This is a genomic window from Lentzea alba (assembly GCF_011067745.1).
GTDB lineage: Bacteria > Actinomycetota > Actinomycetes > Mycobacteriales > Pseudonocardiaceae > Lentzea > Lentzea alba.
In genome coordinates, this window is sequence record NZ_JAAMPJ010000009.1 from 57,672 (window position 1) to 115,342 (window position 57,671).

The 57,671-nt window shown below is 67.5% G+C and carries 49 protein-coding genes and 3 pseudogenes (2 of these 52 cut by a window edge); 17 read left to right on the forward strand and 35 right to left on the reverse strand.

Features of this window, described 5'->3' with window-relative positions; genetic code table 11:
• The 6 genes from G7043_RS29755 to G7043_RS29780 form a co-directional block, all read right to left on the reverse strand.
• Window positions 1-507 carry the 5' portion of a GAF and ANTAR domain-containing protein gene (locus G7043_RS29755; protein ID WP_166051210.1) on the reverse strand. Its footprint begins 222 nt before the window's first position, so only the first 507 of its 729 coding nucleotides appear in the window; it begins with the start codon at window positions 505-507; its stop codon lies off the left edge, out of view.
• Between the two features lie 5 nt (window positions 508-512).
• Window positions 513-1,241, reverse strand: coding sequence for a GAF and ANTAR domain-containing protein (locus G7043_RS29760; RefSeq protein WP_166051212.1), 729 nt, complete (start codon window positions 1,239-1,241; stop codon window positions 513-515).
• 140 nt (window positions 1,242-1,381) lie between these two features.
• Window positions 1,382-1,759 carry an HPF/RaiA family ribosome-associated protein gene (locus G7043_RS29765; RefSeq protein ID WP_166051215.1) on the reverse strand — a complete coding sequence of 126 codons (378 nt, stop codon included), beginning with the start codon at window positions 1,757-1,759 and terminating at the stop codon, window positions 1,382-1,384.
• A 523-nt stretch (window positions 1,760-2,282) separates the two neighbouring features.
• On the reverse strand, window positions 2,283-3,251 hold the full coding sequence (locus G7043_RS29770) for a transcriptional regulator (RefSeq protein WP_166051217.1): 969 nt from the start codon (window positions 3,249-3,251) through the stop codon (window positions 2,283-2,285).
• A 215-nt stretch (window positions 3,252-3,466) separates the two neighbouring features.
• Window positions 3,467-4,369, reverse strand: a complete 903-nt coding sequence (locus G7043_RS29775; RefSeq protein WP_166051799.1) for an acyl-CoA desaturase — start codon at window positions 4,367-4,369, stop codon at window positions 3,467-3,469.
• A gap of 272 nt (window positions 4,370-4,641) precedes the next feature.
• Window positions 4,642-4,812 (reverse strand): hypothetical protein, encoded by a 171-nt coding sequence (locus G7043_RS29780; RefSeq protein WP_166051219.1) that lies wholly within the window; start codon window positions 4,810-4,812, stop codon window positions 4,642-4,644.
• A gap of 427 nt (window positions 4,813-5,239) precedes the next feature.
• Here G7043_RS29780 and G7043_RS29785 point away from each other — a divergent pair, with 427 nt between their 5' ends.
• The 4 genes from G7043_RS29785 to G7043_RS29800 all read left to right on the forward strand — a co-directional run bounded on the left by G7043_RS29785 (window position 5,240) and on the right by G7043_RS29800 (window position 9,537).
• Window positions 5,240-5,794: a DUF5994 family protein gene (locus G7043_RS29785; RefSeq protein ID WP_166051221.1), complete on the forward strand. Its 555-nt coding sequence runs from the start codon at window positions 5,240-5,242 to the stop codon at window positions 5,792-5,794.
• 97 nt (window positions 5,795-5,891) lie between these two features.
• Window positions 5,892-7,025, forward strand: a complete 1,134-nt coding sequence (locus G7043_RS29790; RefSeq protein ID WP_166051223.1) for a glycosyltransferase — start codon at window positions 5,892-5,894, stop codon at window positions 7,023-7,025.
• A complete protein-coding gene (locus G7043_RS29795; protein ID WP_166051225.1) occupies window positions 7,022-8,032 on the forward strand; it encodes a glycosyltransferase in 1,011 nt (336 codons plus the stop codon). Before G7043_RS29790 ends, G7043_RS29795 begins: the two co-directional genes overlap by 4 nt.
• Window positions 8,029-9,537, forward strand: coding sequence for a glycoside hydrolase family 130 protein (locus tag G7043_RS29800; RefSeq protein WP_166051227.1), 1,509 nt, complete (start codon window positions 8,029-8,031; stop codon window positions 9,535-9,537). The genes G7043_RS29795 and G7043_RS29800 overlap by 4 nt, the downstream gene beginning before the upstream one ends.
• A gap of 357 nt (window positions 9,538-9,894) precedes the next feature.
• On the opposite strand, the gene G7043_RS29805 is transcribed toward G7043_RS29800, so the two are convergent.
• Both G7043_RS29805 and G7043_RS29810 read right to left on the reverse strand, forming a co-directional pair.
• Window positions 9,895-10,563 (reverse strand): hypothetical protein, encoded by a 669-nt coding sequence (locus G7043_RS29805; RefSeq protein ID WP_166051229.1) that lies wholly within the window; start codon window positions 10,561-10,563, stop codon window positions 9,895-9,897.
• Window positions 10,560-10,841 (reverse strand): hypothetical protein, encoded by a 282-nt coding sequence (locus G7043_RS29810; RefSeq protein WP_166051231.1) that lies wholly within the window; start codon window positions 10,839-10,841, stop codon window positions 10,560-10,562. The genes G7043_RS29805 and G7043_RS29810 overlap by 4 nt, the downstream gene beginning before the upstream one ends.
• Window positions 10,842-11,415: 574 nt before the next feature.
• Between G7043_RS29810 and G7043_RS29815 the strand changes: the two genes are divergently transcribed.
• Window positions 11,416-12,690 carry a PP2C family protein-serine/threonine phosphatase gene (locus G7043_RS29815; RefSeq protein ID WP_313888148.1) on the forward strand — a complete coding sequence of 425 codons (1,275 nt, stop codon included), beginning with the start codon at window positions 11,416-11,418 and terminating at the stop codon, window positions 12,688-12,690.
• Window positions 12,691-12,833: 143 nt separating this feature from the next.
• Window positions 12,834-13,065, forward strand: a pseudogene (locus G7043_RS29820) (IS3 family transposase); the annotation flags it as partial.
• 46 nt (window positions 13,066-13,111) lie between these two features.
• On the opposite strand, the gene G7043_RS29825 reads toward G7043_RS29820, so the two are convergent.
• The 10 genes and pseudogenes from G7043_RS29825 to G7043_RS29865 all read right to left on the reverse strand — a co-directional run bounded on the left by G7043_RS29825 (window position 13,112) and on the right by G7043_RS29865 (window position 29,884).
• Entirely contained in the window at window positions 13,112-14,359 is a 1,248-nt protein-coding gene (locus tag G7043_RS29825) for an MFS transporter (RefSeq protein WP_166051233.1), read from the reverse strand.
• A gap of 12 nt (window positions 14,360-14,371) precedes the next feature.
• On the reverse strand, window positions 14,372-15,337 hold the full coding sequence (locus G7043_RS50025) for an ATP-grasp domain-containing protein (RefSeq protein WP_166051236.1): 966 nt from the start codon (window positions 15,335-15,337) through the stop codon (window positions 14,372-14,374).
• On the reverse strand, window positions 15,327-16,346 hold the full coding sequence (locus G7043_RS29835) for an ATP-grasp domain-containing protein (protein WP_166051238.1): 1,020 nt from the start codon (window positions 16,344-16,346) through the stop codon (window positions 15,327-15,329). The genes G7043_RS50025 and G7043_RS29835 overlap by 11 nt, the downstream gene beginning before the upstream one ends.
• Window positions 16,343-17,344: an ATP-grasp domain-containing protein gene (locus G7043_RS29840; protein ID WP_166051240.1), complete on the reverse strand. Its 1,002-nt coding sequence runs from the start codon at window positions 17,342-17,344 to the stop codon at window positions 16,343-16,345. The genes G7043_RS29835 and G7043_RS29840 overlap by 4 nt, the downstream gene beginning before the upstream one ends.
• 32 nt (window positions 17,345-17,376) lie before the next feature.
• Complete coding sequence (locus G7043_RS29845; RefSeq protein ID WP_166051242.1) at window positions 17,377-18,165, reverse strand: hypothetical protein; 789 nt, start codon at window positions 18,163-18,165, stop codon at window positions 17,377-17,379.
• Window positions 18,166-18,682: 517 nt separating this feature from the next.
• Complete coding sequence (locus G7043_RS29850) at window positions 18,683-20,176, reverse strand: IMP dehydrogenase (RefSeq protein ID WP_166051244.1); 1,494 nt, start codon at window positions 20,174-20,176, stop codon at window positions 18,683-18,685.
• 173 nt (window positions 20,177-20,349) lie between these two features.
• Complete coding sequence (asnB, locus tag G7043_RS29855; protein WP_166051246.1) at window positions 20,350-22,170, reverse strand: asparagine synthase (glutamine-hydrolyzing); 1,821 nt, start codon at window positions 22,168-22,170, stop codon at window positions 20,350-20,352.
• A gap of 2 nt (window positions 22,171-22,172) precedes the next feature.
• Window positions 22,173-28,064, reverse strand: a complete 5,892-nt coding sequence (locus tag G7043_RS29860; RefSeq protein ID WP_449279975.1) for an amino acid adenylation domain-containing protein — start codon at window positions 28,062-28,064, stop codon at window positions 22,173-22,175.
• Window positions 28,065-28,154: 90 nt separating this feature from the next.
• A pseudogene (locus tag G7043_RS50505) lies at window positions 28,155-29,213 on the reverse strand (AMP-binding protein); the annotation flags it as partial.
• The gene (locus G7043_RS29865; protein WP_166051250.1) at window positions 29,192-29,884 is read right to left on the reverse strand and encodes a DUF6875 domain-containing protein; all 693 of its coding nucleotides are present in this window, start codon (window positions 29,882-29,884) and stop codon (window positions 29,192-29,194) included. The gene G7043_RS29865 and the pseudogene G7043_RS50505, both read right to left, overlap by 22 nt.
• Before the next feature lie 558 nt (window positions 29,885-30,442).
• Between G7043_RS29865 and G7043_RS29870 the strand changes: the two genes are divergently transcribed.
• From G7043_RS29870 to guaB, 6 genes are all read left to right on the forward strand, one after another.
• Window positions 30,443-30,892, forward strand: coding sequence for a nitroreductase family deazaflavin-dependent oxidoreductase (locus tag G7043_RS29870; protein WP_166051803.1), 450 nt, complete (start codon window positions 30,443-30,445; stop codon window positions 30,890-30,892).
• Between the two features lie 4 nt (window positions 30,893-30,896).
• Window positions 30,897-31,985: a hypothetical protein gene (locus tag G7043_RS29875; protein WP_166051252.1), complete on the forward strand. Its 1,089-nt coding sequence runs from the start codon at window positions 30,897-30,899 to the stop codon at window positions 31,983-31,985.
• A gap of 111 nt (window positions 31,986-32,096) precedes the next feature.
• The gene (locus tag G7043_RS29880) at window positions 32,097-33,086 is read left to right on the forward strand and encodes a TauD/TfdA dioxygenase family protein (RefSeq protein ID WP_166051254.1); all 990 of its coding nucleotides are present in this window, start codon (window positions 32,097-32,099) and stop codon (window positions 33,084-33,086) included.
• Window positions 33,086-34,060, forward strand: coding sequence for a TauD/TfdA dioxygenase family protein (locus tag G7043_RS29885; protein WP_166051256.1), 975 nt, complete (start codon window positions 33,086-33,088; stop codon window positions 34,058-34,060). The genes G7043_RS29880 and G7043_RS29885 overlap by 1 nt, the downstream gene beginning before the upstream one ends.
• Window positions 34,061-34,184: 124 nt before the next feature.
• Complete coding sequence (locus G7043_RS29890) at window positions 34,185-35,564, forward strand: LLM class flavin-dependent oxidoreductase (protein WP_313888149.1); 1,380 nt, start codon at window positions 34,185-34,187, stop codon at window positions 35,562-35,564.
• A gap of 100 nt (window positions 35,565-35,664) precedes the next feature.
• Window positions 35,665-37,113, forward strand: a complete 1,449-nt coding sequence (gene guaB / locus G7043_RS29895; RefSeq protein ID WP_166051258.1) for an IMP dehydrogenase — start codon at window positions 35,665-35,667, stop codon at window positions 37,111-37,113.
• A 66-nt stretch (window positions 37,114-37,179) separates the two neighbouring features.
• On the opposite strand, the gene G7043_RS29900 is transcribed toward guaB, so the two are convergent.
• The 16 genes and pseudogenes from G7043_RS29900 to G7043_RS29970 all read right to left on the reverse strand — a co-directional run bounded on the left by G7043_RS29900 (window position 37,180) and on the right by G7043_RS29970 (window position 51,147).
• Window positions 37,180-38,589: an MFS transporter gene (locus tag G7043_RS29900; protein WP_166051260.1), complete on the reverse strand. Its 1,410-nt coding sequence runs from the start codon at window positions 38,587-38,589 to the stop codon at window positions 37,180-37,182.
• A 57-nt stretch (window positions 38,590-38,646) separates the two neighbouring features.
• Window positions 38,647-39,867, reverse strand: coding sequence for an acyltransferase family protein (locus G7043_RS29905; protein WP_166051263.1), 1,221 nt, complete (start codon window positions 39,865-39,867; stop codon window positions 38,647-38,649).
• Window positions 39,868-39,880: 13 nt separating this feature from the next.
• Complete coding sequence (locus G7043_RS29910; RefSeq protein WP_166051265.1) at window positions 39,881-41,329, reverse strand: FAD-dependent monooxygenase; 1,449 nt, start codon at window positions 41,327-41,329, stop codon at window positions 39,881-39,883.
• A complete protein-coding gene (locus G7043_RS29915; RefSeq protein WP_166051267.1) occupies window positions 41,326-41,805 on the reverse strand; it encodes a hypothetical protein in 480 nt (159 codons plus the stop codon). The genes G7043_RS29910 and G7043_RS29915 overlap by 4 nt, the downstream gene beginning before the upstream one ends.
• Window positions 41,802-42,287, reverse strand: a complete 486-nt coding sequence (locus tag G7043_RS29920) for a pyridoxamine 5'-phosphate oxidase family protein (protein WP_166051269.1) — start codon at window positions 42,285-42,287, stop codon at window positions 41,802-41,804. Before G7043_RS29920 ends, G7043_RS29915 begins: the two co-directional genes overlap by 4 nt.
• 68 nt (window positions 42,288-42,355) lie before the next feature.
• Window positions 42,356-43,090: an SDR family NAD(P)-dependent oxidoreductase gene (locus G7043_RS29925; protein ID WP_166051271.1), complete on the reverse strand. Its 735-nt coding sequence runs from the start codon at window positions 43,088-43,090 to the stop codon at window positions 42,356-42,358.
• A 4-nt stretch (window positions 43,091-43,094) separates the two neighbouring features.
• Window positions 43,095-44,327 (reverse strand): glycosyltransferase, encoded by a 1,233-nt coding sequence (locus G7043_RS29930; RefSeq protein WP_166051273.1) that lies wholly within the window; start codon window positions 44,325-44,327, stop codon window positions 43,095-43,097.
• Window positions 44,324-45,259, reverse strand: coding sequence for a sugar phosphate isomerase/epimerase family protein (locus G7043_RS29935; RefSeq protein ID WP_166051275.1), 936 nt, complete (start codon window positions 45,257-45,259; stop codon window positions 44,324-44,326). Before G7043_RS29935 ends, G7043_RS29930 begins: the two co-directional genes overlap by 4 nt.
• Window positions 45,260-45,277: 18 nt before the next feature.
• Entirely contained in the window at window positions 45,278-46,207 is a 930-nt protein-coding gene (locus tag G7043_RS29940; protein ID WP_166051277.1) for a BadF/BadG/BcrA/BcrD ATPase family protein, read from the reverse strand.
• Window positions 46,204-47,049 (reverse strand): SDR family oxidoreductase, encoded by an 846-nt coding sequence (locus tag G7043_RS29945; RefSeq protein ID WP_166051279.1) that lies wholly within the window; start codon window positions 47,047-47,049, stop codon window positions 46,204-46,206. Before G7043_RS29945 ends, G7043_RS29940 begins: the two co-directional genes overlap by 4 nt.
• Before the next feature lie 101 nt (window positions 47,050-47,150).
• Window positions 47,151-47,813, reverse strand: coding sequence for an HAD-IA family hydrolase (locus G7043_RS29950; protein ID WP_313888150.1), 663 nt, complete (start codon window positions 47,811-47,813; stop codon window positions 47,151-47,153).
• Window positions 47,810-48,973: a 3-dehydroquinate synthase gene (gene aroB, locus G7043_RS29955; RefSeq protein ID WP_166051280.1), complete on the reverse strand. Its 1,164-nt coding sequence runs from the start codon at window positions 48,971-48,973 to the stop codon at window positions 47,810-47,812. The genes G7043_RS29950 and aroB overlap by 4 nt, the downstream gene beginning before the upstream one ends.
• A 155-nt stretch (window positions 48,974-49,128) precedes the next feature.
• Window positions 49,129-49,425: an Lrp/AsnC ligand binding domain-containing protein gene (locus G7043_RS50030; protein WP_313888169.1), complete on the reverse strand. Its 297-nt coding sequence runs from the start codon at window positions 49,423-49,425 to the stop codon at window positions 49,129-49,131.
• Between the two features lie 54 nt (window positions 49,426-49,479).
• Window positions 49,480-49,635, reverse strand: a pseudogene (locus G7043_RS50035) (Lrp/AsnC family transcriptional regulator); the annotation flags it as partial.
• Window positions 49,636-49,727: 92 nt separating this feature from the next.
• The gene (locus tag G7043_RS29965; RefSeq protein WP_166051285.1) at window positions 49,728-50,159 is read right to left on the reverse strand and encodes a pyridoxamine 5'-phosphate oxidase family protein; all 432 of its coding nucleotides are present in this window, start codon (window positions 50,157-50,159) and stop codon (window positions 49,728-49,730) included.
• A 43-nt stretch (window positions 50,160-50,202) separates the two neighbouring features.
• Window positions 50,203-51,147: an LLM class F420-dependent oxidoreductase gene (locus tag G7043_RS29970; protein ID WP_313888151.1), complete on the reverse strand. Its 945-nt coding sequence runs from the start codon at window positions 51,145-51,147 to the stop codon at window positions 50,203-50,205.
• A 169-nt stretch (window positions 51,148-51,316) separates the two neighbouring features.
• On the opposite strand from G7043_RS29970, the gene G7043_RS29975 reads away from it, so the two are divergent.
• Together G7043_RS29975 and G7043_RS29980 are read left to right on the forward strand one after the other, a co-directional pair.
• Window positions 51,317-52,519: a MalY/PatB family protein gene (locus G7043_RS29975; RefSeq protein WP_166051289.1), complete on the forward strand. Its 1,203-nt coding sequence runs from the start codon at window positions 51,317-51,319 to the stop codon at window positions 52,517-52,519.
• Window positions 52,513-53,697 carry an amidohydrolase family protein gene (locus tag G7043_RS29980; protein ID WP_166051291.1) on the forward strand — a complete coding sequence of 395 codons (1,185 nt, stop codon included), beginning with the start codon at window positions 52,513-52,515 and terminating at the stop codon, window positions 53,695-53,697. Before G7043_RS29975 ends, G7043_RS29980 begins: the two co-directional genes overlap by 7 nt.
• Here the strand turns inward: G7043_RS29980 and G7043_RS29985 are convergent.
• Window positions 53,687-54,325 (reverse strand): mycothiol-dependent nitroreductase Rv2466c family protein, encoded by a 639-nt coding sequence (locus G7043_RS29985; protein WP_166051293.1) that lies wholly within the window; start codon window positions 54,323-54,325, stop codon window positions 53,687-53,689. The genes G7043_RS29980 and G7043_RS29985 overlap by 11 nt on opposite strands.
• A gap of 199 nt (window positions 54,326-54,524) precedes the next feature.
• Here G7043_RS29985 and G7043_RS29990 point away from each other — a divergent pair, with 199 nt between their 5' ends.
• The 3 genes from G7043_RS29990 to G7043_RS30000 all read left to right on the forward strand — a co-directional run.
• Window positions 54,525-55,736, forward strand: a complete 1,212-nt coding sequence (locus G7043_RS29990) for an MFS transporter (protein ID WP_166051294.1) — start codon at window positions 54,525-54,527, stop codon at window positions 55,734-55,736.
• Window positions 55,737-55,875: 139 nt separating this feature from the next.
• A complete protein-coding gene (locus G7043_RS29995) occupies window positions 55,876-56,940 on the forward strand; it encodes a multicopper oxidase domain-containing protein (protein WP_166051295.1) in 1,065 nt (354 codons plus the stop codon).
• A gap of 97 nt (window positions 56,941-57,037) precedes the next feature.
• Window positions 57,038-57,671, forward strand: the start of a protein-coding gene (locus tag G7043_RS30000) for a non-ribosomal peptide synthetase (RefSeq protein WP_166051296.1). Its footprint extends 2,441 nt past the window's final position; the window shows 634 of its 3,075 coding nt (coding positions 1-634); the start codon lies at window positions 57,038-57,040; its stop codon lies off the right edge, out of view.

Consider the following 57,671-nt stretch of genomic DNA (forward strand, 5'->3'; position numbering starts at 1 on the left):
GCTGTGCCGCAGCGCCCGGACCTGCAAGATGCTGATCGTCGCGACGTTGGCGAAGGACTGGGCCAGCTCGACCGCGTCCTCCGGAATGGCGCCGGGCGCGGTTCGGAACAGGTTCAGCGCGCCGACGATCTGCTCGCGCAGTCGCATCGGCACCGCGTGGACGGCGGAGAATCCCTGTTCGCGTGCCGCGACGGTGAACCGGGGCCAGCGCTGCGGCTCCTGGTTCAGGTCGGCGCACGCCACGGGCTGCCCGGTGTGGAAGCAGTCCAGGCAGGGGCCCTCCTCGTCCTGCAGCTGGAACAGCTCCAGCATCCGGGCCTGTTCGGTGGACGCGGCCACCAGGTTCAGCGCACCTCGCTGATCAGCCAGCAGGATTCCGACCGCGTCCACCTCGAGCAGTTCGACGCAGCGTTCGGTCAGGGTGTGCAAGAAGTCGATGGCGTCGAACTGCAGCACCAGCGTGTCCGCCAGCTCGACGAAGGTCTGAGTGATCCGCCGGTCCAACACGTGACTCACCTCTGTTTCTCATGGTTGGTATCCGGGGTGAATCTCAGTCTGCGCGCGACCACGTCGGCTGCCACCTCCGACAGACGCAGGCCGCTGAGGTACGCATGCGCACGCAACCGGAGGAACGCCTCACCGAGATCGGTGTCCAGCTGCACCGACACCATGCCGGTGGCCTGGTGCACCACCGCCCAGCGCCGCTCCGGCTCAGCACCCCACAGATCAGCGCCGTCCGGCGCAGCCGGCGCCGCGGACCGGCCGAGCAACAGCGCTGTCGCCGTGTCCGCGAACAGCAGCGCATCCGCGAGCTCATCCGGCGACAACGGGCCGTCGACGTCCCGGCAGATCTCCAAGGCGCCCAGCGCGATCGCGCCCAGCGTCAAGGGAATCACGAACACCGCCGCCACCCCCGCCGCGACGGCGGCCGGGGCGAACACGGGCCAGCGCTGCGCACTCCACCCGTTCGTCAGGTCGGGCACCAACACCGGCTGGTTCTGCCGCAAAGCCTCCGATGCGGGCCCCTCCCCCATCGTCACCTGCAGCTCGGCCATCTCCTCGCCCGCCGTCCCGACGACCTCGAGCGGTTGCGCGGTACCGGCCAGGTAGACCCCGACGCCGGCCGCGTTCAGGCCGGCCCGGCAGGCAAGACACACATGACGGACACCCATGGGCTCCTGGTTCGCTCTGGCCATCTCATTGATCACCACGAGCAAGTCGAGATGCCGATTCGTGCCCACGCTGGTCACTCCTCGCCATTGTGATCTCGTGCGAACGAAAGCCTAGCCCTAAGTGACCTGCCAAGCGGGCGGACGCGCGAGATCAGGTGGTTCGACGGATGTCGGCGCCCAGAAGGAGGAACGCGTCCTGACCTCGGGTGCTACTCCTGCGCGGGCAGCCGGGGCACAGACCTCAGCGCGCGGTTGCCGCGTGGTCCAGTCCGGGTCTTGGCCTCGTCGACCTGACGGACGAGTTCGTCGCGTACCTCGTTGAGCGCCTCTGACAGGTCGCGCTCCGACGACGTGACGACCAGATGCACGCGGGGAGTGCGGTTGATCCAGCATTCGAGGGTGACTTGCTGCTCGACGCCGTGGCGGTCCGTCACGCTGACTTCCAGTTCGATCTGGTCGTCGCGGAACGACCGCAGCCGCGAACCGAGTGCGACGAGGCGTTCCAAGACCCATCCGCGTTCTGACGCGAGGAAGCCGGTGGCGAGGTGCAGGGCGACAACAGCGGTGTCGTCCCGGGTTTCCTTCATGCGATTACCAGTCCTTTGTAGATGGTTGTGCTCGGCGGACACGGCGGCGCGTGCAAGGTTCGCGCTGGCCGGGCCTGGGCTGCGCCCGGCGCCATCGTCCGATGAAGGACATCACTCCGGCTCAGGGCACGCCATGAGCTGGGAACGGGCGCGACCGTTGGAGGAATGGGCTGGGCAGTGGCCGACGGGGCCGTGTCGGAGGATTGCGACTGCAATGGTGGTCGCGGTGGAGCTTTCGCATGACTACTTCTGCTCCTGGAGCAGATTGTTGTACGAAAAAACCTCGGCTCGCGTCCAACGCGTTACCGAGGTCTTGAGCAACAACCCATGACCTACTCCTCCGAGATGTTCCTGTACACCTCGGTGACTCGCACGGCTCTGTCGTGAACTGCGGTCTCTTGAGAATCTTCTGCCGATTCCCGATGGCGTAAAACAGGTGGACGGGCCGCATCGATCAGTACCTGTCGTTGTCGTACGGGGCTCGTGGCTGGACGGTCGGCGTCGGCGCGGACCGCAACGGTGTTCACGGACCGGTGGTGGCGTAAGTGGCAATGCGCGTGGCGAGTTCCTGCGCGCCGGCGTGGGTGACGTGCCGTTCCGCTTGCAGGCCGAGCGGACGGATGCGATCGCGGACTCGTGTCGAGGCCAGGGTCTCGGCGGATGCCAGCGCGCGGAATCCGATTTCGACGCCGATGTCTAGGTCTCGGTCGAGCAGGTGGTTGATCGACAGCAGGACGAGGCTGAACACACGGCTGCGGGCCATGCCGTCGTCGTAGTCGTCGATCGCTTCGATGAGCAACGGAATCGCGATTCGGGTGTGGCGCGGGCTCACTGTTCGCGCGAGATCCGTGTGCACGGCACCGGCCACGGCTGACAGATCGGTCGTGGTGAAGAACCGGGCCCAGTCGGGCACCTGGGTGTGGTCGGCGGTCGCGAACTGGTCCCGGCCACGGTCGAGCTCGGCGAGTGCCTGGTCGCCGGCCCCGTGCTTGGCATGGGTCCACGCCGAGTTCACCGACAGGATGCTGGCCGCGATCTCGTTGCCAGGCCGGGTCGCCGCGAGCTGGCCGAGCCGGAAGTAGTCCAACGCCTCGTCAAGGCTCTCGTGGTGCAGGCATACGCGGCCGAGCCGATAGCAGATGTTGGCGACCAGCCCGTCGTGCCGGCCCCACCCGGCGAACACAAGTGCTTGGGTGAACTGCACGCGGGCATTGCTGACCAGACCGGCGTCGAAGCACACCCAGCCGGCGAGGTTGTGCAGGTCGGCCAGCGCGACGTGCAGCCGCCGCCGCACTTTCTCGGTGGCTGACGCGTCGAGCATCGGCAGCGCCTCCCGCATCCGGGCGCGGACCGCGTCGAGACAGGAGTCACCGCCTTGCCGGTAGTCCAGCGCGCGCAGAGCGTGCGTGTCCGCCTCGAGCCGAACGACGTCGGAGACGTCAATCGATCGCGGTGAACGTTCGTCAGCAGGAGAGAAATCCGGGATGGCCATGGCGGCACTCCTGACAGCGGGACTGAGAAGTGGGCGCCGCCGGGGGCCAGAGCGGGTAACGCAGCCATCTCGCCGATGACCGGGTCGTCACCGGGCCTGGAGCTTGACCTGTGCCTTCGCCGAAGGGACTCGGCTGCTTTCGAAAATAACCGAGCTGCGCCGTGAATGCTGCCACCGAATGGTGTGGCTGCGGATGACGCCAAACGGGTGTGGGGTCAGGAAGTGGTGGTCTTGAGGTTGCGGGCGAGTCGTTCCGGCCTCGGCCAGCGGACTTTGGTGGCCCATCCGAGCTTCTCGAAGACCCAGATCAGTCGCGCGGAGATGTCGATCTGGCCCCGGCGAACACCGTGGCGGGCGCAGGTGGGGTCGGCGTGGTGGGAGTTGTGCCAGGACTCGCCCATGGACAGGATCGCCAGGGGCCAGAAGTTCGCGGATTTGTCGCGCGCCTCGAACGGCCGGTCGCCGATCATGTGGCAGATCGAGTTGACCGACCAGGTGATGTGGTGCAGAACCGCGACGCGGACGAGACCGGCCCAGAAGAACGCGGTCAACGCTCCCCACCAGCTCCAGGTGGCCAGCCCGCCGATCAGCGCGGGTGCGAGCAGTGTCACGGCGGTCAGCGCGGGGAACCAGCGGTTGACGCGCTGGATGTCCGGGTCGGCGAGCAGGTCGGGTGCGAAGCGGGCGGCATTGGTCAGTTCCCGGCGGAACATCCAGCCCATGTGGGCGTGCCAGAACCCTCTGGCCAGCGCGGTGGCCGAGGTGCCGAAGAGCCACGGTGAGTGCGGGTCGCCTTCGCGGTCGGCGTAGGCGTGATGGCGGCGGTGGTCGGCGACCCAGCCGATGATCGGGCCCTGCATGGCCATGCTGCCGGTCACCGCGAGCCCGATCCGCAGCGCGCGGTTGGCTTTGAAAGCACCGTGCGTGAAGTAGCGGTGGAATCCGATCGTCACGCCGAGACACGTGAGGGTGTAGAAGAAAACGGCGAGACCGACGTCGACCCAGCCCAGACCCCAGCCCCATGCCAGCGGAACCGCTGCCGCCAGTGCCAGCGCTGGTATGACGGCGAACAACTTGACCAGGAACATCTCGGCCGGGGACTTCTCTCCGGCCAGCATGGGCTGCGGCGCGGCGTCGGCTCGACGGACGTTTGATTCGACTTGCGTACTCACGCTCGTACCTCCGGGAACGGCATACGTTCTCCGTCGCCGGGGGCCGGGGCGATCGGTGTGGGGTTTGGCGGGTGCCGGATGTCAGGCGACCCGCGTCAGGTCGTCACACGGCTTGGATACCCGTGGTGTGGCGGTGGCAAAACCGGTGCGCTGAGGCCGGTGCCCCTCGGTCGGGGGATTGTCGAGGGGCACCGGGTCGGTGTCTCCGTCAGCGTGTGTCAGCTGGTAGGAGAACGATGTGAGGTCAGATGGCGCGGACGGGCCCATCGGCCGGCCGGAGCAGACAACCGGACGCCTTCGGTTCCCCGTTGCAGCAGCAGCCGCCGCATGGCCGCGAGGTCGGGCACCCGGTCCACGTCGGGGCTGAACGTCCATCTCGACGTGCTCATTTCGGTACTCCGCACCCCGGTTGCGTGAGCTGGCCGGGTGTTGTTCGAGCAAATGGTCCGATATGGATCATCAGGCCATTTCAGGAAGGATCGAGGAGACCGTTGGAAAAGCAGCACTTTTGTCTCCATGCTACACGCACCACTGACACAAGTGGCCGAGCCCTGTGTGATCAGAAAATCCGGCCTACGTCATCCTGAGAGTCAGCTGTGAGTATCCGAACTGCAGGTTTGGCTCACTGAAGGAGTTTCCGCACTTCGGTCAGGCGCGCGGGTGTGTGATCCAGAATTTGGCAACATTTCGGTCGATCATGACTGAATCGGTGTAGAGTCAAGTTTCCGAGAACAGCGCGCATATGGGCAACCGAGTTCATGCCGTGCTCGGCGAAACTAGACCGGCTGTTTTCCGGCCGGGGACGGGAGTCCTGACATGACGTCAGCACCCCACCTTTCCGACGCTTCACCTGCCGCTGCGATCCCCGAGCAGTCTCAGCTCTCGCAACGACTGCGGCTGCGGCCGAAGGTGCCCACGACGGGACACGTCGACGGGGCCTGGTGGCCGCGTTCCCGGGACCTCGCCGCCGAGCTGCCCGCGTTGCTCGCAGCGCTGGGAGCTCGCCTGGGCGACATCCTGCGAGTGAGCTACAACCTCACCGAGTGGGACTCCGCGCCCCGCCGCATCATCGGCGACGGCCGCCAGATCCGGCTCGACGGGTTCCTCTCCAGGCCCGCACACACCGTGGACGTGCTCGCAGCGGACAAGCACCGTCTCACACTGCTCGTCGTGCCGTCGAACACCGACCCGGCCGCCGCGCACCAGACCATGACGATCACCGCGAATCGCGGCAACACCCAGACCGTCGAAGACCTGCTCGCCGCAGGCGTCAGCGTGACCGCGTCGACACAACGCACGGCCGATCTGACCCGGATCGCTCTCGCGGGCTGGGAAGCAGACGGCGGCCGAATCCCGGAGCACGTCCGCTGATCGCCGGCTGGTCGCGTTCCAACAGCCCGGGCAACCCGGGAGGACTTCGCGCCGGCGGTCACCGGCCCCACGTTCCAGCCGACCCGGAAGGTCCTTTGTGCTTCGCACGTACGGTTTTCTGAGCACGTATCCACCCACGCAATGCGGACTCGCCACGTTCACCGCCGCGTTGCTGCATCATCTGACCGCGGTGACGCCGGGCAGCAAGGGCGAGGTGGTCCGTGTTCTCGCGGAGCCGGATCACGAACCCGCCGCCGTAGCGGGAACATCAGTGGTGCACCAGATGCCCCCCGGCGCGGTCGAGGCCGCGGCCGAGGCGCTCAACCGCTGCGACGTGGTGGTGGTGCAGCACGAGTACGGGATCTACGCCGGCCGTGATGGTGAGGACGTGCTCGGCGTGCTCGCCCGGCTGCGCGTCCCGGTGATCATCGTGCTGCACACGGTGCTCACCACGCCGACTCCTGGCCAGCGGCAGGTGCTCGAGGAGGTCGTCGGCTACGCAGACGCCGTGGTGACCATGTCCGAGGCCGCACGGCAGCGGCTCGTTGACGGCTACACCGTCGAACGGCCCGATGAGGTCGTCGTGATTCCACACGGCGCGCTCCCCGTCGACCCACCCGCCCGCGATCCGTCCACAGACCGGCCGATGATCCTCACCTGGGGCCTGCTGGGCCGTGGCAAGGGCATCGAGTGGGGAATCTCCGCCCTGGGTGCGCTGCGCGACCTGAAGCCGCGCTACCTGGTGGCCGGCCAGACCCATCCCAAGGTGCTGGCGCACGAAGGCGAGACCTACCGCAGGAACCTGCGCAACCGCGCCGCCGCGTTCGGCGTCGTGGACCTGCTCGAGTTCGATTCGACCTACCTCGAAGTGGACGCACTGGCGGAACTGGTCGGCCTGGCAGACGTCGTCCTCCTGCCCTACGACTCGTCAGAGCAGGTCACGTCCGGCGTGCTCGTCGAAGCCCTGGCCGCTCGCAAACCGGTGGTCGCGACCGAGTTCCCGCACGCCGTCGAGCTGCTGGCGGACGGGGCCGGGCTGCTGGTGCCACACCGCGACCCTGCCGCCATCACCGCGGCGTTGCGGAGGGTGCTGACCGAACCGGGACTCGCGGCCAGGATGAGCGACCGTTCGGCGAGTCTCGCCCCGGCACTGAGCTGGTCGGCGGTCGCGAGCCGGTATCGAGAGCTCGCTGAGCACCTGCTCGCCGCCCGCGTCGCCGTGACCGCGTGACCGGCCCGAGTTTCACCCACCTGGCCCGGCTCAGCGACGACACGGGCCTGTACGAGCACGCCCGCGGGCCGTTGCCCCGCCGAGAGCACGGCTACTGCCTGGACGACGTCGCCCGAGGTCTGGTCGTCCTGAGCCGCGAGCCGGAGCTGTCCGTCGATCTGGTCGTCCTGCTGGAGCGCTATCTCGCCTTCACCGCTCACGCTCAGGCCGATGACGGGCGGTTCCACAACCGGCTCGGACCCGACCGCAGCTGGCGGGACGAACCGGGACTGGGTGACTGGTGGGGACGCGCGTTGTGGGGACTGGGCACCACGGCTGCCCGCTGCCCGGTGCCTTGGATGCGCACGGCTGCTCTCGACTGCTTCGAGGCAAGCGCCCACCACCGGCCTCCGTCGGTGCGGTCGATGGCCTTCGCCGCGCTCGGCGCCGCCGAGGTGCTCAGCGCCGATCCCGGGCACCCCCTCGCGGCCAAGCTGCTCGGTGACATCGCCTCGTACGTCGGCGAACCCGGCGACGTACCGGACTGGCCGTGGCCGGAGAACCGGCTCTTCTACGCCAACGCCGTGCTGCCCGAGGCGTTGATCGCGGCAGGTCATCTCCTCGCGGACCGCAAGATCCGCGACGACGGGCTGCGACTGCTGGACTGGTTGCTGACCGTCGAGTCATGTGATGTCCGGCTTTCGCCGGCCCCTGCCGGTGGCTGGCACATCGGCGAGCCTCGCCCGGCGTTCGACCAGCAACCCATCGAGGTCGCGGCGCTCGCCGACGCCTGCGCCCGCGCCCACCAGGTCACCGGCGACCCGGTGTGGCTCACCGGTGTCGGCCGTGCGGTCGCGTGGTTCGACGGTGACAACGACCTGGGCGTGCCCATGCACGACAGCGAGACCGGGGGCGGTTACGACGGACTCACGCACGGAGGCCCCAACCGCAACCAGGGCGCCGAGTCGACCCTGGCGCTGATCTCCACTCTGCAACACCGCCACACTCTGCTGGGGAGCACCGGATGAACGCCCGTGTCACTCGCGCCTCGCTGCGGCTGCGGCCGGATCCGCGCCGGGTCATCACCAAACTGTTCGTGCCTGGAGAGGAACGGCCCGAGCACGAGTCGCGATCGGCGGCCGTGATCCGGCGAGTGATGGTGCTGGACGAGGTAACCGTGTGCGCCACGCTCGACCGCACCATCGGCCTGTTCGCGGGACGCCACAGGGATGTCAGCGTGACTTTCGCCGATCACTTCGCGAGCGTCAGCCACCGCTTCCCCGAGGGCGTCGAGCTGTCCGAGTCCCGCCGGCTGCTCATTGGCGCGTACTTCACGCATGAGTACGCCATCGAAGGCGCCGCACTGTGCAACCCGTCCATGGTCGCGCACCCGGATCAGAGCGGGTTGGCACCGGGGCATCTGCGGTTCGTGCTGAGTGTCCGAGGCATCGGTGAAGGTCACCTGTCGTCGATCGGTTTCCGGACCGGGGTGGTCGGTCCCGATGGTGTGCTCACAGTCGACACGCCCCCGAACGTCATCACCACTGGACTCCATCGGGAGGCGGTGTACGAGAAGAGCCTCTTCCTGGGCAAACTCGCCGAGCTCGGCCACGACGACGAGGTCTCCGCCGTGCTGAACCGGTGGCTGCCCGCGCGGTTCACCGACGCCGACCTGAACCTGGTGCTGGCCGATCTGCACCCGAGTCTGGTCGCCCGTCAGGAGGCACACCGGACCGTGGAGCTGATCCGGTGGATCGCCGCGTGCAACTACACCTCGGAATTCCCCGACGACACCGTCATCAGCGGCCGGGTGCTCTGGCCGACCGGCCCGTCCGAACGCCAGGGCATGGAAGACGCCAGGTTCGTGCGCTTCACCGACGATGACGGCGACCAGACCTACTACGCCACCTACACCGCGTACGACGGTGTGGATGTCGCACCACAGTTGTTGGAGACCAAGGACTTCCGCACCTTCCACGTCACACAGACGACCGGGTCGGCCGCACGCAACAAGGGCATGGCACTGTTCCCCAGGAAGATCGGAGGCCGGTACGCGGCGTTGTCGCGCGGCGACGGGGAGAGCACGGCCGTGGTGACCTCCGACGACATCAGGACCTGGAACGAGCCACGACCGGTGGAGGCGCCGGCCAGGGACTGGGACCTCGTCCAGGTCGGCAACTGCGGCTCCCCGATCGAGACTCCCGAGGGCTGGCTCGTGCTGACCCACGGAGTCGGTCCGATGCGGGTCTACTCGATGGGCGCGATCCTGCTCGACCTGGACCATCCGGAACGGGTGCTGGCCACCCTGCCCGAACCGCTGCTACTGCCCATAGCCGCAGAACGCGACGGCTACGTGCCCAACGTCGTCTATTCCTGCGGTGCCCTGCTGCACGACGACACGCTGGTGATCCCCTACGGCGCGAGCGACTCGACCATCGGCCTGGCCACCACGTCCCTGCGCAGCCTGCTGGCTGCCCTGACCGGGGAAAGCAAGCCCCAGCACGCGGTTCCACACGCTGGCGGTCTGTTGTAGCAGCGGCCCAAGCTGTTGCAGGGCAGGCCGAACCGGTGAGTTGACGCAGCTACCACTCGCCGCGGGTCTGGCCGTCGAGCTGCTCCTTGGTGAAACCACTGCGCCATCAGGAAATGGCCGCAGCAGATGATCGTGTACTGACCTGTGCCGAACTACAAGCCGACGCCGCTCAAGCTGCGGCAGGGGTTCGAGGATGTCAACGCGTGGCGAAGGACAACGCTCAGCAGCAACACCGAAATCGCTGCAATTGCCTCCACCGTGGACACAGGTGCGTACTTGGCCTCGGGGCTGGGCCAGCTGCGGTTGGAGTCCCGTAGGGCGCGTGCACCAGGGCTCGACGTGCTCGCTCTCGCATGCTCAACGCAAGCCGGAAGCAACCAGGCCGGCGGCCAGCAAGGCCACGCTCACCAGTGCGCTGAACAGTTGGACTGGCACCAGTCGTCGGCGGGCCCATCGGGCGAACGCAAGGTTCACCGCGACATGTGCGGAGGCGGTGACCAGCACCCACCACGGTCCCATGGTCAGGAGCAGTGTGGCGCCGAGGTGGAACGTGGTTGCCGCGATGCCGCGGACGCCACTGTGTGCCGGATGTGTGCTGATGAACCCACCCTCTGACCTCAGTTGGTCCGCCGCTTCACGTCCTATGGGCCAGCTGAACTGCGCCAGGTGTGTAGCTACGACGAACACGAGTTCCGCGAGCGCCCAGCCGAAGCCCGCCCAGAGCGCGGAGGCGTGTCCGCTGACGACGATCAGCACAAGTGCGAGCCGTACAACTTCGTCCGTAACCGCTAACGCTGCTGCGAGGATGGTGCGGCTGCGCCCGGGATCTCGGAGCCTGCCCGCGGAGGCGAGCGCCGGCAGCCGCGCCGCCAGTGCGACCAGCCACCCGAGAACACCCAGTAGCGCCGCACCTGCTTCTGCGACACCGAGCAACATCGCCAGTGTCGCCGCGAGCAGTACGAGAACGACCGACATCACGGCGGCGCCCGCTCGGATCCTCCCGCTGACCTGAGCCGAACTCGTCACGGGTTGTTCTTCGCCTGCTGATCGATTGATAGCCCGACGTTACTCCTCACCCGCATGCCCGGCACCGCTTCCTGCACCATCGCAAGTCCGCACGTCCTGGCGTCACTGGTGCGATCATCGGCGAAGCGTCTTCCGTTCGTCGGCCGCGACCGAATGGGCGTTTTCGGCATCTGCGCCGGAGGCGGCCACGCCCTCAGCGTGGCGCAGACGGAACGCCGTTTCAAGGCAGTGGCCACGGTCAGTGCGGCCCCGATGGGCGAGAGCTCCAGGGCGTTCATGAGGCATGTGGTCCGCGGCCGAGAACACCGCGGCGATGGAGATGGCTGCCAAGCAGCGCACCGCGGAGGCAAGAGGAGCTGCGGGAGGGATACGCCTACTACCGACTCCCCCGGGGCGCGCACTCCAATTCGAAGGGCCGGTTCCTGCTCACCAGCATGGACAGGATGTGTGCCCGAGTACGTTGATCAAGCGATCATGCAGCTGATGATGCACTTCGTCGTCCTTCAGCGTCGGCGGAGTGCATCACCGGGTCGCCTGGGCGCCGCCCTGGCCTGCGCTCGCGCGGTCCTCGCCGAACACCTCATCGGTCTGTCCGGTTCCTCATTCGCAAGCCGCCGGCACCAGGCAGAGCAAGTTGCTTCGGTCTGGCACCACGGAGACGTTCCAGTTCGCCGCCGCGATCCGACAGGACTCGCCCCGTGGGATCACGAGCATGGTGACGTTGAGCCGGGACGCGTCGGAGTCCTCACTCACTGCCTGGGGTGTACGGGGTGGTGCCCACGTGCACCGCGGCTGCGCGCGGACAGTTCGCGGTGATGTGGTTAGGGTGGCCCTGACTGCTCGGAGGTTGCCGTGGACGTTGATGTGCTGCGACCGGGTGATGTGCTCGCGGCGGCCGAGAGCGCACCGCCGGTGGAGTCGGTCGAGGTCGTCGCCCGGGACCTGGCGAAGCGGTTCGAGGCCGTCGACGTGTCGTTCTTGTTGATCGACGTCGGTGACGAGCGGCTGGTGCGGCTGGCCTCGACCACGCGGCACCTCGGCGGGGGCAGCGCGGAGAGCGTTGATCTGCGGGGCAGCGTGTATGAGGAGGTGCTGCGCACCCAGCAACCGTGGCAGGAGCAGGACGGCGACGGGATGCGGGTGGTGCTGCCGGTGACCAACCGCGGCGACTGCGTCGGTGTGCTGGAGGTGACCGTGCCCTCGCTGGACGAGGACGTACTGGCGCAGCTGGGCGAGGCGGCGCACGCACTGGCCTATGTCATCGTCACCGACCGCCGCTTCACCGACTTCTACCACTCCGGCAGGCGCACCACGACGATGAGCCTGGCGGCGGAGATCCAGCACCAGCTGCTGCCCACGGCGTCCTGCTGCGAGGCTGCCCAGTTCACCGTCGCCGGTGCCCTGGTGCCGGCTCACGACATCGGCGGCGACACCTACGACTACGCCCTGGACCGCGACGCCCTGCACCTGTCGATCACCGATGCCGTCGGTCATGACGTCGCCTCGGCGTTGACCGCGACCCTGTTGGTCGGTGCGCTGCGCAGGGCCCGCAGGGCCCGCCACGACCTGGCGGAGCAGGCACAGCAGGCCAACCACGCGCTGCTGGACCACCGCCTGGGATCACTGGCGACCGGACTGCTGGTGCGGGTGGACCTGCGCGACGGAGCGGTCGACCTGGTCAATGCCGGTCACCCCGCCCCACTTCTGCTGCGCGACGGCGTGGTGGAGGCGCTCGACCTGAAGATCGACTTGCTCTTCGGCGTCAAACCGCATCCCTACCGGGTGCAAGCGCTGAGCTTGCGCCCCGGAGACCGGCTGATGCTGCTCACCGACGGCATGTTCGAACGTGACGCCGAAGCCGTCGACCTGCCCGCGCTGCTCCGCAGCACCGAAGCACTGCACCCCAGGGAGGTGGTCCGGGCGGCGACCAGGGCTGTGAGGCGGGCTTACCGTGATCACCTCCAGGACGACGCCACCGTGCTCTGCCTGGACTGGCACGGAATCGGTCGCACCGCACGCCACGCCGACAACGGTGCCGACACGGACTCCGCCTCGCCCTCGCGCCCGACCTGTCCATCTGCTCAACCGGACGAACATCCTGTCCAGGATCATCAGGAAAGTCGCTGACGACCGGACGGAGATGTGCAAGCCGGTAGCTTCGGCTGCTCGCGCATGCGGAGCTCCTCAGGCACCGATCCCACGCACACCCGACGAGCCGTACCCGCCCGTTGCGAGGCGTGTGCGCGCCAAGACCGTCGCCCAGCGCTCGGCTGGGTTGGGTTGGCGCAGCCGGAGACAACGCCGCCATGAAAGCCTCTTCGCGTTGCTGCAGAACAATGTTCTCGACCGCCGCACCTGGCCCATCCGCGACGAACTCCGGACGAAGATCGTCACCTGGATCGAACGCACCTACCACCCGCCGCAGACGCCGAACTGTTCTGGCCGGTTGACCCCGTCGAATACGAAGCGATCATGACCGCGCCAGCCAGTCAGGCTGCGTGATCACAACTGTCACCTGCTCGAGCCGCGAGTTTGCTCGACAACGTGGTCAACTCACTTCTGCCGGCAGCTCGCGCATCGTGCGCATGGGCGAGAAGTAGATCCAGAGGAACGAAAATGTGGCGCCAGTGGCCGCGATCCACAGCACGTATCGGGTGCCGAGAGCCGCCGCGAACGCGCCTCCGAGCACGTTTCCCAGCGGCATGATTCCCGACCTGAGCACCCAGCCCGAGGCTGCGACTCTCCCCAGCAGTCTTGTGGGCGTCACGGCTTGCCTGAAACTCAGAACCGAAACGTTGTAGACGATGTGGCTCAGCGCCGAAACGAAGAGTGCGGCGGCCAGCAGCACCAGCCAACCGCCTGGTTGCGCGAGCGGCATCGACATCGCCATGAGTCCGGTCAGACCGGAGCTGATCCAGATCGCCCGGCCCTGACCGAGCTTGGCAACCAGCCTGGTCGTCAGCATGCCACCCACGATTCCGCCGATGCCGGTGGCAGCGAAAACGAGGCCCATCGAGGACGCCGGCACTGCGAGGTCCTTCGCCAGCAGCACGATCAGCATGGGCGCGCTGATGCTGCTGAAGAGGTTCATGCTGGCCGAGCACGCCACCGTGGCTCGCATCACCCGGTCACCGACGATGAACTGGAGCCCTTCTGCGATCTCACGGAACAGATGGCGGTCCTTGTCGGGCGCTACGGCCTGCTCCGCAGTCCTCATAAGACGGACGCAGAGTGCGGACCAGAGGTAACCCACGACTGCGGCAATCATCGCGAACGGCGCTGTGAACACGTGGACGACATAGCCCGTGAAGCCGGGCGCGGTCGTCTGTGCAACGCCCTGCACTGTCTGCAACGCGGCGTTGCCCTCGACCAGCCGATCGCGATTGATCAATTGCGGCAGATAGCTCTGGTAGGCGATGTCGAAGACCACGCCTGCAGCGCCAATGCCCAGCGCCACACCGTAAAGCTGAGCCATCGACAGCTTGTCGAGCCACCAAGCCGCTGGGATGGTGAGCAGCAACGCGGCCCGCAGGACGTCACAGACGATCATCAGCATCCGGCGCCGCACCCGATCGACCCAAGCCCCTGCGAACAAGCCGATCACCAGGAGCGGCAGCGTTCCGCACGCCGCCAACAGCCCCACCTCGAACGCCGTCGCGTTCAGGGCGCTGAGCGCGACGAGCGGCAAGCCCAGCAGAACAACCTGAGACCCGATCTGGCTGATCGTGTCCGCGCTGAACAGCAAGCGGAAGTCGCGATGGGTGAACAGAACGTGACGCTCACGAACGCTGGACACGGCCTGTTCCTCTCAGGACACCGGACCGGCTTCGGCGGCCAGTAGCTGGTGCACCCATGCGAAGACGTGCTTACCGACCTGTTCCCGCTCGCGCTCCGGCAGGCCGGTGAAGCCGCCGAACCCGGTGCTCCACTCGCTGAGCACGGGGCCGTCGCTGGTCAGCAACCAGTCCACCCACAGCAGAGATGCTTTCAGGTCGTCAGCCACGAGCTTGCTGAGCTTGCGGACCGTTTCGGTCACGACCTCTGCGGTGGCGGAACCGCCCTGGGCCACGTTGGCGAGATAGTTCCCCGCCTTGGGTCGGCGGTGCTGGCCGGCGACGATCTCGCCGTTGATCACGTGGACCCGGAGGTCGCCCTCATTGGGGATGAACGGCTGCACCACATACCCGATTCCGCTCTGCCCGACCAGGTCGACCGTGGCGGCGAGCTGCTCGACGGAATCGGCTTTCACCACACAGAACCCCATGCCGAGCTCACGCGGTTTCAAGATGTACGGCCCGTCACCGAAGGCCTCGCGGGCGACGTCGACGACTCGCCGCGCATACCGGCCGAAGGGAATCGCGATCGTGCCCACCGCCGGAATGCCGAGCATGGTCGCTCGCTGGGCGATCGACAGCTTGTCGGTGACGAGGTGTGGCGGTCCGGTGAAGGAGTCATTGAGCAACACCGAGTCGCTGGCCTCGATCGTGCGGCGGACCGCGGCCAGGAAGTGGGACGCCTGCGGGTCCCAGCTGAAGTCGTCGATCTGGAAGCACTGCCTGGTGGCGAGAAGGTCCTCACCGCGCCACCACAGGCGCGGACGGTCCACGCACGTGGGTTGCAGCTCGTTCACCGGCACCATGCGGAACATGAAGCCGGCTCGCTCCGCGTAGGCTCCGTAGGACTCCATCGCCTCGGGCTGCGCCTCGGAGACGTAGTCGGGGTCGAAGTCGTCCGGCCGATAGACGAACGTCAGGATGGGCAGGTCAGTACGCACAGTTCTCCTCAAATCGCCAAACCCCGTCAGTGGTGCCCTTTGCGACGAACGCTTTGAACCGAGCCAGGTACGACCCGAATCGCGCTCTGGTGGTGGCGAAGTCGTCGAGCGTGCTTCCGCCGTCGATCTCGACTTCCGACAGCCACCAGTCGTCGTCACCGGCCATGAGGAAGTCGACACACACGTAAGGCATTCCCATTGCCTTGGCTACCTTGCGTGCGGGATCACGCAGGACCTGGGGGACCGTGCCGAGCGACATGGCCCCGCCTTGACCGAGGTTGCCCGCCACCGCATCGCCCACTGGACGCCGACCCAGCGTTGAATGCGGTTCACCGTCGATGCAGAACACCCGGAAGTCTGTCACTTCCCGGCCCAGCCACGGCTGAACCACCATCGTGAACTCGGCCGCCTGTGCCGTCTTCAACACCGTGTTCAGCTCGGTCTCGTTCTCGGCGACGAACACGCCGTGCCCGGATCCCCAGTGCGCCGGTTTGACGATCACGGGGTACTCGATGTCCGCGGCGGTGAGTGCGACCACGCAACGCCGCAGGGCTTCGGAGTCGTAGCCGCGAGTGGTGACGCGCACCGTCGGCACCCGCCGCAGGCCACTCGCGAACTCCGACAGGCCGGTAAGGATCTTGTCGTTGTTGATGACGCTGTGCAGCGTCGGAACCGTTACGAAGTAACCCGCGGCCTCCAGGGCCGCGTAGACCGTGAGGTGCTGCCAGATGTCGAAGCGGTCCGTGGGCCAGGTCCAAAGCATCGTGTGGAAAAACGCCTCGTCCGGTCGCACTCGCACACCCCGGACGTACACAGCGGGTCCGTCGTCCGTGCGGCCGACCACGATGTTCTCCGCGCTGATGGGCTGCACGGTCATGCCGAGATCACGGAAGATCTCGTCGTACATCGCGTTGATAGGGGCGTGTGCCGGGTTCGGCCTCTTGCTTTCCCGCTCGGACCGGATCCAGTACATGGTGGGTGGCGTTCGCGTCGAGTCTGCTGCGGTCACTGCGCACCTCCGATGAACTGCCAGGTCCGCTGGTCCGCACCGGTGCGGACGAAGTCGGCAAAACGCTTGCGGTACGAGTCGAACCTGATCGCGGCCATGGGCACGTCGGGCGATCCGGCGTCCAGCTCGGCCTCGGAGAGCCACCACTCGTCGCCCGCCACGAGGAAGTCGACCGACAGATAAGGCAGAGCGAACACGGCAGCGACCTTTCGAGCGGCGGCCGCGAGCTCATCCGGAACCGGAACCAGGCCCCATGCCCCACCCTGCGCGACATTTCCCGCGATGTTTCCATCGACGGGCCGCCTGATGTTCATCACGAACGGCTCACCGTCCACGCAGAACACTCGGCAGTCGACCGTGTCGGAACCGAGGTACGGCTGAACAACCATCGTGAGGTCCGCACTCCCGGCTATGCTCAGCAACGCGTCAAGTTTTTCCTGGCTCTCCGCGAGGAACACGCTGTGCCCGCCGTCCCAGTCAACCGGTTTCACCACCGCCGGGAACGAGATGCCCGCCGCCGGGAGGACGTCCTCGTCGACTCGAACGCCGTTGGTGCCCCAACCACGCGTGTTGATCCGCACGGTCGGCACAGCACGGCCCGCTCCGCGGAACACCTGCAGGTTCGTCAGCATCTTGTCGTCGTTCATCACGCTGTGCATGAACGGCACGGTCACGAAGAAGCCGGCCGCCTCCAGCGCGGCATAGGTCGTGAGATGCCGCCACGCGTCGATACGATTGTGCGGCGACGACATCAGCATGGTGTGGAAGAACGCCTTGTGCGGGTCGACGCGTTCTCCGAAGACGTGCACGGATGGCTTGCCGCCTGTGCTGCCGATGACGAGGTCGTCGACGCTGATCCACCGCAACTCGACGTTCACGCTGGCGAAGGCCGCCGCGTACTGCTCCAGCATCGGCCCGAAGATCGGGTTGGGATTCCTGCTGTCCCGCTCGGACCGGATCCAGTACATGACGATCTCGGTACCGCGATCGTCGGTCATGTCTTCCCCCAGGTTGATCGGCTGACGCTCGGTCACACGTAAGCCCAGCGCCGCACGCCCCGCTCACCGGAGGAGAACCGGTCGAAGTGGTTCCGGTAGGACTGCAACTGCTTCGTGGCCGTCTTCGCGTCGGTGTCGGCGGAGAACACCCCGAGGTCCACTCCGGACAGCCAGAACTCACCTTGTGCCTCAACGAAGTCGAGGCACAAGTAAGGGAGACCGATCTCCTGTGCGATCTTGCTCGCTGACGCGACGACGTGATCAGGAACAGTCTCGCCGGTGTCCTCCGGCTCGCCGGCGAAGCACTGAATCCGATGGCTGATCGTGTCCTCACCCAGCCACGGCTGCACAAGAACTGTCGTCTCCGAAGCTCCGGCCAGTTGGAAGATCGTACTCAGCCTGCGGCTGGTGTCGGCCACGAACGCACCACCCGCGCCACCGTCCCAGTGCGCGGGCTTCACGACTACTGGAAAGTCCAGTCCCCACTGCGAAAGCTGGAAGCGGTTCTTCTCGTGGACCTCGATCTCGCGGGTGCACACGCGTACGGTGGGCAAGCTGGGGACACCGTGCTCGCCGAACCGAGTGAGGAACACGAACGAGTCGCTGTAGGCGATGCCGTGCTGGGTGGGCACCGTCACGCAGAACCCGGCGGCTTCAAGGATTCCGGTGGTCGTCACATAGCGCCACATGTCCGGCATGTTGGCCGGGGTGCTCGCCGGCGCGGTGTGGAAGACGGTGCGACGCGGGTCGATCTCCCGCCCGGCGACACGAATGACCGCCGCCTCTTCGGCGTCCGTGGCGGTGATGTCGTCGACCGTCACAGGTACAAGTGTCATCCCAGCGGCGTGAGCAGCCTGCTCGTACACTTCGAGGGTGTGCGCTCGGAACCCGTCGGAAATCCTGATCGAGTCACGCTCGGTGCGCAGCCAGTACAGAACGACATCGCCATCCACCCGTTGAGTGGCAGCTGAACCAGTTGTCACCACAGTTCTCCTCGTTCAACGTGCTGAGAAAACGCTGGCGCGCCTGACTCGCTCGATGAGCACACTGCCAGGAAAGCGAAGCAGAATCCCCCCAGACTCAAGGCACATCACGAACGACGTCGTGTGACATTGCCTACCTCGCGAAGAAGCTTACACAGCACGCCTGCCGCGAACAAGAGCTGCCACGGGACGTGACATCGCACACTCGCTGATCAATTCCGACAATTCGAAGGAGGCCGATCGAGTTTGCCGACCTTTATGTCCGGTGCCGCTCAAAGTGTGCGCGACAAATCACACTGAAGCGCTGGTGGTGCGAGCGTTCCTCCCGCACCACCAGCGACGGACACTCGACCGCTCAGACAGCCGTGGCCGCAGTGTCTCGCAGGGAGACGTTGGCGTGACTTTCCTGGAAGCTCTGCTCGGAGACGAGCGTGAGCCGCGCCGTGGCCTGAAACTCCGGCAGCGTCATGGAACCGCACGAGACCATGGTCGCCTTGATCTTCGCGATGGTCAGCGCGAGTCCCTCGTTGAGGTCACCCGCGTAGGGAACGTAGCCGTCCACACCTTCTTCGAAGATCAGCCGATCGCCTTGGCCGTAGCGCTGGAAGTTGCGAGCACGATTGGAGCCTTCGCCCCAGTACTCCTTGACGAAGCCGTCCCTGGTCGGCAGTTTCGCGCCAGGTGCCTGGTCGAAACGGGCGAAGTACCGGCCCATCATCACGAAGTCGGCGCCCATCGCCAGCGCAAGCGCGACGTGGTAGTCATGCACCAGGCCGCCGTCCGAGCAGATCGGGACGTACTCGCCGGTGCGCTCGCGGAACTCGTCGCGAGCGGCGGCAACGTCCATCACGGCGCTGGCCTGACCTCGGCCGATGCCCTTCTGGTCGCGGGTGATGCAGATGGAGCCACCGCCCACGCCGACCTTCACGAAGTCGGCACCGGCCTCGGCGAGGAAGTTGAACCCCTCGCCGTCAACGACGTTGCCACCGCCGACCGGGATCTCCGGGTAATGCTTCTTGACCCAGGTCAACGCGTTGCGCTGCCAGTCGCTGTAACCGTCGGACGAGTCGAAGCACAGCAGGTCCGCGCCGGCCTCGAGCAGGGCAGGGATGCGCTCCTGGTAATCGTGGGTGTTGATGCCCGCGCCGACACGCAAACGCTTGTTCGCATCCACTGACTGGTGAGGGAACCGCTTGTTGTCCGTGTAGTCGGAGCGGAACACGAGGTGCTGCAGGTGCCCCTTCTCGTCCACCACCGGCAGGCAGTCCAGCCGCTGGTCCCACAACTGCGCGTTGGCCTCGGAGAGGGAGACTTCGTGCCCGGCGTGGGGAAGCTCGGCGATCGGGGTCATCCGGCTGCTGACGGGCTGGTCGAGCGCGTGGCGCTGCGGGTGGAAGTCCCGGGAGGTCACCATGCCCAGCAAACGACCGGTTGCGGTGCCGTCCTCCGTGACAGCGGCGGTGCTGTGCCCGGTGCGGCGCATGACTTCGACCAGGTGCCCCAAGGTGTCGTCAGGGCGGACGTTCGTGTCGCTGGTGATGAACCCGGCTTTGAACCTCTTCACCTGACGGACCGCCGCAGCCTGGTCCTCGATCGGCTGATTGTGGTGCAGAAAGCTCAGGCCACCGTTGCGCGCGAGGGCGATCGCGAGTTCGGGAGAACTGACCGCCTGCATGATGGCCGAGGTGAACGGCGAGAGCAGCTCAATCGCCGGCGCCTCCCCTGGAACGTGCCGGACCAGTGGTGTGCGCAGATCAACCGTCTCAGTGGAGCATTCGATGCGGGTGCGATTCGGCAGGAGCAGATATTCGTTGAACGTCCGCGAGACCTCGGGGATGATCTTGGCCATTTGATTCCTCCAGGTCACCTCGGCCACGCAAGGCGCCCACCAGTCGTCACAAGGGTGTGCTGCAGCAAGCCTCCAGCCTATCTTCGCCGCTGTGACCGGCCAAATCGAGCAGATCTCCACGACGGACAATCCCGCAGGCGAATGTTCGAACGCGAACGCTGCCGTGGCTGGCGTCAGGGGAGGCGTTCGGCACCAACGAGGGTGGCGGAACCCGCCGAGTGAGCGTTGGTGAGTCGTTTATGCCATCGCCAAACGGACAGAAACAGCCAAAGGGAGTCGGTGTCGACCGTGTCCATCCTGCCCTTCTCGGGAAGTTGGAACATGCTCGCCACGAGCGGATCGGAGCGCAACTCCGGCTCGTGTTCAGTCGCAAGCGCGGTGAGTGCCGCGTGCAGCCGCACCGAGTCGGGATAGGGAAAGACCTCCTTGCGCCGCTGCAGCAGCTCCTGCGGCAGGACACCGTTCATCGCGGCGCGCAGCACGGACTTGCCGCGCCGCTTGGTCGTCTCGATGTGCATGTCGAACGGACGAGAGAAGCACCACTCAGCGACGCGGTGGTCGAGGAAGGGAAAGCGCGCCTCGACCGTCACCCGCATCGCGAGGAAGTCCTCGAACTGCACCACACGCAGCAGCTGGGTGTGCACGAGCAAACGGTGCACTCGTTCCACCGCGCCACCTGTGAGTCCCGCGAGGTAGTCGAGCACTCTTTCATCGGCAGTTCGCCGGTACCGCAGTACATCGGCCGACAAGGAGCCTGCCTGCCGGGAAGCGGGAAGCCTGCGCACTGTCTTCTCGTCGGGTGCGAGGACGTCCACGATGTTGGCGACGAAGTTCGGGCGTCCCACGTAACCGCCCATGAGCTCGTCAGCGCCCTGTCCGTTGAGGACGACCTTCAGTCCCATGTCCCGGATGCTGCGGTAGTTGGCCAGTATGCCGACGTGGCGGACGTCGTCGGCGAGCGACGCCAGGTCGCAGACCGCGTCGATGTCCGCCAGGCTGACATCGGCGGTCTGCGGGACAGTCCTGTGGTCGACGCGTTCGCCAAGGTGCCGTGCCAGTGCCTCGCTGTAACGGAGATCGCTGTCACCGGACAGGCCCTCACGGCTGCGAGCGGCGGAAGGGTGGGCGACCGTTACCGCGGGCATGCGTTGCCGCCCGGCGGCCAGGGCGGTGATCGCGGATGAGTCGAGCCCACCGCTGAGGAACGCGGCCACAGGCACGTCGGACACGAGCATCGACTCGACAGCGTCGCCCAGAAGCAGGCGGAGCTCGACCGCCGGGTCTGGATGTTCCGCTGAGCCGGCGGTGTCGGGAAGTGCCCAGTACTTCGCCGACCGCGTGATCCCGTCAGCGGACACGGTCATGATCGTCGCCGGAGGCAATGCCTCGACCTGGCGCACGACGGTTCGGCTCTGATCAGGTTCCAGGGTGGACGAGCAGAGCAGTCGGTGGCGCAACGCGTCGACGTCGGGTTCTCGCGGCACGCCCGGAAAGCGCAACAGCGCCTCGACCTCGGATGCGAACATCAGCGCGGACGCGGAGCGATGCAGGTAGAGCGGTTTGACGCCGAGGCGGTCACGCACGAGCGTGAGAGAACGGCTCGCCTTGTTCCAGAGTGCGAATGCGAACATGCCGTCGAACCGGTCGACGGCCGCCCTCCCCCATCGCTGCCACGCTCGCAGGATCACCTCGGTGTCGGTGTCGGAGGTGAAGACGAAGTCTCGGCTGAGCTCTGATCGCAGCTTGCGGTAGTTGTACAGCTCACCGTTGTACGTGATCGCCAAATGATCACGGACCATGGGCTGCGTACCCGACTCCGCCAGTCCGATGATGCTCAGCCTGCGGTGGCCGAGCATCACGTTGTCCTGCTGCCAGAAGCCTTCAGCGTCCGGTCCGCGGTGCGCGAGCGCCTCGACGACCTGTCGCAGGTCGGCCAGGCGGGGTCCGGTTCGGTCGAAGCTCAGCGCCCCGGCGATGCCGCATCCGGTGAACACGATCAGCCTTCCCCGTCCACTCGCGCGAGCAACAGGTCGGCGAGCGCGACCACGCCCGGTCCTGTCAGCATCGAGAAGTGGTCACCTGGCACGGTGTCGACGCCGACCACGCCGCGACTGTGTGGTGCCCACAGGTGCGTTTCGTGCTTGCCGCTGTCGCTCGTAGCTGTCGACAGAACGATGTTCATGCTCGCGACGGTGCCATCCGGCCGCCAGCGGCGGAGAGCCTCGTAGTTGCCGAGCAGCAGTTCGAGCTGGTCGGTCACCAGCGCCTGCTCGGCCTGTGGTGTGTGCTTGAGCAGCCTGACCCGAATCTCGGCGAGCCGGTCACGCGCTGGGAGCCCCGCTGTGCTGTCGACGACGTCAGCGACAACGCCATCGGGTGCCGACGCGACGAGCTGGGTCAGCCAGGACCGCAGGTCTGCCTCATATCCACTGCGGTCGAAGACCAGTGGCGGGTCGACGAGCGTCAGCCGGGTCAGCTCGATTCCCTCCACTTCGAGCAGTTGGGCCAGTTCGAACGCGACGGCCGCGCCGAAGGACCATCCCGTGAGCGCAACCGGTCCGGTGATCCCCCGCCGGCGGAGCCTGGTCAGATGGGTGATGGCCGTGTCGCGGACCGTGCTGACCGCCGGCGTGGACATCTGCGGCAGACCAAGACACCGCCACTGAGCCTGGACGCGGCGCGACAGTTCCTCGTAGCGCGTGATCGTGCCGTCCACAGCGTGAATGAACAGGTGCGGCTCGGCGTGGTCGGCTCGCCTGGGCGTGAGCTCCACAAGACCCGCCGCGTCCTCGAGATCGGCGGTCATCCGATCAAGGACGACGTCGACGAGGTCTTCGGGGAAGACCTCACTGTCGTAGGAGACGTCGACAGACATGCCACTGCCGGTGTCGGACACGGTCATGTCGAACGCGGTGGGCAGCACGTTGCTGCCCCCGATGCCCGTGCCGAGCGGCACCGGTGCTGGACGAAGCAGATCAGTCAGGGGTTGGTGCTGGCCGAGGAAGTTGAACGTCACCTGCGGAGCCGGCAACTCGGCGAGCAGGCGGCCGAGATCGGAACCGGGGTCGAGGTAGCGGGCCTGTCCGTAGCCGACGCCACCGCTGGGTACCGCGGCGATCGCACGATCGACCACGGCGGCCGCGTGGATGAGGCTGCTCGCGTCCGTCGTGCGCAGCAGCACCGGGTAGAGCGAGGTGAACCAGCCCACGATCTCGTCCGCGTCGGGCAGCCGATCACGTCCGTGCCCTTCCAGGAACGCGTACAGCACGCCCGTGCCGGGATCCATCGCTCGGGCAAGAGCGCCGAGGAGCAGTGCCCTGGCCGCGACTCGGTGCACGAGTGGTGCGTCGTGCAGCAGGAACCGGCGCACGTGGGCCGGGAGCGTCCGGCGGGTCGCCGTGCGATCGGCGAGGGTGAGCGATCCGGTGCGCGGTGGCGTGAGTTCGCCGGATCGCACTTCCTCGGCGAGCTCGTACCAGTGGGCTGCCTCACCGAGTTCGGGGGTGGGTGCGGGAGCATCCGGCACGCCGGGGGCCCGCCGATCCTCAAGAGTGGCTCCCGACCGAAGCCGGGCGTGGGCGTGCGCGATGTCCTGCGCGATGACGTCCCACGACACCGCATCGACGATCAGGTGGTGCAGGACCAGGCCGAGCGACCGAGTCGGCGCCGCCGCGTCCTCGATCAGGACTACGCGCCACAGCGGACCCGTCTCGACGTTGATCGTGTCAAGGGCCGCCCTGACCGCGTCGCCGACGTTGCCGGAGGTGTCGACCTGATCCCACCCGACCGGATCCGGCGCGTCGATCAGCACCGCATGCCAGGCGCCACCGCTCTGCACGAAGCGTGTTCGGAAGGCCTCGTGCCGAGCGAGTGTCCACTCGACGGCCTGCCGCACCATCGCGACGTCCGCATCCGAGGGCAAGTCGAACACGCGAACCTGCGCGAAGCAGTCCGGCTCGTTGAACTCCTGTGCGAAGAACCAGCCCTGGATCGGGGTCAGCCGGAGCCGGGTACCACCGGGACGATGCTCGACGGTACCCGTGGCCCGCGTGATTGGCCGGACGTGTGCGCTGAGAGCACGGATGGTGCGTGTGCTCAGCAACTGCGCCACCGTGATCGTGAGGCCGCGAGCCCTGGCCTGCGCGACCGCCCTGATGGACTGCAGGGAATCGCCACCCACAGCGAAGAAGTCGTCGTCGATGCCGATGTCAGACCGGCCGAGCAGCGTTCGCCACACGGACAGGAGCAGTTCCTGTTCGGGGGTCTCCGCGGCCGTGCCCGTCCCGGCGTCCAGCGCGAGCACAGCGGATGGTCGAGGCAACCGGTCGCGGTCGATCTTCCCGGTACCGGTCAGCGGCAGCCGGTCGAGCACCGCGATGGAGGCGGGGACCATGTAAGCGGGCAGCTTGGCGGCAACCCAATCGCGAAGTTCCCCGGCGAGCTCCGCATCCTGGCCGCTGGCGGCAACGTAGGCAGCCAGGACATGGCTGCCGTTGTGCTCAGCCACGCCGACGTACGCGGCGCCGACCAATGGATGCTCGGCCAGGCACCGTTCGATCTCGCCGGTTTCGATGCGGTAGCCACGCACCTTCACCTGACCATCAATCCGCCCGAAGAGTTCGAACTCCCCCTCAGAGGTCAGCCGGGCGTAGTCACCGGTGCGGTAAAAGCGGCGTCCGGCAAGGGGACCGGTGGAGAAGGTGACGAACGACTTCGCGGTGAGGTCCGGGCGATCGTGATAACCGAGCGCGACGCCGTCGCCGCCGATCCACAGCTCCCCGCGGGCGCCCACCGGTGCGGGCCGGTCGGCATCGGTGAGCACCACCATTGTGTAGTTCGCCAGCGGCCGACCGATGGTGACTACAGGCGTGGGTGGCTGTCCGGGCGCATGTACACACGTCGCCGAGCACCACACCGTTGCCTCGGTGGGGCCGTATTCGTTGTGCAGGGACGCAGAAGGCAGCCGTTGCGCGTGCAGCGCAACGAGATCCGGCGTGCAGGGCTCTCCGCCAATGGCCACGACCCGCAGCCCGGACAGGGAGCCGACCGGCACGGCTTCGGCGAAGTGCCGGTAGAACGACGCGACGAAGTTGACGTGGGTGACATGTTCCCGTTCGGCCAGCGACCTGATCTGGTCGACGTCCCTGACGTCCGCGCCGGGGTCAGGGAACACGACCACTCCACCACGCCACAAGGTCCACCACACCATGGAGCCGGCGACGTCGAAGATGATGGGCAGCGTCACGAGCGTGCGCGGGGGGGCTTCACCGAAGTACTCGGTGCGTGCGTGGATCGCCGTAACCGCGTTGCGGTGCGAGGTGACCACTGCTTTGGGAGCACCTGTCGAGCCTGATGTGTAAGTGAGGTAGGCAGGACTCGTCGGAGCGACCGCGGTGGCCCGACGCTGCCGCGGGCCCGGATCTGAACCCGCCTTGAGCGGGATCGTCGGCACTCCGATGCCGTCGAAGGTGAAGGTGTTCTCGGGCGGGCACAGCACCGCGGACACCGCGGCATCGGCGAGCAAGCCGGCCAGTCGCTCAGCGGGTTGTCCTAAATCGAGGCACACGTAGGCGGCACCCAGCCGCGCCGTGGCGAGCCACGCCGCCACGAGATCGGGAGTCTTGTCACTGGCAACAGCGACGACGTCGCCCGCAGCGACACCGCCGAAGCGCAGGACCTCCTCAACCGCGCGTGCGAGGACATCCAGCTCGCCGTACGTACAGGATCGGCCGTCATGCCTGATCGCCACGCTGTCAGGGGCGGCGGCGATCTGCCGGTCGACCCCTTCGTGCAGGGTGCCGAACGGCGATTCCGAGGAAGGGCCTTCTCCCGCGGCGAGGATGTCGTGCAGGCCGGCAGGACCGTGCAGGTCCGCAGCGCCGAGCTCGGTGTCCCACTGGGAAACCACCAGCTCGACGATGCGCACGAACCCTTCAGCGTGGCGCTGCGCTGTCGCGTGGTCGAAGAGGTCGGTGTTGTACTCCCAAAGGACGCTGATCCCAGCGTGAGACAACGTCGACCCCGGTTCCGGCGGATTCGGCACGCAGACCACGTTGACGTCGTTCTTGGCCGAGCCGTTGTGGTCGATCCTCAGCCGCCCGCTGAGACCGTCGAGCTCGAACCGGGGACGAGGACTGTCGTGGAACGCGAACATGAGCCCGAACAGCGGGTTGCGTGCCCGGTCGCGCGGAAGGTCCAGCTCCTTGATCAGGTCGATGAGCGGGAACTCCTGATGATCCTGTGCCTCCAGCAGGGTCGTCATCGTCGCTCGAACCGTTGAACTGACGGGCGCTGTCGGGTCGACGGTGAGCCGCAGGGGCAGTGCGTTGACGAACATGCCGAGCAGGCCGGCGGTCTCGGCCTGGCGTCGGTTGGACAGCGCCGATCCGATGACCATGTCGGTCTCGCCGGTGTGGTGCCAGACCTGGGCGGCGAATGCGCTCAGGAACACCGCGAACCGCGTGACGCCTCGGGCTTGACACAGCTCGTCGACCCGCGTCAGCAGGCCAGTGGGAACCTCGATCTGCACCCGGTCGCCCGCGAACGACTGTGCGGCGGGGCGAGGGCGGTCCGTGTCGAACGTGACGCCCACCTGTGGACAGCCGGCGAGTTTGCCGAGCCAGTACTCCTTCTGCTGCCGGTAATCCGCAGTCTCTCGCCAGCGGTGGTACCACCGGGCGTAGTCGCGGTACTGCACCCGAAGCTCGGCAGCGCCGGGAGTGTCGCCCGCAGCGATCGCCCGGTACGTGTCCCGGATCTCCCGCAGGAAGAGCGAAGCCGACCAGCCGTCGTGGACGAAGTGGTGCTCGACCTGGAACAGGTTCCACGACGAGTCACCGAGCCGGTACAGCCGCCAGCGGACCAACGGCAGCTCGGACACGACGAACGGGGTCGTCATCAGGCTCGTCATGTCGCGATGCACGGCGGCGGCGCTGTCCTCGACGCCGCGTAGATCCACCACGTCGACCGCGACCTGCCATCCGGAATGGACAGTCTGGTGTGGACCGTCAGCACCCTCGTGGAACGTGGTACGCAGAATCTCGTGCCGTTGCACGATGTGTGTCAGCGCGGCGTTCAGCACCAAAACATCGATGTCGCCGGTGAGCAGCAGCGAGAACTGCGTGTTGTAGGCGAGTGCCTCCGGCGAGAGGTGGTTGAGGAACCAGATCTGATGTTGCTGCGCACTCAACGGCGCATCCGAGCTGTGGCGCGCCAGCGGCACCAGCGGCGGTCGGTCGTTGGTGCCACCTGCCCGCACCCGTTCCGCGACCGCGGCCATGTCCGGCAGGGCGAACAGCTCACTGACAGGTACCTCGACGTCGAAAACCTGACGGATCATCGCGGCCGCGCGGACGAGCCCGAGCGACGTGATACCCAGTTCGGCGAGCGATACCAGGTCGGCTGGCGCGTGTTCCAGCCCCAGCACCTCGGCGAAGATCGCGGCGAGGCGGGGATCGGCGGCGCCGGTCGAATCGTCCACAGGTGGCGTACCTGTCACCGGAGCGGGCAGCCGACTTTCGTCGATCTTGCCACTCGGGTTGCGCGGCAGGCTTGCAACGATGACGAACGCGTGCGGTACGAGGTAGGCGGGCAGGGACTGCGCCACGTGGGCCCGCAGGTTTTCTGCCGAGGTGTCGGCCGCACTCGGGCGCAGAACTGCGTAAGCCACGAGGCCAGAGCCCGAGTCGCCCCGCTGCACGGCCGTGACATGGGCCTGCTCGACCGCAGGGTGGGTCATCAGGGCGGTCTCGACGTGTCCCGGTTCGATCCGGTTGCCCTGCACCTTGATCTGCCGGTCGGCCCGGCCAACGAACCGGTAACGTCCGTCGGGCAACCGCTCGACCAGGTCGCCCGTCCGATAAGCGCGACGACCGTCCGGCAGCTTCACGAACCGCTGCTCGGTGAGCCGCGGCTGGTGCAGGTAGCCGATCGCGACGTTGCGGCCGGAGATGTACAGCTCTCCGTGGCCCGGCTCGTCCGCGGGGAAGAGATCGTCCGGCGAATCCGCCAGATGGTACTCCGCGCCGGCGATCGGTCGTCCGATGGTCATCGTCTCGACCGCACTGGTTCGTCCGTTGTAGACACACCCCGCGCTGGTCCAAACGCATGCTTCGGTTGGCCCGTACTCGTTGTGCAGCGAAGTGGTGGGCAGGATCTCGGCGTGTCTGCCGATCAGCAGCTCGCTCCAGCGTTCGCTGCCGATCATGACGTGCTCGATCCCGAGCGGCGGGCGCGTTCGGGCGTACTCCAGGAACGTGGAGTAGAGCGAGGCCGGGTACACCAGGTGAGTCACGTCTTCGCGGTAGATCATCTCCAGTGTTCCCGGCACGTCCGTGAGCGGAACCGGATTGATGATCAGCGTTCCACCACTGAGGAGCGCCCAGAACACCACGCCCGACGAGAGGTCGAACGCAACCGAGTGGATCAACGGCATCCGGCGAGGCACGCCGTAGGCGCGGTCGCGCGCGTCCGTGGAGTTGATCATCGCATCGTGGCTGACGACAACGCCTTTCGGGCGCCCTGTCGAACCCGAGGTGTAGATCACGTAGGCGGGTGCCGTCGGCGCCACGCTGAGTCCGGGGAGATCACCGTCGAACGGTGTGCGCAGGTCGTCGAACGCCACGGCCGGCCGGTCGGGGCTCGTGTAGCCGGCAACGTTCTCCGAAGTGGTGATCACCAACGCGGGACGGGCTTGTGCGAGAAGATCGGTGATGTAGTCGTCGGGGTGCTGCGAGTCAATTGGCAGATAGGCCGCACCAGCTCGGATCGTGCCCATCACGGCGGCGATGAACTCGATCGACGCCGGCAGTACTACCGCGACCACCGGCACCTGACCCGCCGGTGCCGCCGCCAGCGCGGCTGCGATACCACCACCAACGGCGGCGGTCAGCTGGTCGAGCTCGGCGTAGCTCGTCCTCCGCTCCCCGTCGATGACCGCCCAGTCGTCGGCATGCCGTGCACACGAATCGACAAAAGCCGTGGCGAGGTTGGGGTGCTCAGCCGTCCACACAGGACTCAGCTCCTTCCGTCGGCGCACTTGGCCGTCGCCACGAGGCTCTCCTCGATCTGTCCACGCGTCCCCTCAGGAAGTTGATCCCCAACGTGCCGCAGGTAGCTGCGCAGGTAGGCCTCCCTGTCCTCCGATGGGATCGCGTCGTTGTCGAGGAACAAGCGGTCGTGCACGCTGAGAGCGCGAACGGCGAACATCGGCACCGGCGACTCCATGACGAGGAACTGCGGGTTCCGGACACTCGCCACGGTGCTGAGCGGATGGAACTCACCGAGCATGAGTCCCCGCCTGACGAAGCTCATCCGCAGTCTTCGGTGGCCTTCGTCGATGAAGTCACCCGCGCGCCCAGGATCGAGGTCTGGGAAGAAACCGATCAGTGAGGCCGTCCGGAAGCTGGGGCCATCTCCGAACAGCTCGACGAAGAGATCGCCGAGGTAGGGAACCTTTTCTTCTGCCTCAGCCGCATCGCCGACCGCAGTGCGGACGGTCACCAACTGGACGACGTCCTGCCGGATCGCCGGCAGCAACCGGGGACAGACGTGCCCAGGCCGAGGCATCAACCGGTGTGGTTGGGCGACGAACTGGAGCATCCAGTCAGCACCCATGCGGTACGCGGGGAAACGGTCGTATACGGCCTCAGCGGCCGTCATGTTCACCAGAGACCCAGGCTCGAAGGGATACGACTCCGACAGGGACACGAATTATCACCTTGGAGTTGGCTGCAAAGGGCGACAGTTGATCGAGTTCCGCACTTGAACACGAGATCAAGGCAGGACCGAATCAAGCAAGGCGCCTGTGCGCAGCTGCCCGTGTGATCGATTTCCGAACCTTGATGAATAAGGTCACCAAGGTTCGGAAATTCCATGATCACAGAGCGCGACGCACGCGCCGAGCTGATCTTGACTTCAGCGGAGAACCGGAGGTGACAGCAGCGGCACGTCGCCACGCTGCTGCAACGCCGGATCTATGACCGGCAACCATCTCAACGGTTGAAAAACCATGCGACCCCCCAGGTAGCGCACACTGAACGCGGATCAGCCAGGTGGTCCTCGCTGATCCGTCAGCCAGACTAAACGTGTCTTTCTGGATACGCAAGGAAGTCAAATGTGGTGGCGAGCACGTGGAATTCTCATCCGTTGACACGGCGCGACAGCCTTGATATCCAGAGTTGGCGTTGCGGACTTGGCTGGCAGCTTGTTAGATGCTCACTGCAGCCTGTAGACCTGGGGGAAGAGTTGCCCGAACATGACGCTGCTGTGCCCACGGACAGCAGGTATTCAGCTGTTGCTGAACATGTCGCACGGTATGTGGAGACCAACGGCGAAATCGGACACATCTGGCGAGATGTGCCCACGCTGGTTCTGACCACGCGCGGCAGGCGGTCCGGCACGCTTCGCCGGACAGCGCTCATCTACGCCAGGACCGAATCCGGCCTCGTGGTGGCGGCCTCGAATCTCGGATCAGACCGACATCCTGACTGGTACCTGAACCTCCTCGCCGAGCCCAAGGTGACGGTCCAGGTCAAGGACGAACGCTTCGACGTGATCGCGTCTGTCGCGAGTGGACCGGAGTATGATGCTCTCTGGGATGTGATGGTCGGCGTCTGGCCCGACTACGAGGACTACCAGCGCAAGACGCAGCGGAGAATTCCTCTCGTCGTGCTCAGCGCGGCGACCGAGGACGCTCCCGCATCGTCAAGGTCGTGACCGAGTGCAGCCGTTGAGTCGAGATGTGCTGGAAGCGGCGGAGCGTGAAGCCGCACGCTCCGAGGCGCAGGGCAGCCTCACCGAACCGATGGTCAGGCTGTTGCGTACCACCGGGTTCGCCCGGTTGTTCGTGCCTGCCGCATGGGGTGGCAGTCAAGGAACGTTCCTGCAGCAATACCGCAACGTTGCCACGCTCGCCGCCGCGGACGCCTCCGCAGCCTGGTGCGCGGCAGTGGCTTCATCGGCCGCACGCAAGGCCGCTTTCCTTCCCAAGAGTGCGCAGCACGTGGTCTGGGGCAAGTCGCCGGACACGTTGCTGGCCAGCACGTTGCTGCCAAGCGGGATGGTCCGGCAGGTGGCCGACGGATGGCTCGTCGACGGCACCTGGCCTTTCGTCAGCGGTGTCTCATACGCCGAGTGGCTGATGCTGACCTGCCGGCGGGCAGAGGAAGCATCCACTTCGGACGCTCTCTTCGCACTGGTACCCCGATCGGCCTGCCAGGTGCACAAAACCTGGCAATCGGCCGGACTCCGTGCCACAGCGAGCGAAACCGTCGTCGTCAGTGCCGCCGTCGTTCCCCATGACCATGTCTTCCAGCGAAACGAGCTGTTCACCGGCAAACCTCAGGAAGCATCCGGCGCGTGTTACGACGTCGCCAACGACGCGGTGAGCGGAATCGCCTTCACCGCGCCGCTGGTCGGCGCCGCACAACGGGCCATCGAGCTGGCCTTGGAAACGGTGTCGGGGAACGACAACCGCCGCGCGTTCAGCCACCACGAACAGGCGATCCTCACCCTGGCCGCCGGGGAAGTCGACGCTGCGCAACTGCTGCTCGAGCGCGTCGCTGTGACCGCGGACTCGGGCGCATTGGACCGGTCCGCGGTCGTCAGAGCACGCCGCGACTTCGCGGTCGCAGGTGGACTGGCCGTCAACGCGGTCAACGCCGTCCACCGCACGGTAGGAGCCCGCATGACCGCTGCCGGGGGCCACTTCGACCGCATCTGGCGTGATGTCAACGCCGGATCAGTTCATCCGGCGATGAGTTTGGGTGCGGCAGCGTCCGTCTACCTCGGCTCAACCGCCGATGCCTGAACATCCGCAGCGAAAAACGAGGTTGTGCGCGAACCGCACCGGGCATGTTCGGCAGCCAGCCAACTCGCACGTGATTGTCACCGACCCGGTAGAGCTACGGAGGGGGATCTGTTGAGCACCACACTTGAACAGTTGGACGGGGTCTCGCTAACGCCGTTGGCGGGCCACATCGGCGCCGTGGTCACCGGCGTCGAGCTGGGGCCTCAGCTCGACGCCGAAACCAGGCAGGCGATCTGGCGATCGATGCTGCAGCACAAAGTCCTCGCGTTTCGCGGTCAGACGCTCGACCACGACACCCATGTCGAGCTCGGACTGTCGTTCGGCGACCTCACCCGCAGGCCAGCCCCCCACAACGGCGCTGCGCCGGAGGGCTATCCCGAGCTCCTGACCGTGGACTCGAAGGTGGAGGACGAGCGGTACGGCGAGGACTTCGAGGAGCGGTACCGGCTTCGGTGGCTGGACTACAACGCGGGCTGGCACACCGACCTGACCCCGGCCGTGAACCCACCCGCAGTGTCGATCCTGCGGGCCGAAAACGTCACTTCGTTCGGTGGTGACACGCAATGGACCAACCTCGAAGCGGCCTATGAAGGCTTGTCCCCCGCTGTCCAGGACTTCGCCGCCAGCCTGCGGGCGGAGCACGCGTTCTTCGCCGGCTGCCAGATGCTCCAGCACGACGAGATGGACCGGTACGTGCTCCAGCTCAACAACGACCACCCACTGGTGGCCGAGCACCCCGTCGTGCGAGTACATCCGGAGACCGGGGCGCGATCCCTGTTCGTCAACCCCGCTTCCACCAATCGCCTGGTCGGTTTGAGCCCGTCACAGAGCCGGCAGTTGCTTGAGCTGTTCTTCGAACAGATCACGAGGCCGGAGTTCACGATGAGGTGGCGCTGGGCACCAGGCGACGTCGTGTTCTGGGACAACAGGAGCACCGCGCACCTGAGCCCAGGTGACGCTGGTGTCGCCGGCGAACGCCGCACTCTCTACCGCGTCACGATCAACGGTGACGTCCCGGTCGGCCCAGACGGTGTCAAGTCGAAGCTGATCGCCGGTGAACCCTTCAACGCGCTTCCCGTCCGTGCAAAGGAAACCGTCTGATGGCTACTGACACGATCGCTTCCGCGGCTGATCTCGACGTGCGCCGCGTGGCCGGCTACATCGGTGCGGAGATTCACGGTATCGACCTGAGCAACACGCTTGACGACGCGACCGTCGCGGCGATCAGGACGGCTTTGCTGACCCACAAAGTGTTGTTCTTCCCAGGCCAGAAGCTCGACCACCGCACCCAGATCGCGTTCGCGAGTCAGTTCGGCGACCTGATGGCGCGAGCCCGGCCACAGAGCGGTGGCGAACTCGACGAGTTCCCTCAGGTGTGGACCATCTCTCCGGAAAAGGACGTCGAGGCTTACGGTTTCGACCACGAGGAGCACTACCGTTCGCGTCAGCACAGCGGCTTCGGCGGCTGGCACACCGACCTGTCAACCGCAGCCAACCCGCCGGCTGCATCGGTGCTGAGGTGCGATCGCGTGCCCCTCTACGGCGGTGACACCCAGTGGGCCAATCTGGTTGCGGCGTACGAAGGTCTCCCTGGCTCACTGCAACGGTTCGTCGACGGCTTGCAGGCGGAGCACACGTTTTTCGCCGCCTACGACATGAACCCCTTCGACGAGAGGGACCGCACGATTCTCGACCAGGTGAACAAAAACCCGCAGGTCGCCGTGCACCCGGTGGTTCGCGTCCACCCGGAAACCGGCGAGAAGGCGCTCTTCGTGAACCCAGCGCGGGTCAACCGGATCGTCGGCCTGAGCCCGGTCGAGAGCAGGCACGTGCTCTCGATGCTCTTCCGCGAGGTGACGCGGCCCGCGTACACGGTCCGGTACGCGTGGACGCCGGGCGCCGTTGCCTTCTGGGACAACCGCAGCACTATCCACATGGGAATCGGTGACTACGCGCACACGAATGACCCCCGGACGCTCCACCGCGTCACGTTGCTCGGCGACAAGCCAGTAGGCCCCGACGGGTTCACGTCGCACAAGGTCGCCGGGCGCGAGTTTACGGCCTACCGACCGTAACTCACCGTTCTACAGGCACGGCCACTCATCGAGGATTGCCTCGCCTGCGTTCGGCGCAAGTTGTGCACAGCCTTGACGATGGATCCGCCCGGCAGGACTTCCGTGCCCGGGCGGATCCATCGGAGTGACCAGTATCGACGGGACGGAGATCGTGACCGTGTCAACGCAAGTAGAACCGATGACACTTGTCGGCCTGATCGGTGGAGTAGGACACCATCAAGGTGCCTGGCGCCTACCAACCAGCAGGGCCGAGGAGATCGCATCACTTGACCTGTACAGCGATATTGCCGCACTGGCCGAAAAGGGCAAACTCGATGCCCTCCTGATGGCTGATGGACTGGGGCTGGACACCAAGAGGTTGGCGAGCGCGTCGTTTCCTCATCTGGAACCACTGATGATGTTGTCGGCGTTGGCTGCACGTACGACGCACATCGGCCTGATCGGCAGTGTTTCGACGACGTTCAGCGAACCATATAATGTGGCGCGTCACTTTGCCAGCCTGGACCATTTGAGCAATGGTCGTGCAGCGTGGAACATCGTCACCTCGGCATACGGCGAAGAAAACTTTGGCGGGTCTCCGCTGCCCAGTCATGCCGACCGGTATGAGCGGGCCGACGAGCACGTTCGCACAGTTACCGCACTCTGGGACAGCTGGGATGACGATGCGATCCTTCTCGATCGAGCCAAAGGCATCTATGCGGACGCCGGTAAAGTTCACAAGATCAACCATCGCGGGAAGTACTTCGGTGTCGCCGGACCGCTGAACGTGCCTCGGTGCCCGCAAGGTCGCCCGGTGATCGTGCAGGCCGGTTCCTCTCCGCGCGGACGAACGTTCGCAGCACAACATGCGGAGATTATTTTCACTGCACAACAGACCTTGAGCGGGTGCCAGAACTTCTACACCGACGTCAAGGCGCGAATCGGAGCGGCAGGCAGAGATCCGCGGAAAGTAAAGGTTCTGCCCGGTGTTCATCCCTTGCTCGGCAATACCGAGTCCGAGGCTTTGCGCATGGAGAGGGAGCTGCGGCACTTGATCCAGGTCGAGACTGGACTCGACTGGTTGTCAAAGCAACTCGGCGGTGTCGACTTGTCAGGACTCGATCCGACCAAACCGATTCCCGAGGAGCTGTTGCCTGAAGCGCACACTTTCCAGGGCAGGCAAAGCCGATACGAGCTTTTCCGAAAGCTTGCGGTGGAGGAGAAGTACAGCATCAACCGACTGATGGAGGCGGAGGTGGTGTCCGCAGGGCATTGGGTCACCGTAGGCTCGCCAGAGCAGATCGCCGAACGTTTCATCCAGCATGTGGCCGAACGGGGAGCGGACGGATTCATTTTGCTGCCTTCGTACTTGCCCGACGGCTGGCAACTTCTTGTCGACGGTGTCATCCCGGTTCTGCAGAAACGCGGCGCATTTCGCACCGACTACGAAGGCTCGACACTGCGTGACCACCTGGGGCTGGAACGGCCGGCAGTAGGGAGCCGGTCCGGCGAGTCGGCATTCTGAGGATTCCGCGGGCTTGGCGCCCCAAATCGACGTCATCATCGGCACGTAGGATCACGTACGCACCTTACCCGCACGTTGGTCCAGGAGGTCGATCGCGCCGATGCCCATCGAGTCCCACGACGCCGCACTGCCGTCAAATTTCACACCAATCGGCCTGACCTTCGACGACGTTCTACTCCTCCCTGCAGAATCAGGAGTCACGCCCAGCGACGTCGATACGAGCACCATGCTGTCACGGAACATACGCCTCAACGTTCCGCTGATTTCTGCAGCCATGGAGACGGTGACCGAATCGGCCATGGCGATCGCCATGGCCCGCCAAGGCGGTATCGGCATACTTCATCAAAATCTCCCCAAGGAAGAACAGGCTCGCCAAGTTGAGACCGTGAAACGGTCGGAAGCCGGAATGGTCACCGACCCGGCCACTTGTTCGCCTGATGACACTCTGGACGATGTCAACAGACTGTGCGCCCGCTTCAAGATCTCCGGCGTACCAGTCGTCGACGATGGCAAGCTCGTCGGAATCATCACGAACCGCGACATGCGTTTTCAGGTTGATCATGCCCGAAAGGTCGGCGAAGTCATGACCAAGGGCCCGTTGGTGACAGCACCGGCCGGAGTCTCTGCGGACGACGCGTTGGCGCTACTGCGACGGCACAAAATCGAGAAGCTGCCCATCGTCGATCACGCGGGCCGACTGCAGGGCCTCATCACGATCAAGGATTTCGTCAAGGCCGAGCAGTATCCCCAAGCCGCTCGCGATGCAGGAGGACGGTTGCTCGTCGGTGCCGCAGTCGGCATGGGCACGGGCGCTGTCGAGCGAGCCGAGCTCCTCTTCGAGGCGGGTGTCGACGTCCTCGTCGTGGACACCGCACACGGACACCAGAGCGATGTCCTGCACGCAGTCGCGAGCATCAAGCAGGAATTCGGCCGCGCTGTCGATGTGATCGGCGGCAACGTCACGACTCGTGCTGGCGCCCAAGCCCTGATCGACGCCGGAGCCGATGCCGTCAAAGTCACTGCCGGACCGGGTTCGATCCGGCCCGCACGCGCGGCGGCAAACGTCGGCGTGCCGCAGGTCAGCGCCATCCACGAAGTGAGTCTCGTGTGTGCGGCCGCTGGCATTCCCGTCATCGGAGGCGGCGTCCGGAACCCCGGCGACATCGCCAAAGCCATCGCCGCAGGAGCAGGCTCGGTCATCCTCAGCAGCCAACTCGCCGGAACCACAGAAGCACCCGGAGATCTGATCTTCTTCAACGGCGAGCAGCACAAGGTGTATCGCGATGCAGGACCACTTGACGCTGGGCAATCTCGCAACGGCACCGAGGCGTACTCGAAGGACCGGAACCGCCAAGACGACGTCCTGGCGGAGGAGAACCTGGTCCCTCACGGCATCGAGAACCGCATCAACTACCTGGGCCCCGTCGCGCATGTCGTTCACCAGCTGATTGTCGGCCTACGGGCCGGCATGAGCTTCACCGGTTCCCACACGATCAGCAAACTTCAGCAAGCGCAACTCATCAGGCTGACAAGGGCCAGCTTGAGGTAGAACCACATTCACGGTACGCATCACTCCGATGCTCGGATTCCAGCTCAAACGCAGCCGCCACCGTGATCATGATGTGGCCGGCTGCGGCTTCGGAATCACCAGCACGCACAGGATCATGATCACCGGGGCGAGGATCGCGGTCAGGAACCCCACCTGGTAGCCGCGGGTGGCGGCTTCCTGCGCGGTTCCGTGCGCGCCGAGTGCCACTGCCACGGCGACCGTGTTGAGCGCCGCGACGCCTAGCGCACTGCCCACCTGCTGCGCCGTGCTCAGCAACCCGGACGCCAGTCCCTGGTCCTCGTTCGCGACACCGGTGGTGGACACGATCATCGCGGGAGCCAGGCTCAGGCCGGAGCCGATGCCCACGAGCATCAGGCCGGGCAGCACGTCCACGAAGAACGAGCCGTCGACCGGGACGAAGCTCAGCAGCAGCAGTCCTGCCGCGACGATCAGCGCGGCTGCCACGATCAGCTTGCGCACGCCGAACTTGCCCACCAGCGCACCGGCTTTCGTCGAGATCACGACGATCGCACCCAGCACCGGGATGAACCCGAGGCCGGTCTGCAGCGGGGTCAGGCCGATGATCTGCTGCACGTAGAGGGTGCAGAAGAACAACGCGCCCGCGGACGCACCGGCCGCGACGACGGACGTGATGTTGCCGTAGCGGACGTTGGGGTTGCGGAACATCGACAGCTTCAACACCGGTTCCGCGGTCTTGAGCTCGACCAGCACGAAGGCGACGAGCAGGACCACACCGGCCACGGCGAACACCCCGACGACCGGGTCGAAGCCGCGCACCGCCGCCTGGGACACCGCCGTCACGACGCTCACCACGGCCGCGGTGAGCAGGACGGCACCGGGCAGGTCGAGGCGCTGACGGGCACGCGGCACGTCGGCGGGCACCTTGCGCATGATCAGCAGCAGCACCACGAGCCCGATCGGGATGTTGACCAGGAAGATCAACCGCCAGGTCGCCAGATCGGTCAGCACGCCGCCGACCAGGTTGCCCGCGATACCACCGATCGACGCCACCGCGCCCCAGATGCCGAGCGCCTTGTTGCGGGCGTCGCCCTCGGCGAAGTTGGTCGTCAGCAACGCCAGCGCGGCCGGCGACACCATCGCGGCACCGACGCCCTGCAGACCGCGAGCGACGAACAACGTCACGGGCTCCTGCGCGGCACCGCAGATCGCGGACGCCACCGTGAACACCAGCAGTCCCCAGAGCAGGATGCGCTTGGGGCCGAACAGGTCCGCCATCCGTCCGGAGCTGACCAGGAAGCCGCCGAACGTGATCCCGTACGCGGTGGTCACCCACTGGATGTCCGACGGCGCCACGTGCAACGCGGACTGCATCGACGGGATCGCCACCGCCACCACGGTCACGTCCAGGATCAACATGAACTGCGCGAGGCACAGCACGGTGAGCAACGTGCGCGATCCCGTCGCCTGCCGCTGCGCGTCAATTTCGTTGGTCACGATCTTCAAGCTCCCAGCTCTGGACACAGCTTCACTGATCGTAATCAGCCGCGTACGCTACGTACGAGCCTGTTGAAAGATCCCTGACACACCTGGCGCCTCTGGCGCGTTGCCCAGGCGCGGCCGGAACTTCATCGCGGGTCGTTCCACCGCCACGTAGCTCACCAGCGCGGTGACGATCGTCAGCGCCAGCACCGCGCCGAGCACCGGCCAGAACCCGCCGCTGCCCGGCTGTCCCCCGGTCCAGCGGTAGTAGTACTCCAGGTAGACGACGTGCCAGAGGAAAACGCCGTAGGAGATCCGGCCGAGGAACCGCATGACGGGGTTGGCGAGCGTCGCCTCGACCAGCCGTTCGCGCTGGAACGGCGCGGTCAGCGGAGCGATCAGCAGCAGGGTGAACAGCAGGTACAGCGCCTGCACGGTCAACGCCACCGGCATGGTCGCGTAGTCGATCGTGTGCGGGCCGGTGAGCGGGGAGCACGCGACGAGGAACACGACCCCGGCACCCGCCCAGCACAGGCCTGGACGGGCCATGGCGATCCGGTACGGCGCCCAGACCTGCTGCGAGACCTCGGCGCTCGCGGACAGCGCGGCGAGGATCATGCCGATCGCGAGGAATCCCACCCACTCCAACGGCCACAGGTGTTGCGCGGGGTACGGCCCCATCGACGGCAGGTGGGTGTAGACCGCGAACCCGAACCCGAACACCACGAAGCCGAGCAACGGCACCACGATGCGCCGCGTCCGCGCCGGTGCGTCCTCCGCCTTCGAGGCCCAGCGGTGCAACAGCCACGCGAGCACGGGCAGGCTGAGGTAGAACGCGACCTCGGTCGCGAGGCTCCAGGTCTGGCCCATGCCGGCCGGGATCACGTTGTGCTCGTACACCTGCAGCACCAGCAACGGCCGCACAACCTCCCAGACGCCGTGCACGGCGTCCCGGTTGAGCGTCACCAGCGCGACGACGGTCAGCACCCAGTAAGCGGGCAGGATGCGCAACGCGCGGCGCCAGAAGTACGGCCCCGCCGCCGGTCGGGGGGTGCCGGAGATCGTGCCCAGGGCGTGCGGCCGGTAGAGCAGCACGCCGGACAGCACGAAGAAGATCGGCAGCCCGACCTCGGCGACCGACAGCACCGGAGCCCAGATGGCGTTGCCGGGCTGGCCGAACAGCTGCGAGCCGATCACCCCGGTGTAGACGCCTACGTGGTTGAGCAGGACGAGGAGTGCCGCGACGCCGCGGATGCCCTCCAGCTCGGGAAAGAAGCGATGTACGTTCTGCACGCGATCCCCCGGTTCATCCACACCACTGCCGAATTCGCATGTCCAAAGAGGACTTACCGGCCACGTCTCCCGCCCACGCGACGTAGCCGTCCGGGCGGACGAGCACCAGCTCCGGCCAGTCCGGCCGCCCCTGTGCCTTGCTGTGCACCGCGGTGAGGCGGGCAGAGCCGCGATCACGCGCGACGGCACCGTCGATCGTCTGGTCCAGCAGCACGAACCGCCGGTCGCGGAACAGCTCGTACAGCCGGGTGCCCCTGGGCACGCCGCCGTGCAGCGGCGCGTCCGGGATCCGCCTGCCCACCAGGCGGTGGTCGCCCCGCAACCGCGGGTACTTCAGGGTCAGTCCTGCGAACTCGCGCATCACGTTGACCTGCAACGACTTGCTGGACATCGCGGTGTTCACCAGCCGCCTGCCGAGCCGGGCGGCCGGCGAGTTGGCCGTCTCGAACCGGAACGCCAGGTCGGTCTTGCGCAGGGTGTCGACCGCGACCGGCATGCGTTCCTCGTCGTAGGTGTCGAGCAGGCCGGGCGGTGCCCAGCCCTCCAGCTCGGCGATCAGCTTCCACGCGAGGTTCAGCGCGTCCTGGACGCCGACCTGCAAGCCCTGTCCTCCGGAGGGGATGTGCGTGTGCGCCGCGTCGCCCGCGAGCAGCAACCGGCCGGACCGGTAGCGCTGCGCGTGCTTCTGCGAGCTGCGGAACCTGGACGTCCACACCGGGCTGTGCGCACCGAACTCACGCCCGGTGATGCCGAGGCAGGACTCGTCCAGCTCCTCGACGGAGACCGGCGTGCTGATCGGCACGGCCATGCGTTCGCGGTCCAGCACGATGAGCCTGGACGTGCCGTCGCCGAACGGGTAGATCGCGACCATGCCGCGCGGTGCGATCCGCGCCCACACGTCCGACTCCGGCGGGCGGCGCAGCCGGACGTCCGCGATCACCAGCGACTGCGCGTACTCGCGGCCGGTGAACGGGATCCCGGCCGACGCGCGCACCACGCTGTGCACGCCGTCGCAGCCCACCGCGAAGTCGGCGCGTTCGACGGAACCGTCGGACAGGTCGGCCTCGACGTGATCGGGGTACTGCCGCACGCACGTCACCTCGACGCCGCGGCGGATGTCGGCGCCGGCCTTCACCGCCCAGGACTCCAGCAGTTCCTCCGACCGCTGCTGCGGCAGGATCAGGATGTACGGGAAGGGCGTGTCCAGCCGCGAGTAGTCGAGGTGGCTCTTGCCGTCGCCGACCGGCGGCAGGGAGCACGGCAGACCGGCGTCGAGGAACGGCTCCACCTGCCCGCGCAGGTCGAGCATCTCCATCGTCCGCGGCATCAACCCGAACGCCCGCGACCACGGCATGCGCTCTTCGCGCTTGTCCAGCACCAGAACGCGGATCCCGGCGCCGGCCAGCTCGGCGGCGAGCGTCAGCCCGGTCGGTCCCGCACCGACGACGAGGACGGTGCTCATGCCGCTGGGTCGCCGTAGCGGTCGATCGACTCGCGGGCCAGGCGTTCGAGCACGTCCCAGTTCAGGTCCGGCTCGGTCAGGCCGTAGTCGCGCAGGTAGTTCGCCGAGTTCTGGGCGAAGACGCGGAACGCCTCCTCCCAGTCCGGTTCGCCGAAGTTGGACACGATGGGCTTGCGGTCGATCTCGATCTCGAGACCGTCACCGGTGAGCCGGGCGGCGCCGAACAACGTGATGCTCGCCAGGTCGAAGAGCACCTCGTCGTGCCGGTGCCACAGCAGGCAGCAGCGCTGTCCTTCGGCGGGGGTGGCCGCTTTCGGCGCGGTGACGCGGAAGCGCACGTCGCCGTTCCACTCCGCGCGCACCCGGACGTTGACCGGGTAGCCCTCGTCGTCGACGTAGCTCAGGATCGGGAACGCCGGGTTGCCGGTGAGCTCGCCCAGGTATCCCACGACGGTGCCGAGACTTTCGTCGCTCATGCCACTTCCTCGATCTCCTGTGCGCCCGCGTCGCCGCGCAGCACGAACACCCGCTCGGGCACGACCTCGATTCGCGCCCTGAGGTAGAAGAGCCGCCGGTCGTCCTCGCGCAGGCCGACGTCGAAGGCCGCCGTGCGCTGGTCCGGTTTCTTGCGCAGGTTGCTCGCCCAGAAGTCCTCGAGCCCCGCCACCCCCGAGGCCTTCTTGGTGACCTCCGCAGTGCCCTGCACCAGCACCGCGTCCGGCGTGCCGAGCCCGCTGCCGGTGAACTCGGTGAAGCTGAGCGACACCTTCCGGTTGTGCTGCAGGCGGTCCAGCTTGAAGCGCACGCCGAGCGCGCTGCTGAGCACGAAGATCCCGCGCTCGGCGATCCACGCGTGCTGCATCGGCGTGGTCACCGGGCCGTTGCGACCGATGGTGGTGAACTCGCACAACAGTGTGTTGTAGAACAGATCGCTGAGTTCGCTCGACACTGCCTTCATGACACCCGAGCCAAGCACAACGTCAGGGCCGGAAAGGCTTGCTGTGCAATAGTCCGGACAGATTGTCGCTACCGCGCCGCGCGGACGAGCGCGGCGCCGCCGTCGACGTTCACGGCCTGGCCGGTGAGGTGCCGTGCGGCGGGTGAGCACAGGAACGCCACGGAGGCTGCCACATCAGCCGCGGTCTGCTCCTCCCGCAGCGGGACCCGGTCCGCCACCACGCGCTCGAACTCGTCGTGGTCGATCGCCGCCCACTGCCTGCTCCAGACGAACCCCGGCCGCACCAGGTTCACCCGCACCCCGCGGCCGGCCAGCAGCACGGCCAGGGAGCCGCTCCAGTGCTCCAGCGCCGCCTTCGCGGCACCGTAGGCGGGGCAGACCGCCCACGGCATGGCCGCGGCGATCGAGCTGACCGAACAGACCGCCGAACCGCGCGTCAGCCGGTCGCGCAACGCCCCGGTGACCACGAAAGCGCTCGTGGCGTTGAGAGCGAAGATGTCGTCCCACACCTCACGTGGCGGCCACGCGGTGTCCTCGACGGGGCGCACCGGTGGCCTGCGCTCGCCACCGAGGACGTTCACCAGCACGTCAAGCCGTTGCGGCACCACGTCGGCGAGTCGCGCGACCTGAGCGGAGTCGAGCAGGTCGCAGCAGTGGAACTCGGCACCGTCGGGCAACGGCTCGCGCGGCTCGGCGCAGTCGACCGCGATCACCCGTTGCACGACCTTCTCCGCCAGCAGCCGTTCGACCACCGCGCGGCCGATCTCACCCGCTGCGGCCGTGACCAGAGCCGTTGACTCCACGTGGTTACCTCCAGTCGGTGAGCGTCCGGTAGTCGGCGACGAGCCGGTCCAGCGTGTACCCGCGCGCGACGTGGGCGGCGGCGTTGACACCGAGCTCGCGCCGTCGTTCGGGATCGTCGAGAAGTGCCAGCAGTGCTTTCGCCACCGCGGCGGGATCTGTCGGGTCCACGAGCAGCCCGGTGCCCGTGACGACCTGCGCACGCAGGCCACCGACATCGGCCGCCACCACGGGCTTGCCCTTGGCCATGGCCTCGGTGACCGTCAGGCCGAAACCTTCCTCGATGCTCTTCTGCAGGACCACGTCCGCCTTGCGCTGCAGGGCGTTGATGAGCAGCGCGGCGCGTTCCGGGTCCTCTGTGGACGTCAGCACGAGATGGACGCGGTCGCGTTGGTCGAGTTCGCTGAGCGCCGCACGCACCTCGGCGAGGACCGCGAAACCCTCTGGATCGTCGGGGATGTCGTCCGGGTTCGTGCCGGCCAGCACCAGGTGCACGTCGTCCGGCAGGTGGCGCAGGCAGCGCAACACGCCCGGCATGTCCTTGAGCGGATCCCAGCGCGAGACCTGGAGAACGGTGCGGACGTGCGGCGGGATGGGTGCCTGCTGTTCGACCGCGGCCAGCGCGCTGGAAGCCTGGGTGGTCAGGCCGATCTCGGCGAGCAGTGCGGAGATCTCGCCGTCGGTCAGCTCGCGGTTCTTCGGCGCGCCGGGATCGATGGCGGGGGCCACCACGAACGTCCTGACGTCCGGCGGGGCGAACTGCGGCAGCGTGCAGATCACGCCGTCCACCGCGGGCAGTTGCTCGGCGAAGAACCGCCAGACCGCAGCAGGTCCCGGCGCGTTCTCGGTGCACGTGCCGATGTGGCAGTGCCAGAACACCCGGGCGTGCCTGGCCAGTTCCGGGGCCATCCCCAGGGTCTGCGGGTCGTGCAGGACCACGACGTCACCGCGGTCGAGCTGTCCGGCCAGCCACTCCGCCTGCGGTGCCAGCACCTCGTCGTAGGTGGCCCTGGTCGCCGGGTCCGCGAGCACAGCGGGATCCGCCCGGTCGTGCAGCAGGTTGTGCAGCTGCTTGGTGATGGCGAAGAACTCCGCGGTGCCGTCGATGACCGCCCAGCTCGCGTTCAGGGCGGGGACCAGCCGGTGCAGCAGTTCGGCGACACCGCCACCGGTCGCCGTCGAGTTGACGTGCACCATCCGGGGTCTGACCGGCGACGTGCGCACCCAGCGCGGGGTCACCACGTCCGTCCCTCCGCCCTGGTCGCGGGAATGAGGGAGCGCAACAGGTCCAGGCTGAGACCGATGCTCTGGGCGCGCGGCAGCAACGCGTCCTCGTGCTCGACGTAGAGCACACCCCTGAACCCCTCGTCCTGCAGCGTCGACACCAGCACCGGCCAGTCGAGCTCGCCGAGACCGAGGGCCCGGAACCGGATCGGTGGCTGCGGCCCGTACCGGCTCCACCCGGCACCGGTGCCGTTGCCGCGTTGCAGGTCCTTCGCGTGGACCGCCACCATCCGGTCGCCCCAGCCGCGCACCGCGTCCACCGGGTCGTGGCCGGTGGCGGCGAGGTTCGCCGGGTCGATGCAGAGACCGATCACGTCCTGCCACTCCGCGGTGGCGTCGAGGAGCAACTCGATGCTCCGGCGGTCGTAGACGACCTGCTTCGGGTGCGGTTCCAGCAGAATCCGCAGCCCGGCGTCACGGGCGGCCGTCAGCAGTGGTTTCGCGTGCTCGCTGAACGCGTCCACGTTGTCCTGCCAACCGACGTCGCTGCCCCACCAGGACAGCCAGCGCCCGAAGTCGGGACAGCCCGGCAGCAGCCGCACAGAGCCCGCGTTCACCCGTTCCGCGAGCCGGATCGCGCCGAGCGAGCAGCGGATCGCGTGCGCCCGCTTGGTTTCCGCGTCACCGGGGCACACCGGATCGGTGTGCCGGTCGTGCGGGCCCAGCAGCAACTGCGCGTCCCTGCTGTTGCTGACGCACGTCACGTTGTGCCCCTTGAGGTGTTCGGCGACCTCGTCCAGATACCGGTCGTCCTGACCGCACCGCACCGGGTCGACGAGACCGAGCGTGGTGTCCGTCGGTACGTCGAGGCAGAGGCCGCCCGCCTGGTCGAGCGCGGTGCGCAACCCGCTGCCGCCGAACGCCGCCAGACACAGTCCCAGCAACAAGTCCGTTCTCCTTCCAGGTCAGCCTGCCAGCAACCACGCGTGCCGCCCGGCGATCCCCTCCGGCAGCGCGGGCCGCCGATCCGCGTCGACGAGCCGTTCCAGCGCCGCGAGCACGACCCGTGCCGTCTCCTCGACCGCCACGACCACACCCGCGTCTGCTTCCGCACGCAGTCGCGCGGTCAGTTCTCGTTGCAGCTCAGGGCATCCGGTGAGCACACCGCCCGTCGTCGCGACGGCGAACCCGTCCGGCAGTCCCAACCGGTGCCGCACCGCGCGCACACCGGCGACGAGCTCGCCGACCGCGGCATCGACGACTTCACCGGCGACGTGGTCACCTCGTACCCACGCCGCGCACACCGCTCCGGCGAGATTCGCCAGGCCCTGCTTGGGAAAGGGCCGCGCGGCGAGGTCCCTGGCGAGTCGTGTGACGTCACCGCCGAGCGCGTCGACCAGCGTGGTGGCGCCGCCCCTGCCGTCCAGCGATCGCACCGCCGCGCGCAGGCCTCGCCACCCGATGTCGACGGCGCCACCCTCGTCGCTGCCCAGGTACTCGCACCCGCCCGCACGCGCCACGCGACCACGGCCGTCGGCGCCGAGAAAGCCGGATCCCGTGCCGCACACGGCAACGACGCCACCACCGGCCAGCTCCGGCACGCCCCACAGCAACGGCACGACGTCGTTCGACACCACCACGTGCCCGCCCACCCCGGACGCCGCGCACCGGACGCGCTCGAGCTCGTCCTCGACGTGCTCGGGGTCGACCGACGCGCTGGCGAACCACCCGGCGACCGCTCCGTTGTGCCGCACCAGCTCGAACACCTCGCGCAGCGCGTCGTCCGCCAGATCGCCGGTGGCGTGCCGGTTCACCGATGGCAGCTCGACCACCTCCTTCCCGGCGAGCAGCACCCTCGTCCGGCTGCCTCCCGCGTCCACCGCGAACAACGTCATGCCGCGGCCTCCCCCAACATCCGGGCAAGACCCTCTTCCGGCGTCATCGGAAGATGCCCGAAGTCGTCGCACGCCAACGAGGAGAACCTCGGCCGCGAGGCCCACTCGGTGTCCGCGCGCAGGCACGGTCGCACGAGCGCTTCCGGCGCACCCGCCAGGCGGTAGGCGGTGCGGGCGAAGTCGAACCTGCTCAACTCGAGCGGCCCGGCCAGGTGAGCCAGGCCGGTGCGGCCGTCGCGGCACACGGAGGTGAGCACGCCGGCCACGTCGTCGACGTGGATCGGGGTGAAGGACTGGTCGGCCGGTGCCGGCAACTTCTGCCTGCTCGCCGCAGCCTCCAGGCACCGCTGGCCGTAGGTGGTGCGGTGGGCCGCACCGGTCCACCCGTACACGAGGCTCACGCGCAGAACGAGGTGCCCGCCCGCGCCGAGCAGCACGCGTTCGGCCGCGGCCTTGACCCTGCCGTACGCGTTGGCCGGTGCAATGGCGTCGGACGGCCGACGCCGCCCCTCGGCGCCGGAGAAGACGTTGTCGGTGGACACCAGAACCGTTCGAACACCCTGCTCCGCAACAACTTCCGCGGTACCGACGTGTGCTCGCGCCGCCTCGGCCTCGTTGCTCTCGATCCACGTCACGTCGGACGGGCCGTGCGTCAGGATCACGGTCTCCGGGCGCAGCCGGGACAACGCCGTGCGGAACCCGTCCGGATCCGCCAGGTCCAGACAGACGTCCGCACCGGTGCGGGCCATCGTCACGACCTCGTGCCCGGCCGCGCGGAGCCGTGCGGCGGTGAGGGCACCGATGAGGCCACGGCCCACGACCACCACCGCACCGTCAGACATCGCCGGCCCGCTTCACCGGTCGGATCCGGCCACCGGCGGCCGCCGCCGCCACCCCGGACAGGCTCGCCATCCCGGACAGGCCGGCCACCACGACCACGCGGTCAGACATCACTGACCTGTCTCACCATCAGCCGGATCAAGCCGCCCACTGCCGCCACCGCCAGCCCGGCCAGATTCGCCACCACCACGTCGACCTCCGCCACCGAGCCCAGCGACGGCCCCTCGATCCCCACCACCCGGCACCCCGCCGCACGCGCGGCAAGCACCCCGGGCCGGGCGTCCTCCACCACCACGCACCGGGACGGGTCGAGCCCGAGCCGGGCAGCGGCGGCCAGGTAGCCCTCCGGATCAGGCTTGCCGTGCCGCACGTCGTCCGCGGTGACCAGCACCCCGGGCACCGGCAACCCGACGCCGCGCAACCGCGAGGTGGCGAGCTGCCTGCTGCCCGAGGTGACCACGGCCCACGACGACGCGGGCAGCGCCGAGAGCACGGCCGCCGCACCGGGGCAGACGCGCAGGGAGGCGGTGTCGGTTGCCTGCAACGCTTCCAGGCGTTCCGCCTCGGCCCGCGCGTCGAGGTGGGGCGCCACGGCCGCGATGGTCGCCGCCGACGTGCGGCCGTGGCAAACGCGGAGCACTTCCTCCTCGGCCAGGCCCTGCCTGCGCGCCCAGTCGCGCCACGAGCGCTCGACCGTGCTGCCCGAGTCGACGAGGACGCCGTCGAGGTCGAACAGCACGGCCGCGCAGCGCAGTTCGCCGTTCACCTGGTGCCCACCGCGAGGCTCGCGAGCATGGCGTCGCGGACCTCGGCGTTGGTGACGTCGTCGGCGATCACGGTGCAGCCGAGCTCGACCGGCAGCACGAAGCGGATCTTGCCGTCCCTGATCTTGCGCACCTGGTCCAGTGCCGCCACCACGGCCGCCGGGTCGACCGGGACCGGCAGGTCGGACAACGACGTGGGCAGGCCGACTGTCCGCAGCAGCGTGACGAGGCGGTCGCGCACGCCGCTGTCGAGCAGGCCGCGTGACACCGCGATCTGCGCGGCCACGGTCATGCCGAACGCGACCGCCTCGCCGTGCAGGACCGGGCCGTAGCCCGTGACGGTCTCCACGGCGTGGCCGACGGTGTGGCCGAAGTTCAACGGGCGCCGCAGGTCCTCCTCGTAGGGGTCGCGGGACACCAGCTCGCACTTGATCACGCTCGCGGCCCGCACGACCTCCTCCAGGCAGACGAGGTCGCGGTTCAGGACGTCGGCGGCGACCTGTTCGATCAGGCCGAACAACGCGGGCGAGCTGATGACGCCCTTCTTGATCGCCTCGGCGAGGCCGGCCGCGAGCTGCCTGGTGTCGAGCGTCGACAGGTAGCCGACGTTCGAGACGACTGCTTTGGGCTGGTAGAAGGCGCCGATCAGGTTCTTCGCCGACGGGTGGTCGACCGCCACCTTGCCGCCGAGTGCCGCGTCGACGTGCGCCAGCAGGGTCGTCGGCACGTTCACGTACGGCACGCCGCGCATGTACGCGCTCGCCACCCAGCCGACCGTGTCGATCACGACGCCGCCGCCGACCGCGAGCACCACGTCGCGGCGCGCGATCGACGACGACGCCAGCCAGTCGAGCATGTCCCACGCGGTGCGCAGGCTCTTGTTCGCCTCACCCGCGGGGAAGGAGGCCATCGCGAGGTGCACGCCGTGGTCCCGCAGGACGAGCGCGAGCCGGGTCGCGTGCAGCGTGGCGACCGTGTCGTCGGTGATGATCGCGACCCGGCGGCCGTCGATCTCGCGCAGGAGGTGCCGTACACCATCGCCCTCGTTGCGGCACACGTGCACGGGATAGGTGTCCGTGCGCGTGGCCGAGACCGCGAAAGGGCGGTCGAGTTCCAGTGCCGGCAGCGGAATCCGATCGGAGATCCGAACGTAAGAAGACATGCGAGAACTCCCCGAGTTCGCCAACGAGTTCATGGAGAGACGCAGAACACGGGCCCGGCAATTGCGACCGGAACCCCGTCACCACGTCACCCAATCACGTCACCGGACCACCCCGTCAGTTCCTGAAAGGGACGCGCAAGAATTCAAATCAAAGGTTACGAGGTGCTCCAGCCGTCCGAACGCGAAGCGCGGGTGAAGTCGTGCGACTGGGCTTCGACGGGACGGCCCTCGAACTGGGTGGACAGCACGACGGACACACGGGTCTTGCCGTGCTGGCCGATGCGTTCCAGCGCGCCTTCGAGATGTTCGAGCGACAGCGCGCGCACCTTCAGCATCACGCAGTGCGCACCGGTGAGCCGGTGGATCTCGACGATCTCCGGGTAGTCACCGACCTCACTGGTGGACAGCAGGCACCTGCCCGGTTCGCAGTCCATCTCGACGAACGCGGACACCGGGATGCCTGCTCTCGGTGCACTGACTGTCGCCCGATAGCCAGTGATGACACCCGTTCGCTCTAGTCTTCGAACACGCTCCGCGACAGCGGGCGGCGACAAGTTCACTCTCTTGCCCAGCTGCGAGTACGACAGGCGGGCGTCCGCCTGCAGTTCTCGCAGGATCGACCAGTCGATCTGGTCAAGAGTCCTTTCGGATCGGAAATCCATGTGCCCCCAGAACCTTCCCTACGCGTGGCGATGGCTCCACCGAACCATCATGCCGTAAGGATCCAATCGGCGAGGGCGTTCTAGAGGGAACCTCAGTATCGCTTGAACTTCGTGACTTCCCGACCTGGCCGCCACAGCTGGATGAGCAGGTGCTTCTGGTCGTCACCGAGTGCCGTGTAGACGATTTCCTCGATGTCCAGTCGGAAGAGGTGGCTGCCGCGCTCCTCGGCGCTGGGCTCGGTGACCTCGACGGCGACGCCGGAGATCTTGGCGTCGCCGCCTTCCGCGGGCTGCGAGTGCAGGGCGAACCTGCGGTCCCGCAAGAGATCCCGCACCTTGACCGCGCCGGTCATGGAACCGAAGGTGAGGTCCGGTCCCGAGAACTGCACCTCGATCCCGCTCACCCTGGGCGAACCGTTCCGGCGCAGTGTCGCGAGCACGTGACTGGTCGACTGCTCGAAGACCCGCCGCACCTCGACCGCGAGCTCGCTCGCCTCTTGTTCAAAACGCTGCCACGTAGCCATGGTCATCAGCATGGCACGGGCGGCCACTGCGCACTAACCGTCCTCATTGGACAGTGCTGAGCTGCGGCACCACCTTGTCCGCGATCAGTTCGACGTGGTCGAGGTCGGCCAGGTCGAGCAGCTGCAGGTAGATGCGGCTGACCCCGGTGCGACGCACCCACTCGGCGATCCGGTCGACGACCTCGGCCGGCGTGCCCGCGATGCCGTTGGCGCGCAGGTCGTCCGGCTCGCGGCCGATCGCGGCGGCCCTGCGGGCCACCTCGGCGTCGTCCGCGCCGACGCACACCGTCTGCGCCACCGAGAAGACCACCTCGGACGGATCGCGGTCCACGGCACGACACGCCGCACGCACGCGGTCGAACTGCTCGGCCGTCGTGCCGATGTCGCGCAGGGACACGTTGAACTCGTCGCAGAACCTGGCCGCGAGCGCGGGTGTCCTGCGCGGACCGCCACCACCGATCAGGATCGGCGGACCGGACGGCTGCACCGGCTTGGGCAGTGCGGGCGAGTCGGTGATCTGGTAGTGCTTGCCCTCGTAGGAGAACGAGTCGCCGACCGGAGTGCGCCACAGCCCGGTGATGATCTCGAGCTGCTCCGCGCACCGCTCGAACCGTTCGGCCACCCGGGGGAACGGCACGCCGTTCGCCTTGTGCTCGCCCTCGAACCACGCGGCGCCGAAGCCGAACTCGACGCGGCCACCGGACATCTCGTCGACCTGCGCGACCGCGATCGCGAGCGGGCCGGGGTACCGGAAGGTCGCCGCGGTCATCAACGTGCCGAGTCTGATCGTGGACGTCTCGCGCGCGATGGCGCCGAGCGTGACCCACGTGTCGGTCGGTCCCGGGCTGCCGTCGACCGGGCCGGTCTTCATGTAGTGGTCGGAGCGGAAGAACGCGCCATAGCCCGCGTCCTCGGCGCAACGCGCCACCCGCAACTGGTCGGAGTAGGTAGCCCCTTCCTGGGGCTCGACAAACATTCGCAGCTCCACGGCTCACCACAGTATCGACGCGCGGACCGCCCGGCTGCGCTCTTTCCGGATCTGGAAAGAGCTGGATTCCACTGCCTTTCAGGAGTCTGTTCCGACCGGCACCGCGGTGAGCCCGATCGCGTTCAGTATTGCGTCCGAACTTTGTTTCACCTTCTCGGGGGATTGCCGCATGAACCAGACAACGACAACCGAACGACCCGGCACACTAGTCGCCGGCTTCGACAACCTCGACCTTCGCTGGTTGCGGGCGAAGTCCGGCGCGAAGTGGCGGGTGCCGCCGGCCAACGTCCTGCCGGCCTGGGTCGCGGACATGGACTTCCCGGTCGCGGAGCCGATCAGGCGCAGGCTCGCCGCGCTCGCGCTGGAGGGCGACCTCGGCTACCCGGACTGGCCGGACGGCCGAACGCCGCTGCGCGAGGTGTTCAGCGCGCGGATGGGCGCGCAGCACGAGTGGCACCCGGACTGCACGCAGGTGAGGGAGTTCACCGACGTGACGCAGGCCGTGCAGGTCGTGCTGCAGCTCGCGACGGCGCCGGGGGACGGCGTCGCGCTGCACACGCCGTGCTTCGCCCCGTTCGCCCGGACGATCACGCGGATGGGCAGGCGTCTCGTCCCGATCCCGGCGATCGACACCGACGACGGCTGGGTGTTCGACACCGAGCGGTTCGCCGCCGACGTCGCCGCCACCGGCTGCCGGGTGCTGCTGCTGGTGAACCCGCACAACCCGACCGGCCGGGTGTTCACCGAGGAGGAACTGCGCGCGCTCGCGGAGGTCGCCCACCGGCACGACCTGCTGGTGATCTCCGACGAGATCCACTCCGACCTGGTCTACGCGCCGCACCGGCACCTCCCGTTCGCCGCGCTGGGCCAGGACGTCGAGGCGCGCACGGTCACCGTCACGTCGGCCACCAAAGCGTTCAACCTCGCCGGCGTGCGGTGCGCCGTCGCCCACGTCGGACCGTCGTGGTTGCGGGACGCACTGGCCGCCCAGCCGTCCGACCTGTTCGGCGTCGCGGGACTCTTCGGCGTGCACGCGACGATCGCCGCGTGGACCGAATGCGACGAGTGGCTGTCCGCCGCGGTCGGCTACCTCGACGACAACCGGCGGATGGTGGCGGACTTCGTGGCCGAGTCGCTTCCCGGTGTGCGCTGGCACGTGCCGGAAGCGACCTACCTGGCGTGGCTCGACTTCCGGGCCGCGGGGCTCGGGGACGACCCGGCGGAACTGGTGCGGCGGCACGGCCGGGTCGAACTGAGCCCCGGCCCGTCGTTCAACCCCGGCGGCGACGGGTTCGCCCGGCTGAACTTCGCGACGTCGCGGAGGGTGCTGCGGGTGGTGCTGGAACGGCTGGGCAGGAGCGTCGAATGCTGATCACGGCGGGGACCATGCTGCGCGGACCGGTGGGCGACCGCGTCGAGGACGCGGCCGTGCTGGTGCGCGGCGGAACCATCGTCGCCGCCGGGCCGCGCACCGAGGTCGAGCACCTCGCCGGCCCCGGCACACCGCGCCACGACCACCCCGGCGCGACGCTGTTACCGGGGCTGATCAACGGGCACGTGCACTTCTGCTTCGACGCGAGCGACGACCCGGTCGGCGCGATGCTGCGGGAGGACGAGACCCGGCTGCCGGAACGCGCGCGGGATCTGCTCACCGCCGGCGTCACCACGGTGCGCGATCTCGGTGATCTCAAGGGAAGGGCGTTGCGCCTGCGGAACGCGGTCGAGGCGGGCGCGGTGCCCGGCCCGCGGATCCTCGCCGCCGGCACTCCCCTGACCCCGCCCGGCGGGCACTGCTGGTTCTTCGGCGGCGAGGTCGCCGGCGAGCGCGCGATGCGGGACCTGGTGCGCCGCAACGCCGACGCCGGTGCCGCCGTGATCAAGGTGATGGCCAGCGGAGGCCACATCACCGCGGGCGGCGCGAGCATGTGGGAGTCGCAGTTCACCACCGCGGAACTGGCCGCGGTGGTCGACGAGGCGGACCGGTTCGGTCTTCCGGTCGCCGCGCACGCGCACGGCACCGAGTCGATCGTCCGCTCGATCACCGCGGGCGTCAGCACGGTCGAGCACTGCACCTGGCTGGACGCGACCGGAACGCCGGAGCGCCGCGACGACGTGGCGCGCACCATGGCGGAACGCGGGATCGCCGCGTGCTGCACCACGTGCGGGCGGGACTGGCGCGGCTCGGTCGAGCGGCTCGGCGAGCAGGCGGCCCGCGAGCTGTACGGGCGGCTGGTGTGGATGCGGGAGCTGGGCGTACCGCTGCTGCCCGGTACCGACGGCGGTGTCCACGACGCGGTGTTCGACGACTACGCGGGCATGCTGGAGCTGTACGAGTGGCTCGGTTTCCCGGCGGCGGAGGTGATCGAGCTCGCGACCACGTCCGCCGCCCGGCTGCTCGGGCTCGCCGGCGTCACCGGGCGGATCGAGCCCGGTCTGGACGCCGATCTGATCGTCGTCGGCGGCGACCCGTCCGCGGAACTGGCCCACCTGCACGACATCCGCATGGTCGTGGCCAGGGGACGGGTCGCCGGACGCCCGGTCAGGACGTGACCGGTTCCTCGAGCCGGTCACGCTTGAGCTCGTAGACGTACGGGAACGCGGCGAGCCCGGCGAGCGAGTCGAACAACTCGCCCGCCTGCTCGCCGCGCGGGATGCGGGACATCACCGGTCCGAACAGCGCGGCGCCGTCGACGTGCAGGATCGGTGACCCGACCCGCAGGCCGACCGGGTCCATGCCCGCCTTGGTGCTGTCCTTCAGCAGGCCGTCGTAGGCGTCGGTGCGCCCGGCCTCCGCCAGTTCGGCCGGCAGGCCCACCTCGGCGAGAGCCTGCTCGATCACGTTCTCGAAGTCCTTGTCGCCGCCGACGTGGATCCGGGAACCCATCGCGGTGTAGAGATCGCGCACAGCGCTGTCGCCCGCCTGCTTCGCGGTCGCGGCGAGCACCCTGACCGGTGCCAGCGCCCTGCGCATCCGGTCGAGGAACGCCTCCGGCTCGTCCCGGTACTGCTCGGGGATCTCCTGGCCGGAGTTGAGCAGCGACACGCTCAGCACGTGGAACGTCAGCTCGACGTCGCGCACCTTCTCCACTTCGAGCAGCCACCTGGACAGCACCCAGGTCCACGGGCACAGCGTGTCGAACCAGAGGTCGACCTTCACAGGAGTGTTCTGAGTCGTCATGTCCCTCGACCCAACCAGGTGCACGCCCGCCGGTGCGGAACGCGGACAGATAGACGCAAGAGATCACTTTTCGAACCGAAACCAACTCCGCCGATGCACCTTTCCGACTACGCAGCCGCATCAACTGATTGCCTTCGCCCTCCAAACGAGTGTTACAACACCGCCCCATCGGGCCATTGCACTACCTACCGTTGTGTGCATGGGGAACACTTTGCTGGTGGAGGGGGAAACATCGCGGACGCGGCCGATGGTCGCGCTCTTCGGGGGCGTGGCGCTCACGAACACCGCGATGGTCGGAGCGGCGACGGCGGGCACGCTGATCGCCGGTGAGACCGCGGCGCCGTGGTTGAGCGGTGCGCCGAACGCGGCGAACGTGCTCGGCACCGCGATCGGCACGATCTGGCTGGCACTGCACATGGCGCGCCGCGGCAGGCGCAGCGGACTGGTGCTGGGCTACGGGATCGGCGTCGGCGGCGCGGTCGTGGCGGTCTCGGCGGTGCAGGCGGGGTCGTTGCTGTGGCTGATCGCCGGCATGGTGCTGATGGGCATCGGCAACGGCGGCGCTCAGCTGTCGAGGTACGCGGCCGCCGACCTGTACCCGCCGGAGCGCAAGAGCTTCGCGCTCGGCGTGGTGGTGTGGAGCGGCACGATCGGCGCGTTCGCCGGGCCGGCGCTGATCTCGGTCACGGCGCACACGGCCGGCGGGCTCGGTCTGGAGCGCATGACAGGACCGTTCCTGTTGGTGCTGCTGACTTCCGTGCTGGCAGGAGGGATCACCGCCCTGCTGGTGGGCGCGCACCGCCCGGCCACCACGGCGGTGGCCGAGGCACCGCCGGTCCGCACGTTGCTGCGGCTCCCGGTCACGCTCGTCGCGCTGACGGCGATGATCGCGAGCCAGGTCGCCATGGTCGCGGTGATGACGATGACACCGCTGGAGATGCACCAGCACGGCCACGGTCTGGGCGAGGTCGGCGCGATCCTCACCGTGCACCTCGTCGGGATGTTCGCGTTCGCGCCGGTGTCGGGCAGGCTGGCCGACCGGTTCGGCGGCGCTCGCGTGGCACTGGCCGGACTGGTCACGCTGGTGGTCGCGGCGGTGAGCGCGTTCCTCGCACCGGACGTAGCCGGGTTCGTCTCCTACACCGCGCTGTTCCTGTTGGGCTACGGGTGGAATCTCGCGTTCGTCGGCAGCAGCAGCCTGCTCAGCTCCGGTATGCCGGAGGCCGCCAGGACTCGCCTGCAGGGCGTCGTCGACGCGCTGGCGTGGACCGCGTCGGGACTCGCGAGCATCGGCGCCGGTGTGCTGATGGCGGGTGGCGGATACGCGACTCTCGCCGTGGTCACCGCGATCGGGTTGGTCGTCACGGTCGTCGTCGTGGCCACGATGGTCCGGCGCGCCGCACTGCGCTGATCCCCCGCCCTTTCAGGTGTCTTTCGTCCGCCTTGCCCGGTTCGCGAGTGTCTGCTGACCATGACTCGCGAGCGATCAACCCGATCGCGAACCGGATGGGGGAAGTGTGGGCAGTTCTGCTGGCATTGACCGTCGCTCGTTGCTGCAACTGGGAGCCGGCGGCCTGGTCGTGGCCGCCGGTGTCGGCGGCGCTGCCGATCCTGCCGCCATGGCTCAGGGAGGCGGACGGATCAAGGAGTACTGGATCCAGGTCGACTCGTTCCACTGGAACGTCGTGCCCAACGGCAAGGACAACATGATGGGCATGACGTTCACCCCCGAGCAGACGAGCTACCACGCGCTCGGCTACCGGGCGTACACGCCGGGGTGGAAGAAACCGTTGCCCGGCAACGACGACATCGGACCCAACACCGGAGTTCCCGGCCCGATCATCCGCGGCCAGGTCGGCGACACCATCAAGATCCACTTCCGGAACAACGACACCAAGTGGAAGTTCCCGTACAGCATGCACCCGCACGGTGTCGAGTACGGCAACGACTCCGACGGCGCCTGGTTGGCGGACGACCCCGACCGGCCGGGCACCGCGATTCCGCCCGGCGGTGAGTACACCTACACCTGGAGGTGCGTGCCGAGCTCGGTCGGCACCTGGGTGTACCACGACCACTCCAAACCGATGCCGAACCTGTCGCTGCCACCGGACGGCGGGCACGGCGAGCACGGCGCGCACTCGTCGAGCGAGCACCGGGCGACCATGCAGGCAGCCGCCGAGAAGATGCCGGTCATGGAACTCGCCGTGATGATGGGACTTTACGGATTCGTCGTCGTCACCGACGCGAAGACCAAGCCGGTCGACCGCGAGTTCTTCCTGTTCCTGTCCGAGTTCTGGACGACGCTCATGCCGGTCAAGACGAACATGATGGGCTTCAACGGCTACGCGTTCGTGGACAACACCCCGACGCTCACCGCGCGCGTCGGGCAGCGGGTGCGGTGGCACATAGGCACTCTCGGCCTGCTGCCCCACGTGTTCCACGTGCACGGGCACCGTTGGCACGACGGAAAGAGGTACGTCGACTCGGAGGCGATCGAGGCGTCGGAGACGCTCGTGCTGGAATGGGTCGAGGACAATCCCGGCAAGTGGCTCTACCACTGCCACTACGCCGACCACATGGCCATGGGGATGGCCGGGCGGTACGTCGTCTCCTAGTGGCCCGAAAGCAGCTCGCTTTCCTTTCTCTGTCAGAGGTTCGCTCGATCCGGAAAGAACTTCTTTCGAGTGAACGGGCCGTTCCTAGACTCGATTCATGTCATTGCTGAGCTCCGGCGGGCAGCACGCGCTCTGCACACTCCACGAACTCGATCCGGACAATCCCGGATCGGTGCTCGAAGTGGTGCTGCGGCTGTCCGCCGGTATCGACGCCGACGCCGTGTCCCGCGCGTTGACCGAGCTGGTCCTCCGGCACGACGCGCTGCGCACGCGGTTCGCGCGGGCGGAGAACGGCTGGCACCGGATCGTCGACCGGTTGCCGGACGACCGCTGGCTCACCGTGACCGGCGAGTTCGATCCCGTGCGCAGGCCACGACCCGTGCTGTCGATCGACACCGGACCGCTCTTCACCGCGACGGTGGTGCGCGGCCGGCACACCGACGTGTTCGTCCGGGTGCACCACGCCGTCGCCGATCTCTGGTCGGTCGGCCTGCTGGTCGGCGAGTTCGCCGCACTGCTGAACGGGAACACGCTCGATCCGCCGGCCACGCCCGCTCCCGCCGCCGATCCCGCGCGGCTCGACCGGGCGTGGCAGTTCTGGTCCCGGCTGCTCGCCACCGAGTGCGAACCACTCCGGTTGCCCTCCGCGAGCGGGATTCCGCCGCGCACCGGCAGGACCCGATCGAGCCACCACGCCACCTTCGACCTCGGTCCACATCGGACGGAGGCGC

What these genes read in the sequence shown, in the direction of transcription:
- G7043_RS29775 (WP_166051799.1), bottom strand. Translation starts at nt 4,369, where the DNA reads ATGCTGGCCGGAGAGAAGTCCCCGGCCGAGATGTTCCTGGTCAAGTTG.
- G7043_RS29920 (WP_166051269.1), bottom strand. Translation starts at nt 42,287, where the DNA reads ATGAAGGCAGTGTCGAGCGAACTCAGCGATCTGTTCTACAACACACTG.
- G7043_RS29780 (WP_166051219.1), bottom strand. Translation starts at nt 4,812, where the DNA reads ATGAGCACGTCGAGATGGACGTTCAGCCCCGACGTGGACCGGGTGCCC.
- G7043_RS29965 (WP_166051285.1), bottom strand. Translation starts at nt 50,159, where the DNA reads ATGGCTACGTGGCAGCGTTTTGAACAAGAGGCGAGCGAGCTCGCGGTC.
- aroB (WP_166051280.1), bottom strand. Translation starts at nt 48,973, where the DNA reads ATGTCTTCTTACGTTCGGATCTCCGATCGGATTCCGCTGCCGGCACTG.
- G7043_RS29915 (WP_166051267.1), bottom strand. Translation starts at nt 41,805, where the DNA reads ATGAGCGACGAAAGTCTCGGCACCGTCGTGGGATACCTGGGCGAGCTC.
- guaB (WP_166051258.1), top strand. Translation starts at nt 35,665, where the DNA reads ATGCCCATCGAGTCCCACGACGCCGCACTGCCGTCAAATTTCACACCA.
- G7043_RS29840 (WP_166051240.1), bottom strand. Translation starts at nt 17,344, where the DNA reads ATGACCGACGATCGCGGTACCGAGATCGTCATGTACTGGATCCGGTCC.
- G7043_RS29910 (WP_166051265.1), bottom strand. Translation starts at nt 41,329, where the DNA reads ATGAGCACCGTCCTCGTCGTCGGTGCGGGACCGACCGGGCTGACGCTC.
- G7043_RS29980 (WP_166051291.1), top strand. Translation starts at nt 52,513, where the DNA reads ATGCTGATCACGGCGGGGACCATGCTGCGCGGACCGGTGGGCGACCGC.
- G7043_RS29940 (WP_166051277.1), bottom strand. Translation starts at nt 46,207, where the DNA reads ATGACGTTGTTCGCGGTGGACGCGGGAGGCAGCCGGACGAGGGTGCTG.
- G7043_RS29785 (WP_166051221.1), top strand. Translation starts at nt 5,240, where the DNA reads ATGACGTCAGCACCCCACCTTTCCGACGCTTCACCTGCCGCTGCGATC.
- G7043_RS29985 (WP_166051293.1), bottom strand. Translation starts at nt 54,325, where the DNA reads ATGACGACTCAGAACACTCCTGTGAAGGTCGACCTCTGGTTCGACACG.
- G7043_RS29975 (WP_166051289.1), top strand. Translation starts at nt 51,317, where the DNA reads ATGAACCAGACAACGACAACCGAACGACCCGGCACACTAGTCGCCGGC.
- G7043_RS29800 (WP_166051227.1), top strand. Translation starts at nt 8,029, where the DNA reads ATGAACGCCCGTGTCACTCGCGCCTCGCTGCGGCTGCGGCCGGATCCG.
- G7043_RS29850 (WP_166051244.1), bottom strand. Translation starts at nt 20,176, where the DNA reads ATGGCCAAGATCATCCCCGAGGTCTCGCGGACGTTCAACGAATATCTG.
- G7043_RS29945 (WP_166051279.1), bottom strand. Translation starts at nt 47,049, where the DNA reads ATGTCTGACGGTGCGGTGGTGGTCGTGGGCCGTGGCCTCATCGGTGCC.
- G7043_RS29810 (WP_166051231.1), bottom strand. Translation starts at nt 10,841, where the DNA reads ATGAACGCCCTGGAGCTCTCGCCCATCGGGGCCGCACTGACCGTGGCC.
- G7043_RS29770 (WP_166051217.1), bottom strand. Translation starts at nt 3,251, where the DNA reads ATGGCCATCCCGGATTTCTCTCCTGCTGACGAACGTTCACCGCGATCG.
- G7043_RS29765 (WP_166051215.1), bottom strand. Translation starts at nt 1,759, where the DNA reads ATGAAGGAAACCCGGGACGACACCGCTGTTGTCGCCCTGCACCTCGCC.
- G7043_RS29990 (WP_166051294.1), top strand. Translation starts at nt 54,525, where the DNA reads ATGGGGAACACTTTGCTGGTGGAGGGGGAAACATCGCGGACGCGGCCG.
- G7043_RS29885 (WP_166051256.1), top strand. Translation starts at nt 33,086, where the DNA reads ATGGCTACTGACACGATCGCTTCCGCGGCTGATCTCGACGTGCGCCGC.